This window comes from Microbacterium sp. USTB-Y (assembly GCF_023703415.1).
In the GTDB taxonomy this organism is placed as follows: domain Bacteria; phylum Actinomycetota; class Actinomycetes; order Actinomycetales; family Microbacteriaceae; genus Microbacterium.
On sequence record NZ_JAGMTU010000002.1, the window covers coordinates 337,504 to 394,106 of the forward strand.

Below are 56,603 nucleotides of genomic sequence, written 5' to 3' on the forward strand. Positions count from 1 at the left end.
GTCGTGATCGAGAAGCCGTTCGGGCACGATCTCGCCTCGGCGCGGGCGCTCAACGACGCGCTCGAGGGCACGTTCCCCGCCGATTCGATCTTCCGCATCGACCACTACCTCGGCAAGGAGACGGTGCAGAACATCCTCGCGCTGCGCTTCGCGAACGAGCTCTACGAGCCGATCTGGAACCGCAACTACGTCGACCACGTGCAGATCACGATGGCCGAGGACATCGGCGTCGGCGGACGCGCGGGCTACTACGACGGCATCGGCGCCGCGCGCGACGTCATCCAGAACCACCTGCTGCAGCTGCTCGCGCTGACGGCCATGGAGGAACCGATCAGCCTATCGGCGGAGCATCTGCGCGCCGAGAAGGAGAAGGTCCTCGCCGCGGTCTCCCTCCCCGACGATCTGTCCCTCGCCACGGCGCGCGGACAGTACGCCGGCGGCTGGCAGGGCGGCGAGCAGGTCACGGGCTTCCTCGACGAGGACGGCATGGATCCGGAATCCACCACCGAGACCTACGCCGCCGTGAAGCTCGAGATCAACACCCGCCGCTGGGCCGACGTGCCGTTCTACCTGCGCACGGGCAAGCGTCTCGGACGCCGTGTCACGGAGATCGCGGTCGTGTTCAAGCGCGCCCCGGAGCACCTGTTCGGCGGAGCGCAGACCTCCGAGCTGGGGCAGAACGCCCTGGTGATCCGCGTGCAGCCGGATGAAGGCGTCACCCTGCGGTTCGGCTCGAAGGTTCCCGGCAACGGCAGCAACGTGCGCGACGTGACCATGGACTTCGGCTACGGGCACGCGTTCACCGAGGCCAGCCCCGAGGCCTACGAGCGTCTCATCCTCGACGTGCTCCTCGGCGACCCGCCGCTGTTCCCGCGCCACGAAGAGGTCGAGCTCAGCTGGAAGATCCTGGATCCGGTGGAGCAGTTCTGGGCCGCGGAAGGCGGCCCGGTGGAGCAGTACGCTCCCGGATCCTGGGGCCCGGCGTCCGCCGACGCCCTGCTCGCCCGTGACGGACGTGTCTGGAGGCGCCCGTGATCATCGATCTGCCCGACACCACCACCAGCCAGATCGCGAAGAACCTGGTCAAGGCGCGCGAGGAGGGCGGCGTCGTCGCGCTCGGACGCGTGCTGACGCTGATCATCGCGGCCACCGACGACGTCGCGGAGTCGGCCATCGACGCCGCGAACGACGCCTCCCGCGAGCACCCGATGCGCGTGATCGTGCTCACCACGAGCGAGGGCGAGGCGCACCTCGACGCGCAGATCCGCGTGGGCGGCGACGCGGGCGCGAGCGAGGTCGTCGTGCTGCACGCCTACGGCGACGCCGCGAGCAACGAGGAGAGCCTGGTCACCGGACTGCTGCTGCCCGATGCGCCCGTGGTCGTGTGGTGGCCGCGCGAGGCGCCGGAGGCGCCCGCGGCCTCGCCCCTCGGCCGTATCGCTCAGCGCCGCATCACAGACGCCGCGACGGCCTCCGACGTGCGCGCTCAGCTCGAGGTGCTCGGCCGCACGCACGTGCCCGGCGACACGGATCTCGCCTGGACCCGGCTCACGCACTGGCGCGAGCAGCTCGCCGCGGTGCTCGACCAGCCGCCGTACGACGACGTCACCGCCGTCGAGGTGCGCGGTGCCGCGGCATCGCCGTCGACCGCGCTGCTGGCGGCGTGGCTGCGGCTCGCCCTCGACGTACCGGTCCGCTGGGCGTACGAGAGCCCCGATGTGTGGCAGGAGGGCATCAAGTCGGTTCGGCTCACCCGGGCGGACGGCGACATCCTGCTCGAGCGTCCGGTGCCGGGTTCCGCCGTGCTCACGCAGCCCGGTCAGCCCGACCACGAGCTGCACCTGCCCCGCCGCACCCTGCGCGAGTGCTTGGCGGAGGAGCTCCGCCGCCTCGATCCGGACGTGCTGTACGGCCGCGTGATCACCGAGGGCTGGGAGCTGCTCGAAGCGCCGGAGCCGGTCGCCTGACATGGCCTCCGACTCCCCCGCCAAGCGCGTCGTGATCGGCGCGGATCCGGCCTCGCTCGCCCGCCTCGTCGCAGACCGGTTCCTGGTGCGCGTCCAGGCGCGGATCAGGGACGGCCGCGTCGCCCACATCGCACTGACCGGCGGAAGCATGGGATCCGCCGTGCTGCAGGCGGTGGCGGAGGATCCACGCACCGCCGAGCTGGACTGGTCCCTGGTGCACTTCTGGTGGGGCGATGAGCGCTTCGTCCCGCGCGATCACCCCGATCGCAACGCCGGGCAGGCCAGGGCCGCACTCCTGGACCGGATCCCCGTTCCGGCCGAGAACGTGCACGAGATGGCGGCGAGCGATGAGGGCCTCACGCTCGACGAGGGTGCGGACGCGTATGCCGCGGAGCTCGCGCGTTTCGGGGACGCGGAGCGCCCTTGGCCGTCGTTCGCGGTGTGCTTCCTGGGTGTCGGCCCCGACGGGCATGTCGCCTCGCTGTTCCCCGACCGCCCGGAGATCACGGTGTCGGATGCCGCCGTGCTGCCGGTGCGGGACTCCCCCAAGCCCCCGCCGGAGCGGATCACGCTGACCCGTCCCGTCATCAACGCCTCGAAGCGCGTCTGGCTCGTGCTGACCGGAGCGGAGAAGGCCTCGGCGCTGGGGCTGGCACTGGCCGGCGCGAACTATGAGAACGTGCCGGCGGCAGGAGCCAAGGGACGCAAGCGCACCGTGTTCTTCGTGGACGAGGCCGCCGCGGCAGAGGTCGCGCCGGATCTCATCGACGTCGACTACTGACCGACGCCGCGACTGCGGACGTCGACGCCGACCCACCGGATCAGCGTCCGGCGGATCCGTTCCCGCGCTCGTCGGCGTCGCCTCCGGTACGAGGCGGGTCTTCGCGCCGGAGCGGAGCGACGTTCGACGGCCATGCCGGCGAGTCGGGATGGCCGTCCGAGGGCGCCGTTGCGTCATCGCCCTGCGCGTCCGGCGTGTGGCGGCTCCCCGACGGGGCGGCCCCTCCGCTGCTCCCCCGGGTGATGGGCAGTTCCTGGCTCTCGCTCACGACCTGCGGATGGTAGCGGGCGAGCGTGACCACGCCCCATCCGGCGATGGCTCCGGAGATCCCGAAGGCGACGAACACCCAGACCGGGGCTGCAGCGCCCTCCTGGAGCACGAGCAGGCCGATGAGCACCGCGACCATCGGATCGATGACGGTGAGGCCCGCGATCACGAGGTCGGGCGGGCCGGACCCGTATGCCGTCTGCACGAAGTAGGCGCCCGCGGCGCCGGCCGCGATGAGCGCGATTACGCACACCGCCGTGAGCCAGTCGAACTGACCGGACTGGATCCGGACCAGGACCGCCTTGGCCAGCGTCGCCACGAAGCCGTAGAGGATGCCCGCGCCGGTGACGTAGAACAGCGCACGCATGCGATGCCGGAGGATCAGCCAGCAGGCGCCGAGCAGGATGATCACGAGGAGCAGGATCGTGAGGATCGTGAACAGCTGGATCTCGCTGATATCGCGCTCGACGGCGAACAGCGCGGCGAAGAGCACGAAGATGAAGATGCCGCCCACGCAGGCGAAGATCGATACGAGCGAGCGCTTCGTCGGCGCCACACCGCTCACCCGCGCGTTGAGCAGGGTCGTGATCACGAGCGCGATGGCTCCGAGCGGCTGGACCACGATCAGCGGCGCCTTGGTGAGCGCGGCGAGCTGGCAGACGATCGCGAGACCGAGCATGAGGGTGCCGACGATCCAGGACGGCCGGGTCAGCAGCCCCTTCACCTGTTGCCAGCTCAGGCCCGTGGCCGCGTCGGAGCCGCTCAGCCGCTCGACCTTCTCGACCCCGCGGTGCTGGTACTGGGCGCCGAGCGACATGAACACCGCACCCGCCAGCGCCAGCGGGATGCCCATCAAGAGGCCGGGGTTGGCGAACACGCCGGCGAGGTGTTCGCCGACGTCTGCCGCCCCCATGTTCCGCGTCAGCTCCTCAAGCACCCTTCGAGCCTACCCGCCGCACGGCGCCGACTAGGGTTGACGCGTGGCTGTGCTTCCGATTCGCATCATGGGCGATCCCGTCCTGCATTCCCCCGCCGACCCCGTCGGAGAGATCACCGACGACATCCGCACCCTCGTCGCGGACATGTACGAGACGATGGACATCGCTCCCGGCGTGGGCCTCGCCGCCCCGCAGGTGGGAGTCGGTCTGCGGATCTACGTGTACTCGTACGTCGACGATGACGAGAACCCCTGGCGCGGCGAGATCATCAATCCGGTGCTCTGGATGGCGCCGCTCGAGCCCGGCTCCCCCGACCCCGATCTCGAATCGGAGGGGTGCCTGTCGTTCCCCGGCGAGCGTTTCCCGCTGCGCCGATCCGAGCGCGTCCTCGTGACCGGGACCGACCTCAATGGCGACGACGTCCGCATCGAGGTCGACGGCTGGCGCGCCCGGATCATGCAGCACGAGTTCGACCACCTGGACGGGATCCTGTACGTCGACCGTCTGGACGACGGCGACTGGAAGACCGTGCAGAAGATCTCCCGCAAGCGCGGCTGGGGCCGTCCGGGCGCACGCTGGCTGCCCGGCGTCGACAACCTCGAAGGCTGAGCGCCGGGCGCCGCGGCGCGACGCGCCCGGGCGCCGGCCCGAGGCGGGAAGCACCGCGAACGTTTGCTATAGTTGACGAGTTGCCCGCGCAGCGGGAGACATTCCTCGGTAGCTCAATTGGCAGAGCAGCCGGCTGTTAACCGGCAGGTTCTTGGTTCGAGTCCAAGCCGGGGAGCAATCCCCCGAAACCCCGTCCTCGTGACGGGGTTTCGTCGTTGGCGGAGTCGTCCGCCTGTCATCCGCCCGTAGACCGGACATCCGGTCGTCACGGCGAGGACGAGGTTCCCGGCGCGAGATGCGTTCGCCTCAGCGCGGGCGCAGCACGGCCCCCCGTCAGACGGCGTGGTCCGCCCCGGGCGTCCACAGCAGATCGGCGCCGACGCCGCGTGCGACCACATGCCCTTCGCGGATCATCAGGGTCGCCGCGCCCAGCTCGCGTGCGAAGGCGGCGTCGTTGCTCACCAGCAGAGCCGCCATCCCCCGTCCGGTGCGGCGCCGCGTGATCGCGTCGAAGACCACCGGCCGCACCTCCAGATCGAGGTTCGCGAGTGGCTCGTCAGCGATGAGCACCAGCGGATCCAGCACCAGCGAGCGCGCGATCGCGACGCGCTGGCGCATCCCGGCGCTCAGCTCATAGGGGAACGAGGAGGCGAGGCCCAGCGGCAGGTGCAGCTCGTCGAGGAGCGTCGCGACCCGGATGGACAGCGCCTTGACGTTCACCTTGCGCTCACGCTGCAGGATCGGTTCGGCGATGATCTCGTGGACCGTCAGCTGCGGCGTCAGCAGCGCCCCGGCATTCTGCGGCAGGTACCCGGCACGGTAGGTCAGTTCCCGAAGGCGCCGGCCAGGGTGGCGCACCGAGACTCCGCAGACCGTCGCCGAACCCCCGACCACGCGTATCGACGGGTCCGGAGCACCCGCCAGCGCACCGACCAGCGTCGACTTCCCCGAACCTGTCGCGCCCGCGATGCAGATCAGCTCGCCGGGAGGCAGTGTGAACGTCACTCCGTCGATCGCACGCGTGGGCGCGGAATGGCCGATCCGGTCGATCACGACATCCTCGCAGACGATCGCCGCCGCTGGATCACCGCTCGAACGTGCCATGACTCCATCCTGCCCGAACCCTCCCCGACCTGGGGAGCGGGTTCCGGCGGGCCTCAGGACTCGTTGTACCGCTGCCGCTCGGAGTCGATCTCGACGAGCCTGCGTGCGATCGCCCTGGCCCCGTCGGAATCGGCGGGCAGGCGCTGGATCGCACCGAGCAGTTCGCTCTTCTCGCGCTCCAGACCGCGGACGATGAGCCGTCGGCAGAGATCCTTCGCCGACGCCCTCGCTCCCTGCTCGTCGCGCGCCGGGAACGCCGCCATGAGCAGTTCCCCGGCGAGCCCGCGATACGGCTCCCGCACAGAGTCCACCGCCTGCAGCGCCCATCCGGGTCGCTGCCGGTCCGGCACCTGACCGATGGCCTCGCGCACCGCGTCCAGCGCCGGCACGGAGAACGGCGCGCTGACGGCCCGCTGCAGCAGCTCCGCGTCGAGCTGGTGCCCGTACTGCAGGGCGCCCATCAGCGCGTCCCGCTCGAGCGGCGCGTCTCCGGTCCGCGGCAGCGTCGCCAGGGTCACCACGGGGACCGTCGTCGCCGCCTCGCTCGCGACCGGCGACGACGACGCAGCGGGAGTCGTCTGCTGCTCGCGCGCGCCGGCGCCGTCGCGGCGGCGACGCTCGTGACGACGCACCTCGGCGTGCACGTCGGTCGGATCCATCCCCAGCCGGCGCGCCAGGATGCGTTCGTACTCGGGTCGCAGCAACGCGTCCCGGATCTCGGCCACGATCGGGGCCGCGGCGCGGAGCGCACCCACCCGTCCCTCGGCGGTGCCGAGGTCGAAGGAGCCGATCTTCCGGTCGATCACGAACTCGAACATGGGGACCTTGGTGGACATGAGTCCGCGCACCGCCTGATCGCCGCGCTGCAGACGCAGATCGCAGGGATCCAGACCGTCGGGGGCCACGGCGACGAAGGTCTGCGCATTGAACCGGTCGTCCTCGGTGAACGCCCGCAGCGCCGCCTTCTGACCCGCCTCATCTCCGTCGAAGGTGAACACCACCTCACCTGCCGCGGAGTCATCCCCCATCACCCGGCGCAGCAGCTTGATGTGCTCCGCGCCGAACGCCGTGCCGCAGGTGGCGATCGCCGTGGTGACCCCGGCGAGGTGACACGCCATCACATCGGTGTAGCCCTCGACGACGACGACGCGCTTGGGGTCTCCCCGGGAGATGTCGCGCTTGGCCAGATCCAGGCCGTAGAGCACCTGGGCCTTCTTGTAGATCGGCGTCTCGGGGGTGTTCAGGTACTTCGGGCCCTGGTCGTCGTCGTAGAGCTTGCGCGCGCCGAAGCCGATCGTCTGCCCCGTGACGTCCCGGATCGGCCAGACCACACGACCGCGGAAGCGATCGTAGACGCCCCGCTGCCCAGCGGACACGAGGCCGGCGGCGGTGAGCTCGTCCCGGGTGAAGCCCTGGGCGCTGAGGGCCTTGAGCATGCCGTCCCAGCCGCGCGGCGCATAGCCCACGCCGAAGTGCGCCGCGGCGCCGGCGTCGAATCCCCGCTGCCCGAGGAACGCCCGTGCCGACTCCGCCTCGGGGCTGAGCAGCCGGCTCCGGAAGAACTCCGCCGCCGCGGTGTTGGCCGCGTACAGCCTGCTCCGACCGCTCGTCTCGGGGGCGGGTCCGCCGTCCTCGTAGTGCAGCGTGTATCCGACGCGTGCGGCGAGCCGCTCCACGGCCTCGGTGAAGCTCACATGGTCCATCTCGCGCAGGAACGAGTAGACGTCGCCGGATGCCCCGCAGCCGAAGCAGTGGTAGTGGCCGACCTGCGGTCGCACGTGGAAGCTGGGGCTCTTCTCGTCGTGGAAGGGGCACAGGCCCTTCATCGACCCGACGCCGGCGGACTTGAGGGAGACGCGCTCCCCCACGATGTCGGCGATGTTCGTGCGGGCCTTGACCTCGTCGACGTCCGCCTGTGCGATCCGCGGCATCAGCGACCGCCGTCGGTCGCGAGGAGGGCCTCCGACGTGGCGCGCCCGGCGTGCGCCGCACGAGGCCTGGCGTGCCGCGGCGTCCAGATTCCGACCTCGGCCGGATCGATGTCGCCGACGAGGCGGTTGTGCCAGTCCACCGCGGTCTGATCCGTGAGACTCGCGACCTGGTCGACGACGACCCGGGCGCGCTCCCCATCGGACCCGGCGTCGTGGAAGTCGGCGGCGAAGGCCGGCTCCAGCACGTCGGCGCCGGCCGTCCACAGCGCATCCGTCGACCAGAGCGCGTCGGCGAGACGCTTGAGCACCCGGCGCTGCTCCTTGTAGACCCCGCGGCGGGCGTCGATCGTCACGATGGCCTGCCCCATGATGCCCTTGAGCACCGCGATCTCGGCCTCGATCACCTTCGGCACGACCACGTGCGCGTTGTAGCGCGCGAGGCTCGGACCCGGATACGCCTCGCGGGTCGCCGACACCGCTGCCCGCGCGAAGCGCCCGATCATGTCGCTCGTCAGGTTCTTCAGACGGGCGAGGTCGCGCCGGGAACGGTCGAACGACGTCAGCCACATCGGCTGACGGGTCAACCGGTAGAGCGCATCGGCGAGATCCTCGCGGGTGTAGTCGTAGCCGACCCACTGCTGGATCCGCCCGACGAGCGCGTGGTGCTCGGCCGGATCCGCGAGCTGGGCGACGTCGAGGTAACCGTTGACGATCGCGTCCTCGAAGTCGTGCACGGAGTAGGCGATGTCGTCGGAGAGATCCATGATCTCGGCCTCGATGCATCGCAGCCGCCCCGGCGCGCCCTCGCGCATCCAGCGGAACACGTCCTCGTCCTCCGGGTACACGCCGAACTTCAGGCGCCCGCCCGGATCCGGCACGGGGCTGTTCACGGTCCAGGGGTACTTGCAGGTGGCGTCGAGACTGGCCCTCGTGAGGTTGAGCCCGACCGAGCGGTCCCGATCGTCGAGCACCTTGGCCTCGAGTCGGGTAAGGATCCGCAGCGACTGCGCGTTGCCCTCGAACCCGCCGATGTCGGCGGCCCAGTCGTTGAGCGCGCGCTCGCCGTTGTGCCCGAACGGCGGATGACCGAGATCGTGGCTCAGACACGCCGTGTCGACCACGTCGGCGGACACGCCGAGCGCGACGGCGAGCTCGCGCCCGACCTGCGCGACCTCGAGGGAGTGCGTGAGGCGGTTCCGCGCGAAGTCGGCCGTCGACGCGGGGCTCAGCACCTGCGTCTTCGCGGCGAGCCGGCGCAGCCCCGCCGAATGCAGCACCCGGGCGCGATCCCGGGCGAAGTCGTCGCGCTCCGAACGGTGGGTCTCCGCGAAGAAGCGCGCGGCGTCATGCGCGTCGTAGCCGGGGGCGACTCCCGCCACGTCCGCGCTTCCCGGCTCAGCCGCCACTGTTCTCGACCTCGGCGCCGCGCATCATGTCCGTGACCTCGGAGGCGACCTCGCGCGAATCCAGCCAGCCGTCGGGCAGCGCCGTGCGCTTCGGCGTCCCGGCCCGGCCCCGCTGCCCCTCCGCCGGGGCTCCGGGGTACGGCGCGTCGCCGAGCGTGCCGAGGATGTCGTCGATCTCCTGCAGGGTCGACACTCGGGCGAGCGCCGCGCGGATGTCGCCGCCGACCGGATAGCCCTTGAAGTACCAGGCGACGTGCTTGCGTACGTCCTTGCAGCCGCGGTCCTCGTCCTCGAAGAACTCGACGAGGAGTTCGGCGTGCCGGCGGAACGCGTCCTTCACGAAGCCGAGCGTCGCATCGACCTGCACGGCGCGCTCATCGCCGAAGGCGGCGGCGAGCTCGCCGAACAGCCAGGGGCGACCGAGGCATCCCCGGCCCACCACCACGCCGTCGCAGCCGGTCTCCGCCATCATCCGGACGGCGTCGTCCGCACTCCATATGTCACCGTTGCCGAGCACCGGGATCGAGGTGACCGCCTGCTTGAGCTCGCCGATCGCCGACCAGTCCGCGTGCCCGGAGTAGTACTCCCCCGCGGTGCGCGCGTGCAGCGCCACGGCGGCCGCGCCCGCGTCCTCCGCGGCCCGCCCCGCGTCGAGGAAGGTCAGGTGGTCCTTGTTGATGCCCTTGCGCATCTTCACGGTGAGCGGCACGTCGCCGGCCGCCTTCACCGCGCGCTCGACGATCTCCGAGAACAGCCCGATCTTCCAGGGCAGCGCCGCCCCGCCGCCCTTGCGGGTGACCTTGGGCACCGGGCAGCCGAAGTTGAGGTCGATGTGGTCGGCGCGATCCTCGGCGACGATGATCCGCACCGCCTCCGCGATCGTTCCCGGATCCACGCCGTAGAGCTGGATGGATCGCGGCGTCTCGCTCTCGTGATGCTGGATGAGGCGCATCGTGATCGCGTTGCGTTCGACCAGCGCCCGCGAGGTGATCATCTCGCTGACGTACAGGCCGGCGCCGTACTCGCGGCACAGCCGACGGAACGCGGTGTTGGTGATGCCCGCCATCGGCGCGAGCACGACGGGGACGTCGATGCGCAGCGGGCCGATCTGCAGGGGCCGGACGGAAGCAGGGGCGAGAGTCATATCCTCTCCATTGTCCCAGATCCGGCGCCCGCGATGCCCGCCGCGCCTAGGCTTGTGCACATGTCTGCCACCCCTCTGCGCCAGATCCCCTTCACCGACGCCGAAGGCGCCACGCGGACGCTCGATGACTACGGCACCGGCCCTGTGCTCGTCGTGAACGTCGCGTCGAAATGCGGTCTCACCCCTCAGTACGCCCAGCTCGAGGAGCTGCAGCGGCGCTTCGGGGATCGCGGCCTCACCGTGGTCGGCTTTCCCTGCAACCAGTTCTTCGGTCAGGAGCCCGGTTCCATGGATCAGATCCTCGAGTTCTGCTCCACGACCTACGGGATCTCGTTCCCGATCAACGACAAGGTCAAGGTGAACGGGCGCAGCGCGGCCGACCTGTACAAGACCCTCAAGACGACGCCGGACGGCAACGGCAAGTCGGGACGCGTGGAGTGGAACTTCGAGAAGTTCCTGGTCTCCCCGGACGGATCCGTGCAGCGGTTCCGTCCGCGCCAGGTCCCGGACGACCCCGAGATCGTGGCCGCCATCGAGCACGCCCTCGTCTGACGCGCTCGTACGAGCGCTCGGGCTCGCGGACGCGCTCGCGCTCCGGCTCGCGGACGCGCTCGGGCGAGTCGCGCCTCTTGACCACGAGACCGAACTCCCGCCCCGAGACTCGCGTATATTCGCACGGTCTCGGGACGGGAGTTCGGTCTCGCTGAAAGCAGTCGCGGCTCAGCCGGCGGCAGGCTCGGCTTCGGCGTCCTGCCCGCGCTTGGCCCACAGCTCCCGCAGCACGCCGGCGAACGCCTCCGGCGGCTGCGCGCCGCTGACGCCGTACTGACCGTCGATCACGAAGAACGGCACGCCCTGGATGCCGTAGGCCTGCGCCTGCGCCTGGTCGGCGCGCACGTCCTGGAGGTGCCGCTCGGTCTGCAGCGCCTCCAGCGCGGCATCGCGGTCGAGGCCGATCTCCGCCGCCAGGTCGGCCAGATCCTCGATCCGTCCGACGTGCCGCCCCTCGGTGAAGTACGCGGACATGAGCCGCTCCTCCATGTCGTGCTGGCGACCCTGCGCCTTGGCGTGGTGCAGCAGCTCATGGGCTTTGACCGTGTTGGTGTGCTGGAGCAGGTCGAACCGGTACTCCAGGCCGGCGTCCTTCGCGATGCCCGTGACACGGTCGAGCATCTGCTCGACCTGCGCGCGCGGCATGCCCTTGTGCCCCATCAGGAAGTCGGCCTCGTCGCCGGAGAAGTCGACCGGCGTATCCGGCGAGAGCTCGAACGAATGGAAAGTGATGCTGACCTCGGGGGCATCATCGTCCTCGGCGGTGGCAGCGAGCCCCGCCTCGAGGTTGCGCTTGCCGATGTAGCACCACGGGCAGGCGATGTCGGACCAGATGTCGATCGAGATGGGTTCGCTCACACATCGATTCAACCGCATGTTCCGGGTGGGTATTCCAGGTGCTAGCCTCATCCGATGCCCGTGGATCCCGCGACGCCGCCGTTCTCCGCGCAGCGCATTCTCATCGCGGGCATCACCGGGAGCGGCAAGACCACGCTGGCCCGACGGCTCGCGGCACGACGCGGCCTGCCGCATGTCGAGCTGGACGCGCTGTTCCACGGACCGGAGTGGACGCCGCGCGAATCGTTCCTCGACGACGTCCGCGCCTTCGCCGCATCCGACCGCTGGGTGACGGAATGGCAGTACAGCGGGAGGGGCACGGATCCGATCCTCGCGCCCCGTGCCGATCTGGCGATCTGGCTCGACTACCCGTACGCGGTCGCCCGCGCCCGGCTCCTGCGGCGCACCGTCTCCCGCAGCCTGCTGCGCACCGAGCTGTGGAACGGCAACCGCGAGAAGCCGATCTGGCACATGCTCCGCCGCTACCCCGAGGAGAACATCCTGCGCTGGCAGGCGCAGACCCGCGACACGTGGCGGGAGAGGATGCCCTCCGTCCGCGCCGACTACCCCGCCCTCACCGTCCTCCGGTTCGGACGCCCCACCGAGGTGGAACGCTGGCTTCGGGCCGTCCCGTCCGCGGACTGACGGGAACGCTGCGCCTCAGCTCAGAAGAGCAGCGTCGCCAGCCGCCGACGTGCGGCGAGCACCCGCGGGTCGGCATCCCCGACCAGACCGAAGAGCTCCACCAGGCGCTCGCGCACCCGCCCCTGGTCCTCGGCGGGAACGGCCGTGAACAGGTCGAGCAGACGATCGAAGGCGTCGGCCACGTGCCCGCCCGCGACATCGAGGTCCGCGACGGCGAACTGGGCATCGACGTCGGCCGGCGCCGCGGCCGCCGCGGCCCGGACCGCGGTGAGGTCGAGGCCCTGGGTGCGGTGCAGCAGACGCACCTGGCCGAGGCCCGCACGGGCCTCCTCATCGCGGGGGTTCTCCGTCAGCGCGCGTTCGTACGCGTCGATCGCCGCAGCGAAGTCCCCCTGTTCGATCGCATCGAACGCCTCCTGATGCAGAGGCGGCAGCGGGGGCGCCTCCGGCTCCGGGGCATCGCCGTCGGCCGCGGTCTCGCCGACCGGGATGGTCCCCGTCACGCCGTGCTGCGCCGCGAGCTCCAGCAGCTGGGCGAAGACCTCGCGCACCTGCTCCTCGGGCACCGCTCCGGTGAACAGCGGCACGGGCTGTCCCGCGACCAGGGCCACCACCATCGGGATCGACTGGGCCCGGAACCCCTGCGCGAGCTGTGGATTGGCGTCGACGTCGACCTTCGCGAGCACGACGCGGCCGGCGAGCTCGGTCACGACCTTCTCGAGTACGGGGCTCAGCTGCTTGCAGGGGCCGCACCACTCGGCCCACAGGTCCACGACCACCGGCACGCTCTGCGAGAGCTCGAGCACCTGCCCGAAGGTCGCGTCGGTGACGTCGACCACGAGCGGGATCGGCCCTGCCTCTCCGGCGGCGGGCGCTCCGGGGGCCTGAGCCGGCGGCCGGTTGCGCAGGGACGACAGGTCGACGGCGCCTCGGAGGGCCGCTGCGGACATCTCGGTCATTTGATCTCCGTCACGCTCTGGAGCTGCTGGGACGCGGCCAGCAGCGTGATCTTGCCCTCGGATCCCTGTGCCGGGACGGCGAAGAAGAGCTGCACGCCGTACACCGACACGAAGCCCGTCGCCGACTGGTCGACACCGGTGAGCGCCTTTGCCGAGGGGTTCTTGTCGAGCTTGATCACGGCATCCGCCGAGGTCGGCTTGATCGTCTGAGAGTCGTCGACGGTGACCGCAACGACAGCCCCGCTGTCGATGCTGGACATCGACACCGGCTGCTCCCGGCCGGCGGTCGCTGCGAACGTCAGGCTGGAGGTGGTGTCGGCGTTGGCGTCCTTGAGGGCCTGCTGCAGCGTGGCGCGGCTCTCCTGCACCGACTTCGCGAACGCGAGCGCGGTCTTGTCGAACTTGTCGTAGAACTCGCTCTTGTCCCCCTGGTCGATCACGTTCGCGAACTCGGCGGCGAGCTTGTTCGGCTCGGTGGCGAGGAACGGCGAGTCGGGCGGGGTGAGCTTGGCTCCCAGCCAGGCCGGCGCCATGTTCGGCAGCTTGGCCGCCGCCTGCATCTCCGCGACCGAGGAGATCTTGTAGTTCGCCCACGGATCCGGCTGGGTCATGGTCATGATCAGGGGGGCGACCTTCTCGTCGTTCCCGTGCTCGACGAGCATGAGCACCGTGCGCGGCCACGAGTCGTAGGCCTGCGGCACGAGGATCTTGATCTTCTCCGCCGGGATGGTCGCGGGCAGCGCGAAATCGGTCACGCTCTTCCGCACGGCGTAGGCGGTCTTGCGGGCTTCGAGCGCGGCGCCCTCGAGACGGGACTCGGCCTTCGACGCATCGAGGTTCTTGTCGGCATCGGCCAGGGTCGCGGAGATGCTCTCCAGGATCCGAGCCGCCTGCGCCTCGGTGACCGCCGGCGCCTGCTGCCCGGCCTCGGCGACCTGTGTCTCCGTCGGCGTCGGGGTCGGGGAGGTCGCGGCTTGCGGCCAGATGTCGGGCGTGCAACCGGTGAGGAGGGCGGCAGTCACCCCGACGGCAGGAAGCAGCAGTAGAGCGCGGCGGCGCGGGCGGATCGCCCTGCGCTCTCGCACCGGGGGCTCGGCGGGTGAGGGGCGGTCCTCCTCCTCCGGCGCGACCGGCTCCGGCCGCGCCACCGGCGCTGTCCGGGCCGGAGCGGATCCCTGTGCCTCCTCCACCGCCGCCCGATCGGCGACGTCGATCGGCTCGGTGGCGGGAAGGGGCGGCGGCGCCTTGCGGCGCGGGCCACGACCGCGCCGGGAATGCCGAATCGCCAGCACGTAGAGCACGAGACCGAGCAGGAGGAAGGCTCCGCCGGCCACCATGAGCGGTCCCGCCCACGGCGTCGCGGTGTCGAGGGGCCACTTGACCGTCACGTCCGCGGGGGCATCGGCCTTGCCGTCCGAGGCGACGAGCACGCTGACGCCCTCAGGCACCTGCATCCGATCGGTCAGGGAGTTCTTGTCCGAGACGCTGTCGAGCCACAGGTCGGAGCCGGCAGGGTTGCGCTGGACGTCCTTGGTGTCCTCCGAGGACACCGTCGGCTCGACGACCTTGGCGCTCGTCGTTCCGTCCTTGCCCAGCGTGATCCGGTTGAAGCTCGTGTCGCTGAGCCATGCTTCCAGGTCGGCGGTGCGCGCCTGGGCCACGAAGACGGTGCCCTTCCCCTGCGCGACGAGCGTCTGCTCACCGGGATGCGCACGCAGCACCGCCGAGTCGATGACGGTGTAGGCCTGCGGTGTCTTGACGCTCAACTCGGCCGAGACATCCTTGGGACCGAGGAAGATGGTCCGCTGCGCGATACCGGTCCCGATCAGGACGGCCGCCAGCACGAAGGCCACCACAGCCCATACAAAACGCACGAAAAGACTCCTCCGCGATCCTCGGGCAGTCGCCCGCGATCTCCGCTCGACGTTTCAGACTAGCGAAACGACCTGTATGGATGCCACGAGGGCGGCCTCGATGCGCCCGATGCGCCATCGGCGGCGATGCTCCTGAACTCTCCGCGCGCCTCCGGTTACGCTGGTGGATCGAGCACGAAGGATGCCATGAAGCTGCACAACCCGTTCCGCACCGCGCTGGTGGCGACCCTGGGCGTCGGCCTCGGGATCCTGCTCATCCAGAGCGTGCAGAGCCTGTCGACGATCCTGCTGTACGTCGGCACCGCGCTGTTCCTCAGCCTGGGCCTCGATCCGATGGTCAGCTGGCTGACCCGTCGACGCCTCCCCCGCTGGGTGGCTGTGCTGATCACCGTGGTCGTCGTGCTCGGGATCTTCGTCGGCATCGTGCTGACGGTGATCCCGATCCTGGTGAACCAGATCTCGCTCCTCGTCCAGCAGATCACCCAGATCGTGAACAGCGGCACCGCGATGGCCGATTTCAAGCACTGGCTCGAGGGCCTGTTCCCCAACCTCGACGTCGACACCGTGTTCGGCTATGTGAACGACTGGCTGAACAAGAATCTCGGCGACATCAGCAGCTCCATCGGACAGGGCGTCATCGTCGTCGGCGGTGCGCTGTTCGCCGGCATCAGCGGCACGTTCATCATCCTGATCCTGACCATCTACTTCACCGCGGCGATCCCCTCGCTCAAGGGCGCCGTGTACCAGGTGGTCCCTGCGTCGAAGCGGGAGCGCTTCATCGATCTCGCGGAGCAGATCACCGCTTCCGTCGGCTACTACGTCATGGGCCAGGTGACCATGGGCGTGATCAACGGCCTGCTCAGCCTGATCTTCCTCTCGATCATCCAGGCGCCGTTCGCGATCGTGCTCGCCGTGATCGCCTTCTTCTTCTCGCTGATCCCGCTGGTCGGCACGCTGACCGGATCCACGATCATCGTGCTGGTGTGCCTCGGCCTCAGCTCGACGCCCCTCACCGCTCTCATCGCCGCGATCTACTACCTGATCTACATGCAGATCGAGGCCTACGTCCTCTCGCCGCGGGTGATGAACCGCGCCGTCTCGGTACCCGGCGCCGTCGTCGTCATCGCGGCGCTGTCCGGTGGCGCCCTTCTCGGCCTGCTCGGCGCCCTCATCGCGATCCCCGTCGCGGCGAGCGTCCTGATCATCTACCGGCAGGTGCTCATCCCCCGGATGAACGAGCGATAGTCAGGACGCGGGCCACTCCCGCGCCAGAGGAAGCGCACTCGGGTTCACGGCCGCGACGATCTCGTCCAGCACGCGTCGCGTCTGCGTCTCGCCCACCCACAGGTGTCGTCCGCCGTCGACGGCGATGAGGCGCGCGTGCGGGATCGCTGCGAACCGCGCGATCGCCTCCGCCGGGCGCAGATAGTCGTCGAGCTCGGGAACCAGCACCACGACCTGCCGTTCGTCGTGGGCCCAGGCGGCGACCTCCGCCCCAGTGGCCCGGTGCAGCGGCGGCGAGAGCAGGATGACGCCCTCGATGTCGTGGGAGCGGCCGTACTTGAGCGCCAGCTCGGTCCCGAACGACCAGCCCACGAGCCACGGCCGGGGCAGTCCCCGCGCCCGGACGAAGGCCATGGCCGCGGCCACGTCATGCCGTTCGGCCCCTCCCCCGTCGAAGGCGCCCTCGCTCCGCCCGCGGGGCGAGGAGGTGCCGCGCGAGTTGAACCGCAGCACCGCGAGATCCGCCAGGGCAGGCAGACGCGCTGCGGCCTTGCGCAGGATGTGCGAGTCCATGAACCCGCCGGCCGTCGGGAGCGGGTGCAGGGTGACGAGGGTGGCCACGGGATCCCGGCTCTCCGGAAGGGCGAGCTCGCCGACGAGGCGCAGCTCGTCCTCGGTGCGCAGCTCGATCTCTTCGCGCCGGGCCGGCAGCGGACGGGGTCCGCGGATCTCCATCTCAGCCCCTCCGCCAGCAGCCGTTGTGCCAGTGCCGTCGGGCCGCGAGGTCCGCGGCATCTCCGAGGACGCCGTCAGCGCGCCAGACCACGAGGTGCGCCGTGCCGATCGGGATGAGCCCGGAGCAGCCGGGGCACATGTACTCCTTCTGAGCCTGCGCGGCAGACAGCGGCTGGACGTACCACTCGGTGCTGCCACGCATCTCGGTGCGCTTCCAGCCGGCGATCAGCCGGTCGAGCCCGTCGTCCCGCGGGCGCTCCGGACGTCGTCTGTGCGAGCGTGGCATGGGTGAGCGCTGCTCACCACCAGTTGTTGGAGGACCAGAACGCCACCGCGGCGCCCCAGCTGCCGTAGCGTCCCACCGCGTAGCCGTTCGCCCACCGCAGGTTGTCGACCGGGTCGTAGCCGTTGCCGGGGACCTTGCTGCACGGCAGCGCCTGGACGAGTCCGCAGGCCCCCGATCCGCTGTTCGTGGCGTTGGGGTTCCAGCCGCTCTCCCGACTGACGATGTAGTCGACGTTGCCCCAGTCGCTCGAGGCGATGCCGGCGGCGGCCATCCACTCCGCGGGCGCGCCGCCTCCCGTGTAGAAGAGGGGTCCGGGACCGCTGGAGTCCGAGCTGGACGAGGAGCTGTCGCTGGAAGCCACCACGGGCTCCGGGGTCGGCGTCGGCTTCGGCGTGACGTAGACCTCGAATGCGTCGCGGGTCTGCGCCGTCGGCGTCACCCCGTGCACGGAGACGGTGATGTTCTGGGCATCGCGCGCGGCAAGCGCGTACGCCGTGGTGACCGAGGCATGCGCCGGCTCGGAAGCCGACATGGCGAGACCGGCCGGAGCCACGATCGCGACGGAGAAGCCGACCACCGCCAGTCCGGCGAGCACCGCGGAGGCGGCGTTCCTCCGGGGGAACGCCTTCTTGCCGGCACGGGGGGCTGTGGCTGCTGCGTTCTGGACGGCGTTCGGGGTGCGCGCCGCTATCGAATCGTTATCGGGAGTCACAATGGGTCCGATTCTAGCCAGGGGAACCTGAATCCGCCATGAGAATCGCTCAGCGGATCGCGAGGAGCACGTCGATCGTCGCGTCGAGCAGGGCGTCCACCTGCTCCTCGCGGTACCCGCGTCGCTGCATGCGGAACGCGGTCTGCCGCACCTGCTCGGCGCTCAGCGCGTCTCCGTCGCGAAGGAAGCGCACGATCCGCTTCGCGACGTGATCGACCTCGTCCACGCGGTAGCCGAACGTCAGCGGCCCGGTGCGCGCGAAGCGGTGACCTTCCGGACGGCTCAGGTGATCCAGGATCACCTGAGCGTCGGTCCGTGCCCGGCCGACCCACGCGGAGGCGCCCGCGGCCGCTACCGCCGCCGCCCGCTCACGCTGCGCGAAGGCGTCCTCGACCCGGGCGAGCGCCGCGTCCACGGCCGCGATGTCGTATCCGCCGCGGACCAGCGGGAACGACGCCGCGCGGATGTCGGCGGCGCTGATCCCCTCCGCCTCGTCCTCGAAGGCGCTGCGCGCCCGTCCGAGGAAGGTGTCGACGGCGGCGCGCTGATAGCCCTTCTCGCGGCGGGGGACGACGGCGAAGCTCGGAGCCGACCCGGCGGCGTCGGAACGGACGGAATCGGTCATGCTGCCACCAGGGGGGTGAGGAGGATGTACAGGGCGAGGGCCACGACGGCGGACGGGAGCATGCTGTCCAGACGATCCAGCAGTCCGCCGTGACCGGGGATCCAGGAGCTCATGTCCTTGATCCCGAGGTCGCGCTTCAGCAGCGACTCCCCGAGGTCGCCGATCGTGGCCGAGGCGACGAGTGCGGCACCGATGATGAGACCGGCCCACCACGGCACCTCGAGCATGTAGACGCCGACGAGCGCACCGGCCACGAGCGATCCCACGACGGCGCCGGCGAAGCCCTCCCAGGTCTTCTTCGGGCTGACCCGCGGCGCCATCGGATGCCGACCGCCCCGGCCGAACAGCAGGCCGGACGCGTAGGCGCAGGTGTCGGCGACCACGACGACGACGATGAGGGCGAGCACCCACCATTCGCCGCGCGGCTGACGCAGCAGCATCAGCATGATCGCGCCGAGGAAGGGGACGTAGACCTGGATGAATCCCGCGGCGAGGACGTCGGTGAGGACGTCGCCGTAGGTGCGGCCGTCCTTCACGATCATCTGGGCGAGAAGTCGCCAGACGATGACGCCGAAGACGGCGACCGACAGCATCACCCAGCACAGCCACGGATCGGCGAAGTAGCCGCTCGCAGCGAGCGCCGCGCCGAGGACCAGGTGCGGCCAGAGGTCGACCTTGCGGCCGCCGGCGCGCAGGGCCAGCACGAGCTCCCACACGGCGAGCAGGATGATGGCGAGGCCGATCACCACGAAGGACCACTTCGCGAACAGCAGCGAGGCGAGGATCACGCCGCCGATCAGCAGGCCGACGCCGGTCGCGACCAGGAGATCGCGCCCCGTGCGCTCCTTGATGCGCTCATTCGCCTGATCGAGTTGATCGCGCGCATGCGAGACGTGCGTCTCGATCTCGGCCTTCTTGGCTTGCCACTGGGCCTGCAGGTTGTCACCGGTGCGCGTCGGAGCGCTCGCACCGGTGCGCGGCGGCAGCGGGGGTCGTGGCGGGATCGTCGACGCGTCGTCGTCGCCGGACGGGATGCTCATCGGCGCTCTCAGACCTCGAGCAGCTCGGCCTCTTTGCGCTTCACGGCCTCGTCGATGAGATCGACATGCTGGCGCGTGAGGGCGTCGAGCTCCTTCTCGCCGCGGGCGATCTCGTCCTCGCCGAGCTCGCTCTTGAGCGAGTCCAGCTCGTCCTTCGCCTTGCGCCGGATGCCGCGGACGTGCACCTTCGCGTCCTCGCCCTTGCTCTTGACGAGCTTGACGTACTCCTTGCGGCGCTCGGCGGTGAGCTCGGGCATCGTGACACGCACGATGTTGCCGTCGTTGGACGGGTTGGCTCCCAGGTTCGGCATGTCGCGGATGGCCTGCTCGATCGCCTTGAGCGCCGACTTGTCGTAGGGCGTGACGATGAGCGAGCGCGCCTCGGGGTTGGCGAGCGAGGCGAGCTGCGCGAGGGGGGTCGGCGTGCCGTAGTAGTCCACCAGCACCTTCTGGAACATCTGCGGGTTGGCACGGCCGGTGCGCACCGTGCTGAAGTCCTCCTTGGCGGCCTCGACGGCGCGCTGCATGCGGGAGGTGGTGTCGGCGAGGACATCCGCGATCACGGTGACTCCTATCGTCAGGGGGTTCGTCTCAAGTCTATCGGGGGCGCAGCACGGATCCCGGGCTCGACGCCGACGGCGCGGCCCGGGATCCTGCGGCGTCAGGCGATGACGCGGGTGCCGATCGGCTCGCCCAGCAGCGCGCGGGTGATGTTGCCCGCGGGCTCCATGCCGAACACGCGCATGTCCATGCCGTTGTCCATGCAGAGGCTGAACGCCGTCGAGTCGACGACCTTGAGTCCGCGCACCAGCGCGTCCTGGAAGGTGATCTCCTCGATGCGCTCGGCGGAGGCGTCCGTCTTCGGGTCGGCCGTATAGATCGCGTCGACCCCGTTCTTGGCGACGAGAACCTCGTCGGCGCCGATCTCCAGCGCGCGCTGAGCCGCGACCGTGTCGGTGGAGAAGTACGGCAGGCCGGCGCCGGCGCCGAAGATCACGACCCGGCTCTTCTCCATGTGCCGCTCGGCCCGCAGCGGCAGGTACGGCTCGGCGACCTGAGTCATCGCGATCGCGGACTGCACCCGCGGCGATGCGCCCGCCTGCTCCAGGAAGTCCTGGAGCGCCAGGGCGTTCATCACGGTGCCGAGCATGCCCATGTAGTCGGCGCGCGACCGGTCCATGCCGCGCTGGCTGAGCTCCGCCCCCCGGAAGAAGTTCCCGCCGCCGACGACGACGGCGATCTCGACGCGGTCGGTGGCGGCGGCGATCTCGCGCGCGATCTGGCTGACGATGTCGGGGTTGACCCCGAGCTGGCCGCCGCCGAAGGCCTCACCGGAGAGCTTGAGGACGACGCGGCGTCGACCCTGTCGTTCGGTCATGGAGTGCTTCCTCTCATCCGTGGAACAAACTACCGTGCGCGGCACGGAAGAACATGGGTGATGCGACGCGCATCCGCACGCCGCATCCAGGGCATGACGAAGGGGTCCGGACCCTGGCGGATCCGAACCCCTTCGATGCTGTTACGCGCCGACCTTGAAGCGCGCGAAGTCGGTCACCGTGATGCCGGCGTCCTTCGCGACCTGGCCTACGGACAGCTTGTTGTCCTTGGCGTAGTCCTGCTCGAGCAGCGCGACCTGCTTGAAGAACGCGGTGACGCGGCCCTCGACGATCTTCGGCAGGGCGGCCTCCGGCTTGCCCTCGTTGCGGGAGATCTCGGTGACGATCTCGCGCTCCTTCTCCACGTCCGCGGCCGGGACGTCCTCACGGGTGAGGTAGGAGGGGTTCGCGAACGAGATGTGCTGCGCGATGCTGCGCGCGGTCTCCGCGTCGTCACCCGTGTAGGCGACGACGACGCCGACCTGCGGCGGGAGGTCCTTGCTCGTGCGGTGCAGGTACACCTGGAAGGCGTCGCCGGTCAGCGTGCGCACGCGGCGCAGCTCGACCTTCTCGCCGATGATGGCGGCCTCGTCCGAGATCAGCTGCTCGACGGTCTGCCCACCGGCGTCGGCCGCGAGGGCATCCTCGACGGTGTCGGCTTTGACGGCGGCGACCGCGTCGGCGACCTTGTCGGCCAGCGCGATGAAGCGGTCGTTCTTGGCGACGAAGTCGGTCTCGCAGGCGAGCTCGACGAGCGTGACGGTGCCGTCCTGCTCGCGGGCGACGACCAGGCCCTCGCTGGTGGAACGGTCAGCGCGCTTGGCGTTGCCCTTCGCACCCTTCAGGCGAAGGATCTCGACGGCCTTCTCGACGTCGCCGTCGGCCTCCTCGAGCGCCTTCTTGGTGTCGACCATTCCCGTGCCGAGCTGCTCACGCAGCGCCTTGATGTCGGCGATGGTGAAGTTGGCCATGTTGTGGTGGCTCCTTGCTTCGTGTGTGTGCGTGGTGGGTGCGGGTCGGAGGGCTCGCGCCCTCCGACGGACCGCGATTACTTGTCGGTCGACTCGGCGTCGGCGACCTCGGCCGCGGTCTCGCCCGCAGCGGCGGCGATCGCCTCGTCGTGCGCGGCTGCACCGGCCTCGTCCGCGGCGGACTCGGTCGCGGCGACCTGCGCGTCAGCGCCCTCGAGGAGCTCCTGCTCCCACTCGGCGAGCGGCTCGGCGTCGCCGGCCTCGGGGTTGTGCTTGACCTGCAGGCCCTCGGCCGCGGCGTCTGCGATGATGCGGGTCAGCAGCGAGACCGAGCGGATCGCGTCGTCGTTGCCGGGGATCGGGTACTGGAAGTCGTCCGGGTCGGCGTTGGTGTCGAGGATGCCGATCACGGGGATGCCGAGCTTCTTGGCCTCGTCGATCGCGAGGTGCTCGCGCTTGGCGTCGACGACCCACAGAGCCGACGGGGTCTTGGTCAGGTTGCGGATTCCGCCGAGCGACTTGTGCAGCTTGTCGAGCTCGCGCTTCTTGAGCAGCAGCTCCTTCTTCGTGAAGCCCGAAGCGGCCGGGTTCTCGTAGTCGAGCTCTTCGAGCTCCTTCATGCGGGCGAGACGCTTCGCGATGGTGGAGAAGTTGGTGAGGAGGCCACCGAGCCAGCGCTGGTTCACGTAGGGCTGGCCGACGCGGGTCGCCTGCTCGGCGAGGATCTCCTGCGCCTGCTTCTTGGTGCCCACGAAGAGGATCGTGCCGCCGTGCGCGACGGTCTCCTTGACGAAGTCGTAGGCCTTGTCGATGTAGCCCAGCGACTGCTGCAGGTCGATGATGTGGATCCCGCTGCGCTCCGTGAGGATGAAGCGCTTCACCTTCGGGTTCCACCGGCGGGTCTGGTGTCCGAAGTGAACGCCGCTGTCGAGCAGCTGGCGGATGGTGACGACGGCCATGGTCGTACTCCTTGCTGGTTGAGGTTGAGCTGCCGATCGGGCGATCGGCGATCCTGGTGCCCGGCGCACGCTCCGCTCTCCTGCGAGAGACCTGTGGAGTGTTCGCCACGTTGAACGCTGTGGGCACGCGTAGTCACCCCGACACACGGGATGCCCTGCAAGCATATCAGGATCGCCGGGTCGATCCGCGACGCCCTCGCCATCGTTCCGCACAGCCGAGCCGATCCCCCTGCTTCGCACCGGCTGCGCGCAAGCATGCCCGGTACAGCGACGGGCGGAGCAGGCTCGACGTATGTCCCGTCGCCGTCACCCCGCCCCCGCAGCGAACGCTCCGCGGCGCGCCCTCGCGGCCGTCGCGGTGCTGCTCGGCGCGCTCGCGCCGCCGCTCGCTCCGTACTCCCCGCCGTCCGCCGCCGCGTCCGTTGCGGCGCGCGGGCATCCGTCCGCCGCGACGGACGGAGGGCCCGTGCTCCCGGACCAGGACTGGATGTGGCCGGTCGAGGGCGCCCGCTCCGTGATGGAGCCCTTCCGTCCTCCCGCGCATGCCTACGGCCCGGGACATCGGGGCGTCGACATCGCCGCGTCCGGCGATCTGCGCGCACCGGCCGGCGGAGTGGTCGCCTTCGTCGGCACCGTGGCGGACCGGGCGCTGCTGACGATCGATCACGGCAACGGCCTGATCACCACGTACGAGCCGGCCACCGCGATCCTCGCGCCCGGCGCCCCGGTGCGCCGCGGGGATCTCGTGGCGCGGGCGTCTTCGGGCGGGCATGCGCCAGCCGGCTCCGTGCACGTCGGCGTGCGCTGGAACGGCGTCTACGTCAATCCGATGCTGCTGTTCGGCGGCGTACCTCGCGCCGTGCTGCTGCCGTGCGGCGCGGACCGCTGCTGACCGCACCCGCCAGGGAAGAGGTCGAGCCGCCGATCACGCGCGCGAGTGCGCGAGTGATCACGCCCGCGGGTGCGCGAGCCGGTAGCTCGCGGCGAGCCGCTCCGCGGAGACGTGCGTGTAGATCTGGGTCGTGCCGAGGCTCGCGTGGCCGAGGATCTCCTGCACGGCGCGCAGATCGGCGCCGCCGTCGAGCAGATGCGTCGCGGCCGAATGGCGCAGCGCGTGCGGGCCGACGGTCTCGGCGCCGATCACCGGCGCCAGCACTCGGGCGACCAGCTCGTACACGGCGCGCGGGCCCAGCACTCCCCCGCGCGCGCCCCGGAAGAGGGCGGGACCGGGTCGGTCCGCTCGTGCGACCAGGGCGGGACGGGCCCGTCTCAGATACGACGCGACGGCATCGCGCGCGGGGGCGCCGAAGGGGACGACCCGCTCCTTGTCCCCCTTGCCGATGACGCGTGCCGTGCCGCGGTCCAGATCCAGGTCGTCGACTGCGAGCCCGCAGAGCTCCGATACGCGCATGCCGGAACCGTAGAGCAGCTCGAGGATCGCGCTGTCGCGCAACCGGACGGGATCCCCGTCGAGCGCCGCGTCCCGCGCCTCGTCCAGAAGGACGCGCATGGCGTCGGCCGAGGCGACGGCCGGCAGAGTGCGCCCGCGCTTCGGCGTCACGAGTCGCAGCGCGGGGTCGACCGGCACGAGACCGGACTCGGCGGCCCAGGCGAAGAACGAGCGGACGGCCGCGGTGCGCCGGGCGAGCGTCGAACGCGCATCCCCGCGCTGCGTGGCGTGCCAGAGCCAGTCCCGCAGCGCCTCCAGGTCGACCGCGGCGAGGTCGGCATCGGCCGTGGCGGCGGCCAGATCGGCCAGATCCGACCGATAGGCGCGCACGGTCGCCGGGGAGAGCCGACGCACCTGCGTGAGGTGCGCGGTGAACGCCGCGGCGGCATCCGATACGCGCATGCCCCCAGCTTGCGCCCTCGCTCGGCGGAGCGCGGGAGCACGCGCGGAGTCCGACTCCCCCGGAACCTCGGCACCCGCACGTTCGAGGTCTTCGAGGAGGACGGGTCCCCGCCGGGTCTGTACGTGCTCGACCTCTACACGCCGGAGTCGGCCTCGAGTGCGGTCACCGGAGCACGCCGAGCCAGCCGTGCTCGCTCCTTCTCGCGCCGCCGTCGAGCTCCAGGATGCCGAGGAGCGCTTCGACCCGGTCCTCGCTCAGCCCGCTGCGCTGCGCGAGCTCGCTGCGGCTGCGCGCCGCGCGGGCGTTGAGCGCGTCGGCGAGTCGGACCAGGTCCGGGTCCTCCTGCATGATCGGCGGCCCGGCCCGATCCACTCCGAGCAGTTCACGGACGTCGGCGACCGACGTGACGCACCGCGCGTCGTAATCCCGCAGCAGACGGTGGCACCCCGCGGAGGTCGTCGAGGTGATCGGTCCCGGCACCGCACCGAGCGGCCTGCCGAGCTCGCCGGCGTGGCCGGCCGTGTTCAGCGAGCCGCTCCGACCACCTGCCTCGACGACGACGGTCGCCCGGGCCAGCGCACTGATCACACGATTGCGCGCGAGGAACCGCCATTTCGTGGGCGCCGTGCCGCACGGCACCTCACTCACGAGCGCCCCGCTCGCGACGATCCGCTCGAACAGCTGAGCGTGGCCGCTCGGGTAGGGCCGATCCACCCCGCCGGCGAGTACCGCCACCGTGCGACCGCCGGCTCGGAGCGCCGCGCGGTGCGCCGTGCCGTCGATGCCGTACGCGCCGCCGGAGAACACCACGAATCCCTCCCCGGCGAGCTCGCCGGCGAGCCCGCCCGCGACATGCTCGCCGTAGCTCGAGGAAGCACGAGCGCCCACGATCGCGACACCGACCTCGGAGAGCGCCGCGGGATCCCCCCGGAGCCAGAGCGCACGGGGCGCGTGCGCTCCGAGGTCCGCCAGAGCGACCGGCCATTCCGCGTCCCGGGGCAGCAGCAGCCGTGCCCCGATCCGTGCCGCGGTCCGCAACGCCCCCCGGTGGGGCTCGACGGCGAGGCGGGGCGCCCAGCGCCGGCGCGCATCGCGCAATGCCGCGGCGGCGGGCCGCTCCCCGGCGACATCGCCCTCCGGGTCGTCCCGTCCTCCGTGCGATCCGCCGAACGCGACCTCCAGTGCCTCGGTCGGTCCCATCGCTTCGACGAGCGCCCCGGCCACGCCGTCCCCCGGTTCGACGAGCAGACTCCAGATCACGCTGTCCCGAACCGCGGGATCCGCCGCATCGGGACGGATCCTGGTCATCTCGGCGAGGAGACCCGGCTCATCGCGCAACGTGCGCAGCCGGCGGCGCAGCTCGGCCGGGCCGGGCGTCGCCCCGTCGTGCGGCTCATCGGCAGCGGATCGACCACCACGTGCGGCCGGACTCACGTCGTCGCCCCCTTCTTCAGGTACAGCGCCCGCCCGATGTGGGCGAGAGTGGGAGCGGCCGCACCGGCGAGGTCCGCGATCGACCACGCGAGCCGCAGCACGCGGTCGTAGCCGCGGAGCGTCAGCGCCCCGCGCTGCAGAGCCCGATCCAGCGGAGTCCGGACCTCGGCGGGGAGACGGAACTCCCCCTGTCGCAGCCAGGTGCCCGGCGCGTGCGCATTGAGCCTCCAGGGGGTGTCCCGCCAGCGCCGCGCGGCGCGGGCCCTCGCCTCCTCGACCCGCGCACGCGCCTGTGCGGTCGACAGCGCGCCGCTCGACGACGCCGCGACCGCCGCGGCCGATACCCGGGCGACGCCCACCTCGATGTCGAGCCGGTCGCGGATCGGTCCCGACAGCCGTGCGGCGTACCGCCGGATCGTGGAAGGCGGGCAGATGCACTCCTCGCCGACGACACCGAAGGAACCGCACGGGCACGGGTTCGTCGCCAGTTTTTGGACGTACTTCACGGCGTGTCCAGTGTTCGACGCCCGCCAACCCGGATTCGCTTGCCCTATGGAACTTTCATCTTCGGCGGCCTCAGGACGCTGGCGTCAGTTTGGCCACGATCCATCTCTGTTCCGTTCTCACGCCGTCAGCTCCGGACCGAAGACCACACAAGTACTCGATCGAGCGCTCCCTTCAATCCCGCGTGATACTCCTTACCTGGTCTCCCCGAAGTTTGAGTACGACGTTGAGCTGAACGCGTTCTTCCACTCGGCGGATATGTTGGGCTCGGCGATGTCGACTCGCAGGGGATATGCCAGCGATCTCCTTGCCTTTTTTAACTTTCTTCATGTCAACCGAGGGGGAAAAGACTGGAGAACCGCGACGAGCGACGATCATGAGGCGTACTTCGCGTGGAGACGTGAAGACCCCGCAGGACCGCGAGTCGCGGCCTCAACGTGGGATCGGGAGGTGGCTGCCACCAATCGGTTCTTCAATTGGCAAGTACGCCGAGGGGTCCTTTCCGAGAATCCCATCCCCCAGCGACGACGTCGCGCTCATCGTCAGCGCCGAGGCGGTGGCGATTCTCGCGAGACGACACCAGCCACGCGCTCTCACGGATCCGGGCGTACCAGGGTGGACTGGCTGCCAGCATCCTCCTACCGGCGGTGGCGCGACATCGGGCTTCGCGGTTACGGAACAGACGGACGCCGTGACGACGGATTCAGGGGACGTTGGGCGACGCGAAACGCCACGTTCGCGGACATGATGGTCCGAACAGGACTCCGCCTCTCCGAACTGTCGAACCTCTTCGAATCCGAGCTGCCAACTCTTGTCCAGCTCAACGGTTTCCATCGGTTCTACCTACCTAGAGTCATCGCCAAGGGCAGTTCTGAGCGCTGGGTCTACGTGCCTTCGACCGTTCTGCGCGCGGTCCGCGAGTACGTCGAGACTGATCGGCGAGAAGTGATCGAACTCGCACGATCGGCCGGTCGATACCGGCTTACGCCGGACAGCGTGATTCTGGAACCTGACGGGCGACATGCCCGACTGGTTGGATCATCCCAGCGAATCCCGTTTGGCTTGCTGTCACTCGAGGAGCGACGGCGAACGTTCGTCGAAGGCCGTGACGGAGTCGCGCCAGCATCTCTGTGGCTTTCAGAGGCTGGCGAACCGATGTCGGTCTCGACGTGGAAACACATCTTCCGGCAGGCGAACATCCGATGTCAGCGGAACTCACTCGCCCTGTCGGCGAGTCCGCACACGCTGCGACACTCGTTTGCAGTCATCACTCTGGAACACCTTCAACGGGGGCATATTGCGGCGTTGCGCTCGGCGACTCCCGAGCAACGGGGCTACTACGTTCGGGTTTTCGGGGATCCTCTCGACTGGGTCCGTCGCCTGTTGGGGCACCGAAGCGTTGAGACGACGCAGAAGTACCTGCACGCTTTGGCAGACCTGGAGATGAGCACACGTCTGGCACTCATTCCTGAGGAGTGGGAAGACCCTCGCGATCCGACCCTCATTGCTGCAGGCCTCTCATGAGGCCGAGCGATCGTCGCGGATCGACTGGAGTTGGCCGAACCGCCCCTATGCCGTCGGGCCACTACGCCCGGACGGCGAGAACGCCAGCCACAGTCCCGTTTGTCGTGCAGTTCGTGGGAGAAGACGGCCGACAGAAGAGCTTCGACATCGGAACCCTGCCCTTGCCAGGTTGGCACGATGCTCTCGCACAAGGTTGGGCGCGTCGTATCGGTCCAGCGGGGACTTTGAGGACGCTTTCGTCGGCAATGGGCGGATGGGCCATCCTGTCTCGCTTCATGCACCAGCTGTCGTCATCGATTGACCCCCCACAAACGCCAGGCGACCTACGGCCGCGGCATGTCAACGCGCTCAGGCAAAGCCTGGAGGCGAGTTCGAATCGTCAAACGGTTGGGAAACATCTCCATGTCATGGCCGTTCTGTTGGACCTCCCACCACTCTCAGGCCAGATTGACGAGAGCTTGCGGGCGAAGTTCCGTCACCGGACGCGGAACACACGTGCGAGCGCGCCGGGCTACTCCGACCGGGAGCTACGGTCCATCGTGGCAGCGGCACGAGGAGACGTCACCGCAATCCGCACCCGCCTTCGCATGCCCCCACCAGTTGGAGACCGATCAGCGATCGCAGAGGTCCGTCGAACCGGTAGCGTCACGGCAGATGGGGTGCCCTTTCTTGACCGGATGGCGCACCGTCGGCGGTTGGCTCAGCAGGTCTTCATAACGCGCCGCGATCTGATACCGATCCTCGCGTTGTTCGTCTACACGACAGGGTGGAACGTGGAAACCATCAAGGAACTGACCACCGCCCATCGGGTGATCGAAGGGGTCGCTGTCGAAGTGAGCCTGATCAAGCGGCGCCGGGGGCCAGGCAAGTGGCATGGCTCGGCCACCTGGGAGATCGGAAAACCTGGTCAAGAGCTTCGTACGCCTGGCGGGCTATACCTGTTGTTGCTCGACCTGATGGCGCCGGCGCGGGATCTGCTCGACGACAGCCCTTACTGGGCTGTCTGGCTCGGTGCAGGAAGGTTCGGGCCGGACCGGGTAGGAAACCCATTCGAGGGCGCCCTGAACACGGAGGTCAGCAATCGGGATTGGATCGCTGGCCACAATCTTCGGAGCGACGAGCACCGGGTCGAAGGTGGAACGGCCGGTGACACGAGATCTGAGCGGACCGATCTGCGGTTGAGCTTTCCGCGGTTAAAGAAGAGCGTCGATGTGCGCCGGACACGTGCCGTTGGTGGGCATCTTCCGTCGGCAACGCGGTCCAACACCATCCCCGTGCTGTTCCGCAACTATTTGGCCGGTGACCCATCGACCATCGACTGGGCTGAAGACATCATGTCTGATGCAGTCGCGGACATGGAGAAGTCTGCATTTGACGCCCATCGGAAGGCGCTTAGCGCTAGCGGTCGCACGCGCCTCGCGGTTCACCCGAAGGGGACTTCCGCTGTCCCCACGAACCGGCCGCTCACGGCGGAGGAGACGGGTTGGTCGTCATGCCAAGATCACGCTCACCACCCGTTGACCGGGCGGCGCTGCGCTCAGTCGTTCCTTGACTGCTTTCATTGTGCAAACAGCGTCGTGACTGCCGAACATCTCCCTGGCCTGCTCGCTCTACTGGATGCGCTTGAGCAACGCCGTGAGCACATGTCGACCGAGAGTTGGTGGCGTCGCTATGGCCCGGTCTGGACGGCGATTCGTCACGATGTGCTCCCTCAGTTCACCGACGGCGAAGTTCACCATGCGGAAGAGCAAAAGCGAGACGACTATTTGCTCGACCTGGTCGAGCCTCGATGGGAGCGTCCCTGATGCGCGCCGAGGCGACGGCTGAGATCGCCGCCCGCGATCCATACGTTCTTCACGGACGACCTCTGGTCGAGGGCGTCACGCTCTCGGACACGTCACGCTTTAGCGACGACGTGTGGCTGGTAGGACCAGCGGTCTTGCAGCGAAGCGGTCGTTCTCAGAGCCTCCACTTTGCGAACTTCCCCGCGGAGCATCGAGCAGACGCGAAGCTGCTTTGCTATGCGGGTTTGTCTGGGGAGATCCCTGAGGACGAGGATCGGCCGATGGTCGCGACAGTCCTTTCTATGCAAGTGCGTATCCGCCATCTCTTCGTCTGGATGAGCAAGTACCGGCCAGGTGCGGCGATTGCAGATCTGCGCCCCGCTGATCTGGACGCGTATCAGACCTACCTTGCAACCACCGTCCGATCAGCATGGCAACGATATGCACTTCGTACCGCCGTCGCATTTCTGTGGCGATATCGAACGACCCTCGGAGCACGAGCGCTGAGCTTCGATCCACGCCTTACTGAGTACTGGTCAGCGGAGCCCTATCCCGGTAAGCGCACAGAGAATGCGACCTCACGTATTCCGGAGGCTGTTCATGCGCCACTGCTTGTCTGGTCGATCCGGTTCGTTGATGACTTCGCTGATGACATCCTCAATGGAATCGACCTTTGGCGAGTGCGCAGGAGCCAGGGAACCGCCGGTGACGGACGCCCGGGGCTCACATGGGGGCAAGCTCCGGCACTTATCCGTGATTACCTGTCGCGTGCTCGCGTCGCCGGCAGACCGCTGCCAGGCAAAGACGGCCGCGTGAACCTCTCCGCCATCGGGCGAGCGGTGGGGTGCGCTCCCCTCGCGCTTGAGCCTTATCGGGCCGAACTCGCCGAGTTGGCGGTCGAACTCGGCGTATCCGAGTACGCCGACCTCAACCAAACGATCTCTGGACGACTTGATGGCGAACCCTGGATCGAAGGCTTCCGCACAAACCCAGTCGAGCGCGATTCTCTCTCGACTATGTCGCTCCTTCTCCAAACGGCGTGCTACATCGTCATCGCTTTCCTCTCGGGAATGCGCGACAGCGAGATCAAACACCTTCGAACCGGTGCGTCGAAGATCGTCGCGGATTCTCAGGGCACCCCCATCCGCTGGGTAGTCCACAGCCTGGCCTTCAAAGGAGAAGAAGAAGCGGCAGGCGTGCCCGCCACATGGGTTGTCGGTGCGCCGGCGGCGCGCGCAATCGCAGTTCTTGAACGGCTTGCGTTGGTCTCGGGGGCATCGAGTCCATGGCTCTTCGCCCCGTTGCTGACGGGGCCTGGACGGGGTTCGGGTGCCCGCAACACCAATGAGGCTCTCACGGTTGGCGGCACGATCCACGCGCTCAACCGGTTCCGGGACTGGATCACCCGTTACTGCGAGGAACGCGGTCGAAGCGACGGCATACCCGATCACAACGGCCAGCCTTGGCGACTGACGACGCGACAATTTCGTCGCACGCTAGCTTGGTACATTGCCCGCAGGCCGGGCGGTGCGATCGCAGGCGCCATCGCCTACCGACACCACAGCATCCAAATGTTCGAAGGATACGCGGGCACAAGCGACTCTGGATTCAGAGCCGAAGTAGAGGCCGAGGCGGCACTTGCTCGCGGTCAGCACCTATTGGAGATGACGGAACGCAACGAGCACCTTCGCCTTGGCGGGCCAGCCGCTGGCGAAGCCTACGCTCGATTGACGGAGTTCAGCTCGAACGGAGCCTTCGCCGGAACGGTGCAGACCGATCCGCGGCGCTTCCTCCGGCTTCTCAAGGCGCGGGGGCCCGAGGTGTATCCCGGTCGCTACGTGACATGCACGTTTGATGCGTCGAAGGCTCAATGTCACAACTCAGCTTCGGGTCCCGACATCCAGACGTGTCAGCCGATGACGTGCCGCAACGTCGCTCTCACAGCCGACAATCGCGACGCGTGGCAGGCCGAGGTGGCGCTCATCGATGCAGACCTTGCCCAACGACCAGAGCTCCCACCTGTCCTCGCCGACCGGCTGCGGCAGAGGCGAGCTCGTATCCTCGAGCTGGTGAATGGAGAGTCCAATGTCTCGCCGGATTGAGCTGCCCACGAGGCAACAAGTTGAGGCAACGGTGCGTGAGTTGTCCGCCACGGGATCAGCGCCAGTTCTCACGGCAAAGGAGCTTGCGCGGCATCTGGGTCTCACCAACGGGACGTTCTGGCGTCACTTCCCCGACATCGCGCAGTCGGTCGCGGATGGTCGCCGCCGGCTACTGCGCGATGAAACGAAACCGGCGCTACCCCCCACTCCCCAGAAGGTGGTTCCCGAGAGGCAATTGCGGCTTCAGATCGAAGAACTCAAGCGTCAAATTTCGGTAGCTGCGGCGCAGATCCAAAGACTCACGTTGGAGAACGAGGCGCTCCGTCGCCAGTTGGAAGCCGAGAACACGATCATTCGGATTCGCGATCAATGACGGACTTGGCCCCCGCGACCAACTCGCGAGTCCTCATGGTCGTCGACATCGACGGAACCATCGCACCGATCCTGCAGGAGCATGAGCAGGTGCGTTGGTTGATCGAAGGACCGCTTCAGGGAATACTGGACGGCCAGTACGTGGCCTGGTGTGGAGCACCCCGCAGCGGATCGCGAATGCAGTCGCTTATGTCCTTCGCCGTAAGACGGAACCCTGCCGCAATCGTTTGGGCGGACGACCGCGCCCCGGCCAACGCGCAGCGCCGCACACGCGTCATCACGGGTCAACCAGCACTGGTGGTGCGACCCGACAAGTTCACTGGCCTGACCCTGGACCACGCGGACCGCATCAAGCACTTTGTGGAGGGGGCTCGCACGTTGAGCATTCCCGGGCTGTCAGGCCGCGCCGCCGCGCTTGGTGCTCGCATGGACCTCGCATAGCGTCCAGACCCACATCCCGATTGTGTAGGTGCGGGCGGGAGCCGCGCATTCTTCGCAGGTTCTCGTACTCTCCCATTCCGCCGCCATGATCGCGTCGCGAAAGGCATCGTCGTAGTGGTACGGGTAATCAGAAGGCTGCGCGTAGAAGCTCAACGACCCGAACTTCGACTTCACCTGGTGGATGAGGTATCCCGGCGCGATCGCCGCCAAGCGTCGGTCCAACTGGACCAGAAGTGGGTACCAACCCGGCCCGACATCAACAGTCGGTGACCAGCCGGGTGCGATCCTCGCGATGAGGCCGCGTATCTCCTCAGGCTCCTGCGTCGTCATCGAATACTTCTCCTTCTCCGGAAGCGATTTAGGTGTCAAGTTCGGCGAGCGGCGTATCGAGCAGCCGTGCGTACGACTCCATGAGTCGCGTATCAATTGCCGGGCGCGGAATCGTCTCTCGCAGTCGGGACAGCTGGCGAGTCCGCGACAGCTCTCGGAACGCTCTCCCCACGCGGAGGCTGCGAGTAACGTCACGGTCCCAATTGATCATGCTTCGGCGGCGCCAATCGATCGCGACGTGACCTCGGAAGCCCGATATCGCTCGACGGCGTTCGACGAACTCGAGACCGTCCGGGAAAGGTCCCGGCATTCCGGCAGTGTCAGGAAGCAGGTAGGTGAAGAGCTCCGCGAACGTCGGTCCGCGCCCAGTCCGACGGCGGACCTGTGCAACAAAGATCCCTGCCCCAAGCGCCCAGGGGGCGGCCGTATCGGCGCCGGTGAAGTCCTCGAAGACGTAGACCCATTCGGCGGGAGGGGGTACCGAGATTCCTCTCCACCAGATCGGGTGAGGGTTGCGTTCCACAGGCGTCGTCACAATCACGGTCGCACGCATGAGCCAGTCCCGAGCTGCGACCGACATGCATCAGGCGGGCAGCACACGTGCAGGAGACAGCAGACAGTGTCCGCGAAGGTGACGATTGTTTCGTATGGCCTCCGAAATTATGCCATATACGTAAGGCCATACGGGTGTGCACGGTTCCCCACGCTGGGTTGGTGCCCTTCCGAAACGACGAGACCGAGCTGCAGTGGCGGGCGTACTCGCAGCGTCTCGCTACTTCGCTGCGCTCGGCGCGCGAGCGGGCTGGGTTGAGCCAGGAGGACGTCGCCTACCGCTCAGGTCTCACGCGGTACACCTATCAAAAGTACGAGAAGGGCGAGTCTCGTCCTGGTACGCCGTCCAATCCGACGCTGCGTACGATCCTCGCTATTTCGCAGGTTCTCGGCACACCTTTGTCATCGCTCATCCCGGATGACGCCCCTGATCTTCGCACGCGTTGACCGAGGGACAATCGCGGTGCTCGGTATCGCCTCGACTTGTTGCGGAAACGCTCACGAACGATCGGAGCAGTGTTGTCCGGAACTTTCGACGAGATCGATACTGACGGCCTGCCGCGCGGCAAGGGACTGCCCCTCCTGCGGATAACCTCTCGAACCGGGACACACCGATGAAAACGCTCTCAATAACGGTGTTCTGCCCCGCGCGTCGCCACGTGGTCTTCACGCACGCAACCGCCTGCGAGCGACTCGACCTGCTCGGCGACGAAGTCTGCCACAGGATCGGCTTCTTTAGGACCGACCTAGTGAGCCCAGCCGCGACCGAAGATGCGCTTAGCCCGCCAACTTCGTCCGCTCCACCCGTAGTCGGCTCCGCATGCACCCACCGTGCGAGGGATCAGGCAGGCACGTTCTAAGGATCCGGGGGCTCGAAGAGGTTCCCTGATGAGGGTGCGAGAAAGGTCCTTGCCGGCGTGACCACCACCGGAATGATGTGCGAGTCAGGATAATCAGCGCGCCTTGAGTCCACGTCCCACTGATCCAGCGGGACGGGAACCAGCTGCGGGAGTACGCCGCTATCCCAGAGTTCCTGAAGGTCACCCCCGTCGTTAAGCACGGTAAGAAGCTCAACTTTCGCCTTTTCGATCTCATGAAGCAGCAGGTCTTTCACAACGAGAGTGAGCTCATGAAATTGCTGGATCGCCTCCAAGGAAAAGGAGACATGCGCGGTGATCGCTAAGGCCTGCGACGCACGTGTGGCTCCCGCCGACTCGTCGCGCTCGAGATTCGCTACAGCGTAGGACGGTGTGAGCGTGCTCTCGGAATGGGCGACGGTGCGGTTACGTAGCCGCTTGAGTGCGTAATGTTCGTCCGCGTGCGAATCGGGCACGTCAATGATCGTCTCAAGATTCGGCCGGACGTTTGATGATGTGAAGCACCGCCCGTACGAAACCGTCGCGTCGGAGACGAGCGGCCGAACAAGATTCTGCTCCCACGTCTCTTCGGACTCGATCAGGTGGAGCGCGATCGTGAACCCGTTCAGCGCTTCGGCGAGATCCGCGTTGAAGCCTGCGAGCTGCGCGAGCCGGATCGCAGCCGGAGAGCTGGGTGCGATGACCTGCTTCATCTCGGACATGAACCAACGCTAGCTGAACGCTTGTCCGCGAAGCGTTCGGGTCGCGTACTGCCGGAGGAGACTGACGCCGTAGTGGGCCGTGTCGGGTTGAGTATGGCTGATCGCGTTGATTGTGCGATCCAGCGCGGCCCGAGCTGGCGCCTGGTCAAGAGCTTGGAGAATTCCGACCGATGCGCCGGCGCCGCCACCAATGGTGTCGTTGAGTCGTTCCACTAGGACGAGTGCTTCAGGGATGTCGCCAGCGAATCGCACCAGCTGGCGGGCAAGCATCTGCGCGCGCGCTCGAGGAGTTTGCTCGGATGGCTTGACGTACTTCCTCCCTTCGGTCAGCGTGGTTCGAGCCTGTTTCGCGACTGGGCTCATGCCGTCCTTCCGGTCGCTGAGGTACTTGGTCGCGAGATTCGACAGGTTCTTGCGGCTGAGTTCGTGGAGCGCCTCAAGTGCGATCGCAGCTTCGCGGCCAGATTGCGTCAAAGCAAGACTCACCAGGTCGGATAGGGCGCGTGGGAGCTCTGGCGCGGTTTCAGCGAACTGCGTCATGGCGCTACCCAGGAGAGCTCGCCTGACGTTGGGGAACTCCACGCCGAGATTGTCGAGGTATAGGTCGGCGGCCAACGACGCTCCAAGAGTTGTCACCAAACTCTCTGCCACGGCCATGTCGTATTCCGTCGCGATCTTGACTAACTCGTCGGTGAGGTGCTCCCTCCTCTTGACGAGTCTGCCCGCCGCGAGGAGCCAGGCGTTCCGCCAGTGGCTGGAAGGGGCAAGGTGTCGGAGGTTCGCGAGGATCGTATCGTCAGCCCCATCAGTCAAGGCGCGGGCAGCCATGTACTCCTGAAGGGACCGAACTTCGAACTCGAACTTGGCAGGGCGCCGAGAGACGAGCATTACAACCCGCTCCGTAGATAGCCGGAGGAGCTTGTCCGCGATCGTGTCTGATTCTGCCTCATCAAATCCCGCGGCCTTCAGTCGACGGCGGAGAATCCGGCCGATCTCTGTCTTTGTCAGGACCGCATCTGACTTTCCGGGCTGCTCGGTACGCGCCTGCAGCTTGACGCCGGCTTGTTCGTGTAGGTGGTCGATGTGCTGCCGATGGGTTCTCAATTCGACGAATGCTTCGCTTTTCGAAAGCTCACGTTCATAGACAACCCTGTAGTAGCGGTCGAAAAGCTCGTATCGATCGGAGGGGAGGTCGACGGCATCTTCGGCGAGAGCGGTCATGATCGTCACCTGAAGCGGCGTGGTCATGAGCCTCTGAGTGACGCGTTCGTGCACTGCCGTGATGAGACGTTCAGTAACTTGTGTCGCCAGATCTGGATCTTCGGCGGTCCGGACGGCCGTCAGCGCCTCAGAGTAATTCAGCGCCTCATCCTCGGTGAGCTCAAGAAGCTCAAGCTGCTGGCAAGGTAGTGCATCGCCGAACTCGCCACGATAGCCCTGCGGACGCGTCGTGGCGACAACGAGGACATCGGCTCGTTGCGCGCTGAGCTCGCTCACGAGAGCGCTGATTGCGTCGATGAGCTTGGCTCTCACTTTGGCGTCCGGGACCTCATCGAGACCGTCGAGGACAAGGCATGATGGCCAATTCCGCAACCAATCCAGCAGCGCAGCGGCATCTGCCGATTTCCCTTCGACAACGATCGAGTCGGCGATGTATCTCAGCAACGAGAACGAGCCCTCGTCGCGCGCTATCGAAGTCCCCACCTTCGCGAGTTCCACAACGATCGGCCATCGGCGGCGGCCCGGGACAGGAATCGCCGCAGTCTCAAGGCGGTCCCGAAGACCGTCGAATGCGTGCTTCGCGTTGGCCCCATATCGAGTGATGTCAGTGTCTCTGAGGAATGCGACCCGATACGCGTGGGCAATTACCTGAGCGATCGTACTCTTCCCTTGCCCCGGCCCCCCGACCAGGACGACGCCTCGCGGGCCTGCGCCTTCTTCGCTCGACAGGATGCGTTCGCCGATCTCGATCGTTGTGCGCGCTGCCATCAACCGACCTGCTGACAAGCCTATGGGAGGGTCCTTCAACGTGCAGGGCAGATCGATTGCGATGTCAGCCAGCCGCACCTTAGAGGCATCGCTGTAGCCGGCATCTCCCGTACGCACCCACTGTCGGGTAATCAGCTCTGCGACGGCGTGCCCCGCCAACCGCTCGGCTTCCAAAGCTGTCGTCTCTGACAGAAGCGCCTCAAGCTGCACAAGGAAGTCGCCGGTCACGATCAACTCGAGGTACCGCTGACGAACGGCGGAGTGTTGGTCAAGCATCGTGCGGATCTCGCTGTAGTCCCAGACGAACCAGCCCTTTAATCCAAGGTCAGCTGCCGCGTTATTGAGCAGGAGTTCGAACTGGTCCTTGCCGCCTGTGTCCTCGACGCCCGACAGCGAGACGTTGGTAGCGAAAAGCAGATACTCCGGACCCCGCTTCCCGATTCGCTTCTTGCCTGCCCACCCCCGCAGCTCGCTCCGGACTTCATCGATGAACCACTTCCAGTCGGCTGTCGTGGTCGTCGGCTTCTCATGGTGCTTTATCTGGATGACACCGTAACCGTTCCACGTGCTCGAGCTGCCAATAGGGAACTGGACTGGCCCATCGAAGGTCGCGTCTCGCTGTCCATCGGGTCCTGATCCAAACGTCCGGACACCGTTGCCCAGCTCCGCCTTAGCTAGGGCTTGGACCATGTGTTCGAATTGTTGCCAGCCCATACGGTTCAGGTCGTAGTGGCCCATAGAGTCTCTTCCTCATGGATGTGCGACAGGAATACGTGCTTGGTCACGCCCTCACCGTACCGATGACCGCCGGACTTGTGTGTCCGCACTGGGGGTGGTGTTGTGAAACTGCGAGAGCGCCTGGGACGACGGCGCGATGCGTCTGGGTTAGCATCCGATCGACGCCCCCACTGGACACGGCGTCTAGCTTTGTCGCGCAGAATGCGAGCGGCCTATCCCACGGGGACCACGATCTCGGGGCCTCCCGCTTGGCCTGCTGGGGGCTCTTCTGGGCCGAGCAGATTCGGCCCGGATCGCGTCCCTTGGCCGACGGTGGCACATCATCCGTTGATTCGGCGCGATGCGCTGTGGTCATGCTCGCGGATCGCGTTTAGGTAGGCTGCTCTCGCGTTGTCGATACTCGAACGGTCATATGGCGTGTGTCCCGGCAGATCGGAGTCTCGACGTATGCGCGGCGCGCGCCATGCTGCTGACATGGCGGCGCCGGCGACCTTCCTGGTCGTCCGAACTAGTTGCTGGTACGCCTCTGCTATCTGATGGTTCGCCGAGATTTCGAGTAGGGCGCATGACATCGCGAGACGCGATTGGATTTCGCTGATCTGTGCGCTCACCGTTGCGCGCGCGTCTTTGCCGCTTCTCCGCCGGACGATGAACGGAGCTTCCGCGTAGTCTTCGACGGCTCTGAGGGCTTCGCTGTACATGACGGCTCGCTTGTCGGCGCGTGATTGCCGCTGCTGCCACGCATAGCCGCCGACGGCCACCAGCGCGGCCAGGAGAGCGGCGACGATCGTTGCGCCGGCTTCGCTGCCCCAGAAGCACCAGTCGAGGATCCCGCACACCTTCACGCGGCCTCCTCCGGAATTCCGTGTGGAGCTTGTTCGACCGGCCAGACTTGGTCGTTTGAACGCCAGTAGTCTTCGGCGAAGAGATGACGCGCGGTGATGTTCAAGAGCTCGTCGAGGCCGTCGTCGGCGACCCAACGCCGATCACGCGGGTCCCTCGGGTAGTACAGACACAGGCTGTCATCGGGCATTCGATGAGGCGAGGCTGCGCCGACGTCCGCGAAGACTCGCGGGTAGTCCATCGGATGCAGCCCGTAGAGCTCGTATGAGGGATTGCGGTGGAACTCGACTCGAACGCTGACCGGATCTCGGGCGATCACATCGATGGCGTCGAACTCGTAGACCAGCGAGTCCCTGCCTTCGGTCCGCGACATAGTTGCGCCGTACCGTCGGCGTGCACGGGACTCAAGCGGAAGAAGCCAGGCGGGAGAGCTGCCCCACCACGGCCTGAAGATGAACCGCGGATCTGCGTGCACCACCCGATACGTCTCGAGGCACGTCACCGGGCTCCCCAGGAACGCACGGGTGTGGCGGCGGCCGTCGTTGCAAGCGTCGTGGCACTGGCCGCGGTGACGAGCGCTGGCGCACCAAATCGAGTGGACGGCTTCCCAGGAGGATTGGCGTGGAAGCGGGCACCTTCACGAAGCAGCTCGGTGTGAGAGGGAGGAGCGAGCATCTCAGGATCGTTGAACAGGTCGGCAAGCTCCTTCTGAGCAAGGATCGGAAATCCTGCCAGGTCGTAGGCGATTGCCTTCTCGAGCTTGTCAGCAGCCTTCTCGAGGCGTTGAATGGCCTCGGTTCGAGGCACATTCAAGCTGATCGGCTTGTCGCTCACGCCTGCGGGGTCCTCGGTCTCACCGAGCTTGAGTGCGGCGATCGAGTGATCAAACCAGCGACGCATCGACGAGATCAGCGGCGACTCTGTCATCACGCTGCCGAGCGCGAGCGCCTTAATGTTCCAGGTGCAGAGGGGCGCTCCGTTCTTCCTGTTCCAGTGCTTCAGCAGTCGCACCGTCCTGGCGAACGTTGTCTTGGTCCTCGTGTTCGCCTCTGTGATCATTCGCGTGTGCGCTTCGGGATGCGAGCGATCCCAGGAGGTGTAGTTCGGGATGAACAGACCCGGCGCGCTTGGGTTGTCGATGGCCGTGATCACGTCGGCGGTGAAGTCCGGCAGACCTGCACGGATCGGATCACGGAATCTGACGAGGATCGACCGTTTCCTGTCGCGGAACTCGATACGGAGGCCCTCATACGCATCACTCAGACGGTCACGGATCGCGCCCGCTGCACGCTCCTGCAGTTCCAACGGGCCTTTGCGCCCGGGACCATAGCGTCCGTCCGTGTTCGGAATGACAATTCCGAGATCGACGTCCGTGAGGGGTGTGAGCGCGTCTCCGTGGGCGATGCTCCCGTTGAAGTACGTTCGGGCGCCGGGGAATTCTGCCAGCAGAGCGCTCGCGATCGCGGAGCGCCGTTTCCTGGCCTCGTCGAGTTCCTCGTCGGTCACTTGGATTCTCTGCCGAGCGTCCTGAACAACCTTCTCGATCGTCGGATATGCGACCATGCCTGACCACCTTCTGTCGAACTTTCTCAGGAGCGTCCCGAGAAAGAAGGCAGGTGACGATCAGCGTCTAGGTTGGCTTGATCGTGCGCGACTTTGCGCCTAGGGTCGAACTGTCCTTCCACAGACATTCGGCCCCGACCTGCTCAAGCCCCGGCTCTGCAAGTCGGGGCTTCTGTGTGTAGTTGTGTGCTCCCCCATTCTACGTTCGGGGTCCGACATTGGCGGGTGGTCGATGCCAAGCAGGCCCTGCAGCCTCGGGTCTTCAGTCGATGCCGGCGACATCGACGAGCCGCCCGCGAACCCAGGATCCGTGCGGGTCCGCGGATCTCGAGTTGCGGCGCGTGACAGCGATCGTCGCGGGCTCTGTTCTGGGATCGGATCGATCGAGTCCCCGGAAGCGAGGCCCGTTCAGGCGCTGGCGCCTATTCCGTTGCCCGTGAGGAGCGGGTCCTCGACCGGAACAGCCAGAACGCCCCAGCGATGAGCGCGCCAAGGAGGACAACACCTCCGAGTATCCCGAGCACGGCGAATGCTTCTCCGTTAGGGTCGGCGGGCTTTTCCGGAGCGGGAGTGTGAGCTGCCTCCGAGGGGCTCGGAGAGGCCTGCTGCGTCGCGGGCTGGCCCGCGGTGGCGGACGGGGCCGTTGACGGGCTCGGGGCTCCGGGTTGGATGCGGGTGCCGTTGTTGCGGCATGCGGGCTGGTCCCATCCGGGTGCGGGTTTGGTTGCGGCGTCTGGCTGGTATTGGAACTGGTATGACTCTGAGATCGGGTGGCCGTCGCTGGAGACCGCGTTCCAGACGATTGTGTAGGTTCCTGCTGGTCCCAGCGCGACGGGAGTGGTGAGGACGTTGAGGTCGATGGTGGAGCAGCTGCTTTCGTAGTAGAGCCCGTCGGGTCCTTGGACTTGGGCGAAGCTGCTTTGGCTGAAGTCGATGAGATCACCGCTGAAGGTGAGCTCGACGTTTTCCAGGCTGGTGACGGTCGAGTCGGGTTCGGGGTTTGACTGCAGAAGGTTGTCGTGCGCTGCTGCAGGTGATGCCGTCAGGAGGGCTGCCGATGCGGCGGCGATCAGCGCGATGAGCGCGGTTCTGGCGGTTCGTGTCCGGCGTGTCATGCGTGTGTCTTTCGGGTTGAGGGTGCGGGTCTTAGTGGTTGGGGTGAGGCGGATCGCTTGCAGGGTGCCGTGCTCGGCCGAGTCTGTGGCGGTTGGCCGTCAGGAGTGTGGCCCCCAGGGAGACGGCGGCGGCGAGGGCGATCACGCCGGCGATGCGCTGATCGGTCATCGGTGTGACACCCCATTGGCGTCCCATCGCGCCGAACCAGTCCGCCAGCATGAGGCCGTGATCTGTGAGGGCCCACGCCCCGATGCCGACCACCGCAACCAGAGCGGCAGCGTACGGCAACATCCAGAGCCGCCGCTCGCCGCGATGAAGCGCTGTGCTCGTGGCGGAGCGGAGCAGGATGGCGCCGGCGAGGATGGTGATCACGATGCGCGTCTGGTGTCCGAGTGGGTCGGACAACGCCCATCGAAGTCCCGGCCCGGTCGACGTGGCGACGGTGACCAGAACGAACACCGCCCCGGCGACGAGTGGGTGTGAGAGCGCTTTGACGGGCCGTGAGCCGCCGATTCGGATCAACCATTCGCGGGCGCCGTCGCTCCCGTCTGTGCGGATCGGGAGAGCATCCACCGCCAGGCGGTAGGGGGCTGCGGTGACGAGCAGCGCCGGAACCAGTGTGAGGAGCAGAGCGCGTCCCAGCATGTCGATGCTGTGCAGGTAGTCACCGTAGGCAGCGATGGGGCCACTGGTGACCCAGACGAGCAGCAACATCCCCGCGACCCAGGAACAGGTGCGCAGTCGCGGCCAGGCCTCACCGCGGCGTCGAAGGCGCCGGGCCGCCCCGACGTATCCGAAGATCGCGAAGGCCGCGATGACAAGCCACAGGACGTCCAGGTCCCACTCGGTGAGCCAGGCCATCGGGGTGAGCGGGGGCGGCACGGGCGCTTCGGTGAGAATCTCCGCAGCGGTCTGGAGAGGCGCCGCGGTGGTGTCGGCGGGCGAGGGTGTTCGCGCGAGTGCCGCGGCGGCACCGCTGGCGATCCCCATGACGGCGAGCTCGACGGCAATGAACGTCCAAAAGACGCCCCCGCCCGTTGCGCTTCTGCTGATGAATCGCCGGCGGTACATCGCACCGAACGCGCCGAGGATGAGGAGGGCCGCGACTTTTAGGGCGAGGACCGTTCCGTAGGGGCTGATCAGGTCGCCCGGTTTACTGACTGATGCGATCGTGCGGGCGACACCGGATATGACGACGATGCAGAACGCGATCAACGCGAAGCTCGAGTATCGTTCCACGATCACCGGCAACCTGCGGGCGGGCAGCGTCGGCCGGATGATCACCAACGCGACGAGCCCGCCCAGCCAGACGGCGGCACCGAGAGTGTGGAGCACCAGCGCCATGACGGCAGCGTCGTGGTTGGCGAGGCTTCCCGAGTGTCCTTGTGTTGCCATCGGAATGGCCGCGGCGACCGAAAGCGCCCATGTGGACAGGGCCACCCGGGGGCCCCTTGCGGCGAAGGTCACGATCGTGATGGTCGCCGCGGCGAGGGTGGTGATGAGCCACACGCGGCCCAGTTCCGTGTCGATGAGGAACCGTCCCAGCTGTTGACCGAACTCTGTCCCGAGGGACAGTTTCGGGTTGAAGGACGACAGGAAGGTCAGGAAGCCTGTCGCCCCGCTGGCCACCGTGAACACGGCGGCACTGGCTGAGGCTGTGTCGAGTGCCCTGGCCGACTCCGCGTCGCGGCTGCGCAGCAGGAAGGCGGCCAGGGTCAGTGCACCGATCATGACGGACAGGGAGAGGTTGGCGACCAGCTTGGCCGCCGGGAGCCCCCACCGTACGAGCGCGCCGGGATCGTTTACCAGGCGTGGGGCTGCTCCCCCGCCGATAGCGAGCCCGAGGATCATGGTGAACAGCGCAGCGGTGACGAGTATGACGGGGCCGGCTGCTCGGAGCGTCGATGACTTCATTGCGATTTCTGCCCATCTGCGGGAGACGGCGTTGGCGTGGGCGTCGCACATCCCGTGGTGGTTGCCGGGAGTTGCTGCAGGGTGGAAGCGAGTGCGGCAGCGACCTTGTCTGCCGAGAGGATCCGGGTATCGACGATGGCTTCCGCTGCGGGCGTGCGGCCGCTCGTGGTGAGGCGCAGCTGGGGGCTGTTCGTCGCGTCGACGGTCCAGTCGACGCCCTTGATGGTGAGGCATTGCAGGGTGGTCTGCGAGGGGGCTTCGACTCCGCATCGGAGGATGGCCGCCTTGTTGCCCCAGGAGGCTGTGGCCTGCGCGTCAGTCCATTGCCGTTTCAGGCCTTCGATCGTGTCGGGAAGGCGCACGGACACGTTCGCGCATCGGGGATCGTTGGCCGCCGGGGCAGGGTCCAACGCGATCGTGGTCGTGCAGCCCGTCACCATCGCTGCGGCGAGCATCAGCATGAGGACTCCTGCTGCGGTCCGCCTCCGTACGGGGTGCTGTGTTGTTGTGGGTGAAGCTTCGGGGCGAATGTTGGAACCTCCGGGCAAGGTTGGCGGTGGGGCGGGGCGGATGTCGCGCGCGCCCGCGGCGGGTGGGTCTGGTAGGTGTTCAGCTGGCATGGCCCTCGACCGGTGATCGGCCTTCCGGTGCCGCCGGTGCATCGGCGGGATCCCGCGGACGTCGTCGCCGATGGATGATCCCGAGGCTGAGCATCGCGCCCACGGATAGGAGCGGGAATAGCCCGGTGCTCCGCGGGCCGATGACCGAGGCGGGGGTTCGCCCGGTGCGCAGCGGGAGCGTGGTGACCGTGCCTGCGGCGGTGTCGACGGGGAGAGTATCGATGACGGTGCCGTCTGGGGAAAGGGCTTGGCTCGTTCCGACCGTGGAGATGTTGACGACCGCGCGCCCCGTTTCGATGGCCCGCATCTTGGCGAACGCCAGTTGCTGGAGGTTCTCGCTGCTGCCGCGGAAGTCCGCGTTGTTGGTCTGGAAGACATACAGCTGGGCGCCATGGTCGAACCCGTCCCAGATCACGCGGTCGAAGATGACGTCGAAGCAGATCGCGAGGCCGATGGGCACGCCGCGCAGGTTGACGACCGGCGCATTGCTGCCCGGGGTGTATTCGCGCTGGATGAGTCCGACAAGGTCCGGGACGAGCCGCTCGTAGAACCAGCGGTCTGGCACATACTCCCCGAAAGGCACCGGGTTCACCTTGTCGTGGAGTTGACGGTTCGTGGCGCTCGGGTCCCAGAGGAAGGACGTGTTGAAGGTGCGGCCATCGCGGGTGGTTGCCCCGTTGGCGAGGAGCGGGGCGCCGACCGAGGTCGTGACCTGGGTGAGCGTCGCCGCCGTGTCTGGGGTCGCGAACGCGTCGGAGTCCACGGAGCCTTCTGGCCACACCAGGAGGTCGATGCGGGCACCGCTGATCCGCTCGGAGACGGTCTTCTGCGCGCCGAGCACGTCGCCGGGATTCTTCTGATCGAAATAGCCGGCCGGGCCATTGCCCTGAACCCACCCGACGGTGAACGTGCCGGCATCGGTGGTGGGGAACTGAGGAACGATCAGCATCACGGAGACTGTGATCGCGGCCGGAAGTGCCCCACGGCCGAATCGCCAACCGCCCGCGCGCGCCCATTGCAGCAAACCTGCTGCGACCACAGCGATGAGGAAGGAGAGACCGGTGACCCCGGTCCAGGAGGCGACTTCGCGGAACGGCCCGTCGACCTGCGTCATGCCCAAGCGTGCCCACGGGAACCCGTTGTAGGGCCACGCTCCGATCACGACCTCCCGGCTGACCCAGATTCCTCCGATCAGCAGCGGAACCAGGATCAACTGTGCCGCTGATCGGCGCGTACCCCGGGCCGTCCACCGGTAGGCGAGGACGATCGGCACGGCTCCTGCTGCGGTGAGGAGGGCTTCGAGACCGGACAGTGCGAGACGCGGGATCGGCCCCAGGAACTGGCCGACCCACGCCAGGTGGAGCCCGTAGAACACGGCCCCGAAGACGACGCCGACGAGAAGTGCTGCGCCGACCGATCGTCCGATGAGCGTCGCGAGGGACAGGCCGACTCCGACCAATGCCATCGGCCACCAGCCGGTCGGCTGATAGGCGAGGTTTAGCGCGAGCCCGGCGACTGCGGCAACCGGCAGCGCCAGCCTCAGTCGCATCAACGGGCCCTCCGTCCCTGGCTGTGTGGGCGGGGCGGTCGTATCGGTGGCACGACGGTGCCTGAGCAGCACCATGTCAGCGTCCGTTTCCGTGCAGGTTTCGGAGGTATTCGTTGTAGCTGGCCAGTTCGGTGTCTCCGTGGGCGTCTTTGTACCGGTCGTCCGCCGCGGTCCGGGTCGTGTCATCGCGGAACCAGCGGTGCATGACGTAGAGCAGCATCAGAACCGTCGGCGCCTCCCCGTAGGACCAGGCGAGACCGCCGGCGAGGCGCTGGTCCTCCAACGGGTCAATCCCGAGCGCGGTCGTGGTGGCGGTGAAGTCGACGACGAGCAGGCTGGTCGCCATCATCAGGAACACCCCGAAGAACGCGTGCAGTGCTGCTTCGGCGAACACGTCCAATGCGCGGCCGGGGTGACTGAACTTCGAAGGCAGCGGATCGGACGACAAGACGGGGATCGTGAAGAGGATCCCCGCGACGAGGAAGCCGATCTCCAGCGCAAGATGACCGCCGGGGGTGGCGAGGACGACGTCGGCGAATCCGGCGAGATAGAGCCCGTAGAACGCGGCCAGGTACAGGGGCAGGGTCGCCCAGGGGCTGAGCGCCCATCGTGCCGCGGGGTGCCGAAGTCCCGCATGAGCCGTGCGCAGCATCACGACACCGACCCCATGGTGCGGTGTGGCACGAAGGAGCAGGGTTCCCGGGGATCCGAGGATGAGCAGCGGGGGGACGGTCATCATGAGCGTGAGCTGCTGGAACATGAAGACCGACAGCAGGGCATACCCGTACGCTTCGACACCGAGCCCGGTCGTCGCGGCAAGCGCCAGACAGCCGAGCAGGAAGCACACCGTTCGCCAGAGAGGCCACCGTCGACGCTGACGACGAAGACGAACGACCCCGAGCAGGTACGCGATCGCGAGCACGGCAGCGAGCACCGGCAGGGTCGGAAACGGCCCCTGGGCGGGCAGGAGGAGGTTCGTCAGTGTCGGCGCGTCGTCCGGAATCCAGGGAGTCATCGGTTCTCGCTGCCCGGCCGGTCATCGTGATACTGCCGTGCGTGGTGCTTCGCCAGCGCTGTGACGGCGCCCTGCAGGGTGGGGTCATCGCCTCGGGCGAGCCCGGCGTATTCGACCACGATCCCGTCCGTCACGGGCCGTGCTTTCACCCACAGCCGCCGGCGCGGCAGGAACAGGCCCGCGAACAGTCCGAGGGTCGCGACAATCGCGAATCCCAGTACCCAGCCGCTGCTCGGGTCGTGCTGGATCTGAAGCGACGCGAAACGCTTCACCGGCGCGGCCGACGAGGAGATCTCCCAGGTGACCGTTCCCAGCCCGTCGGGCAGGTCGGCCGAGGTTCCGGGGGTGAGTTTGAGGGCCTGGACGCCGGTCTTCCCGCCTGTTCGTTGGGTGAGACCTGAGGTGTCGAGCGTGTAGACGGAGCGAGGCGTGCCGTCGTCGATCCCGAGATCTCCGCTGTACACGTTCATGGTGAGGACCGGGTTGATCACGTCCGGGTAGATCGAAGTGAACGCGCCGGAAGGGAGGGTGCCCTGCGTGGGGTAGAAAAACCCGACCAATCCGAGTTGTTCCGGCATCCCGTCGACGACTTTGATGACACCGAGCGAGGTCATGTTCGTGTCTTGCGGCAGGAACGGTTGAGAGTCTCGGTAGACGACGTCCCCGCGGGCGTTTCGGACGCTGAGGGTGGGCGCATAGCCGTTGCCGAGCAAGTAGATCCGGTCGCCGGCGATCGTCAGCGGAGCATTCACCCGTACGGACAGGTCCTGCTTCTTGGCCGTATCGTCGCCCCGCACCGTCACATTCGCCGAGAAGTCCCCCGCCTGACCGGCGCCGGGCGCGCCAGGCAACTGGTAGGCGACCTTGAAGTCGTTGAGCCTGAGCGAGTACGAGGTGAGGCCGGCGCCGTCCACGAAACGTCCCGGGTTGAACGAGGAGTAGTCGCTGAGGGCGTTGACGAACGTCGTCCCCTCCACCACCACCCGTTGGCCGGTGTATGCGAAAGATCCGCCGATGGCGACGGAGACGATGATGCCGACCAGCGCGACGTGAAAGACCAGGTTCCCGGTTTCGCGGAGGTATCCACGTTCGGCGGAGACCGAGCTCCACCCGGGCCCGGAGTACAGCTCGACGCGATAGCCGGCCTTGCGAAGAAGACCCTCGGCGAGTGTGATGGCCCGCTCCGTGCTGTCGTTCTCACCTGCGGTGACGGGGAGCGTCGTCTGCATGTGGGCGCTGAGGCGTGACAACCGCGCAGGAGTTCGTGGCGGGCGCGACCGAAGCGCGGTGTAGTGGTGGCGGGCGCGAGGCACGACACAGCCGACCAGCGAGGTGAACAGCAGCAGGTAGATCGCGGAGAACCACGGCGACACGTAGACGTCGAACAGTCCGACGCTGTCGACGAACGCAAACAGGTCCGGGTTGTCCCGTTTCCATTGGGTGACGCCGTTCGGGTCGGCGCTGCGCTGGGGGAACAGGGAGCCAGGTACGGCTGCGACGGCGAGGAAGAGCAGCAGTACCAGTGCGGTTCGCATGCTGGTCAGCTGCCGCCAGGCCCAAATCGGTATCCCCCGCAGGCCAATCTGGGGCTGCGTCACGTCGACGGGGGCGCTGTCCAAGTGGTCGTCCGGCCGGTGCGGGTCGACACCGACTTCGGTGTCAGAGCGGGAGGGGAACACGGATCACCACCTGTTGCAGAGCCGACATCAGGGCCGTCCACACGCCGGTCACCATGAGAAGGCCCAGCAGAATGAGCATGACCCCGCCAGCGAGGTTGACAACGCGGATATGGCGGCGCACGAAGCCCGCGGAGCGGGTCGTCCATCCCCACCCGACGGCGAGCAGCAGGAACGGGATGCCCAGCCCGAGAGAGTACGACAGTCCCAGCAGACCGGCCCGCCACGGATCGCCAAGGTTCCAGGACATGGAGAGAATCGCGGCCAGGGTGGGGCCGATGCAGGGCGTCCAGCCGAGGCCGAGAGCGACACCCAACAGGGGCGCTCCGATGAGCCCGATCTTCTTCGGCAGTCGCGGTCGGATGGTTCGCTGCGCGGTCGCGAACACGCCGACGAAGACGAGGCCGAGCAGGATCACCACGCCGCCGAGAACGCGGACGAGCACGGCCGTGTACTGCTGCAGCAGGAGCCCGATCGTGCCGCCCAGGATCGTCACGGTGATGAACACCGCCGCGAACCCGAGAATGAACAACGCCACGCCCAGCAGAAGCCTGCCTCGTGAGCGCGTGCTGGTTCCCGGTGCGGTGGAGCTTCGGGGCGAAGGGTCGCCGCCGAGGGCACCCACGTATCCGAGGTATCCGGGCACGAGCGGCAGCACGCAGGGCGAGACGAAGGAGACAAGACCGGCGAGAGCCGCGAGCGGCAGTGCGATCCACAAGGCACCGTCGACGATGATCTGACCGGAGTTCACCGCGACTCCGCGAGGGTGTCTTTGACCAGACTGGCGAGTATCGAGGAGCTCGGCAGTTGACCGATGATGCGGGCGGCGACCCGCCCTTGCCGGTCGAGGACGACCGTTGTGGGTGTCGCCTGGATGGGTGTTACCCGGGCGAAGGCGAGCTTGACGGTTCCCTCATCGACGTCCATGACGCTGGGGTATGTGATCCCGTTGTCGCGGGCGAACGACAGCGCGGTGGCGGGCTGGTCGTAGGTGTTGACGCCGAGGAACCCCACGTCCTGCTCTTTGTACTTCTGCCACACCTTCTCCAGCAGCGGCGCTTCGACGATGCACGGACCGCATGCCGCGTACCAGAAGTTGACGACGAGGACTCGTCCCTCAAAGTCGCGGCTGGAAACGGTCTCTCCGCGCTCGGTTCTCCCTTCGAAGGTGACCGGGTCTCCTCGCTCGGCACGGGGAATCTCAACGACCTGGAAGTTGCCCGCGATGTACCCCTTCTCGTTGCCGCCGCGGTACTGCTCCGTCAGCGGCCCATTTGCTGCGCAGCCGGTGAGGGCGAACAGGAGAACTGCTCCGGCAACCGCGGCTGCTCGTCGAATACTCACGGGTGCCTCGTCTTGATCACGGCGCCCGCGGCGAGGAACACCAGTGCGGCGACAGGTTGAGCGATGTCCCAGACGATGCCTGAGAACGGGAACGGCAGCACGGGGTTCCACACCACCGCGATCGCGACGAAGATCAACACCCATGCCCACTGTCGGGCTCGGAATGCGAACCATCCGACGATCAACGCCAGGATCGCCGTCGCGAACAGCGCCACCAACTTCCAGGATCCAGCCGGCAGGATCGGCGAGAGGAACAGCGTCACCGCCGCGATCAGGGACGGGGCAAGCGCGTTGCGTTGGAAAGGTGCCGGGTCACGGGGTTTCATACACGCTGGCCTGAGTTCGGGGACGTGGCACGGTGCTCGAGCGCGGCGCTGACCGCCTGGTTCCTTGATCGGCGTCGTAGCCAGGCGCCGACGCCGATCACCAAGAAGCCGACGCCGAGCGCGATGTCCGCGAGGTTTCCGATGAACCATGTCCCGTAGGCGAGGAAGTCGGTCACATACCCGCGGCCGAACGCGGGGGGCGCGAAGACACGATCGATCAGATTCCCGATCGCTCCACCCAGCAGGAACCCGATGCCGATGGCCTGGGCCCGTGTGCGGGTGCGAAGAGCTGCGACGAACAACAGCACGGTGACTCCTGCGCCGAGCAGGGTGAGAAGACCGGTGACACCCGATCCGAGGGAGAGCAGGGCGCCCGGGTTGAAAGCCAGGGTCAGCCCGAGGAAGTCACCGAGCAGAGGGATCCTCTGTTCAGTGCTCAACCATGTCATCGCGGCTACCTTGGTGGCCTGATCGATGACGGCGACAAGGCCGGTGACGACGCAGACGATGAAGAACCGGCGTGCTTGTCCGTGTGTCATTGCTGTGCCTTCGCTGGTGTGTCCGTGTCGACTTGTTCGGCGCGGTCTCGTTTGCGGCGTTGCCATCCCGCGTACATCACGACGCCGGCTGAGGCCCCGAGAATCGCCCCGAAACCGAGAACGGTGAGCACACCGATCTGCCCCAGGTCCTCCCGCGGCGGGGCCTCCTGGTAGGGGACGTCGTCTGGTTCAGGAGAGGGGGTCGGTGATTCGTCCGCCGCGGGAACGGTGTTCGTTGCCGCAGTGACGTCGTAGGTGAACGAGTCGGTGACGGTCTTGCCATCGCGCCCCATGATTCGCCAACGCACGGTGAAGGCACCGGTGCTGCTGGTCTTGCGGACGGGTTGGATGACCGTTCGATCCTGGATCCTGGGGTTACCGTCGGCGAGCTCCTGACCTGCCGCATCGGTCACTTCGACGACGATGTTGCTGTCGAGGGCGTGCATGAGTCCGGTGAACGTCAGGGAGATCTCGGCCGGTGCGACGTCGATTGTGGTGCCCGCGGCAGGTGTCGATGATTCCAGCCCGTCTTCCGCGGCTGCGGGAAGGGCGGCCGACATGGCGAGGGCGACGCCGAGCAGCGTCGCCGTCCCGCCGGCAATGACACGTCGAAGCCATTGCCGGCGGGACGAGTGCGCTCGTGGCGACGCGTGACTCTCAGAAATCAAAGAGGTCACCGAATCGCCGCCGCCCGCCATGGTGCCCTTCACGGCTGGCGTGATGACCGTTGCCCCGGTTCTGCCCTCGGTCGTAGGTGGGCATGGGTGGGGCGTAGCCGTTGCTCGCCGGCGGTGCGGGCTCGGTGAAGCCTGTGCTGCGCTCGATGATCTTGTCCAGCTCGCCGCGATCGAGCCAGACCCCGCGGCACTGTGGACAGTAGTCGATCTCGATGCCTGACCGGTCTGCGATAAGCAGGTCGGTGGCGTCAATGGGGCATTTCATGGTGACTCCTTCGTTTTTTCCGGTTGCGCGTCCTGGTCGGTGCCAGTCACGCGTGGCTTACGTGTTCTTCCGGGTGTGAGCGGGGCTCGAGCTGGAACGTCGAATGCTCGACGCTGACGGGGAAGTGTTCCGCGACGCATTCCTGCAAGGAACGCAGCAGATCGGCGGATTGCTGGGCGGTGAGCCCGTCGTCGACGACGACGTGTGCGGTGAGCGTGGGCAGGTCGGTGGAGACCTGGGACGCGTGCAGATCGTGGACCTCCGCGACGTGGTCGAGCTCCTTGAGGTGGCGGCGCACTTCGTCCAGGTCCAGCCCCGGAGGGGTTGCTTCGAGAAGAACGCTCGCTGAGGCGCGCAGCAGGATCAGAGTCCGGGGGATGATGAGCGCGGCGATCAGGATTCCTGCGACCGCGTCCGCCTGGTACCAGCCGAAAACGGCGATGAGGATGGCGCTGATGATCACGGCGACGGAGCCGAGCGCGTCATTGACCACTTCCAGGAACGCGGCCCGCATGTTCAGGTTGTGCTTCCGGCCGCCGAGCAGCACGATCAGCGACGCCACGTTGGCGAGCAGGCCGATGATCCCGAAGAAAAGCAGGCTGCCCGATGCGATCTCGGGCGGTTCGAACAGGCGCCGGATGCCCTCCACGAGAGCGAAGATGCCGACCGCGAGCAGCAGCGACGCCTGGGTCAGGGCGCCAAGGACCTCTGCCCGTCGAAGACCCCAGGTGTGCTTCTGGGATGGCGGACGGTTCATCAAATGCGCCGCTGTGACGGCGAGAGCGAGACCGATGACGTCGGTCAGCATGTGCGCTGCGTCGACGAGCAACGCCAGGCTCCCCGTGATGATCGAGCCGACGACTTCGACCACAAAGAACGAGGCCGTGATCCCGAACGCTATGAGGAGGCGCTTGCGTGGGGTCGTCTCGCCTGCGTCATGGCTGTGTCCTGCACCCATGATGGTTTCCTTTCACCAGGTGGCGGATCGGGCCGGGGTGGCGACGGTTCGCCACCCCGGACGTTGAGGTCAGTTCTTGTTCTTCGTCGCGGAGGCGACGGCGTTCTCCAGGTCGTTCTGCTTCTGCAGCTCCAACCGCTTGCCGTCAAGGAAGAACGTCGGGGTGCTGTTCACGCCGAGGTTCTGGCCGTCGTTGAGGTCCTGCTCCACTCGCGTGATGGTGGCGGGGTCCGCGACGGCCTTGTCATAGGCCGCCATGTCCAAGCCCAGCTCGGTCGCATATCCACGGAACACGTCAGCGCGCGACGTTTTCGCTTCGGCCCAGTCGGGTTGGGTCGCGAAGAGACGGCGATACATGTCCTCGAATCGTCCCTGCTGGGCAGCCGCCTCGGCGGCGACAGCGGCGTTCGTCGAGTTGAGGTGGCCGGGCAGGGGGAAGTAGCGGACGACGTAGGTGATCTTGCCGGCGTAGGTCTTTCGAAGCTCTTCGACGACTGGGTACCAGGCGCCGCACGCCTCGCACTCGAAGTCGAGGAACTCGACCAGCGTGACCGCCCCCTTTCCGCCCTCGTCGAGGACTTGCGAGTTGGGTCTCTGGACTGGGGGCGGCCCGGCCGTGGGATCCGGGGCGGCCTGAGCTGACGGGCGTGTGAGGGCAAAGACCAGCACGATGATCAACAGGACGACGATCACGGCGGCGGTCACGATCGTCGCTTTGACGGACGTTCTCATTCGGGGTACTCCAAACACAGGTACGGCGGCAGAAACCTCGGAGGAAGCTCCGGGGTTCGAGGCATCATCGGCAGAGGATGATGGCCGTACTCAGGTTCGGGAAAGACCCAGCTGTGACAGGGACGGACCGGTCGTGCGCGGGAGAAGGTCGCGCATCATCGACAGACGGAACGGAAGCTCTCGCCGAGGGGCGAGAAGACCGACGAGCGTACGCCGTCGCAGCAGCCCCCTCAGCGCGAGGGCAAGGATGAGGCCGCCCAGCGCCCCCAGAATGCACAATGCCCCGGCGCTGAGGGAGCCGTACTCTCGCTCGGACGCTGCAGGAGCGTCCGAGGACGATTCCGCCGCCGCGGCGTGCGTCATCGCCGAGTTCGGGAGTGCGCTGCTGGTCGCCGTGTTTGAGGGGGCTTGGCCGCCCTCGAGGTGCGATGCTGCGGCGATGCCGGTGACGAGCAGTATCGCCAGGCCGAGGATGCTAATGATTTGCATTATCAGCGCCGCGTGACTCCGCTGCTCGCACTGGGTTCCAGCCGAGAGGGTCACATGCCAGATGATACCCGGTCGTCCCACGAGAACCTGATGAAGGAGCCGATAATCGGACGGGCAGCGGCGCTGAGACCGCCCGTGCGACCTGCGTCGAGCACCCGGCGGCTTCCCGTGAGAGAGCAGCCAGGATCTCGACCATCCAGAATTCACCCTTCGCTGTATAGTCAGTGCATGCTGACTATTGCTTCCCGTCTAGATGTGATGAACCGGCTGGGGAGGGCGATGGCGGACCCGACCCGAGCCAGAATCCTTTTGGAGCTCTTGGACCACCCCGGGTATCCCGCGGAGCTCGCGCGGGACCTCGACCTCACGCGCACCAACGTGTCCAACCACCTGGCGTGCCTGCGTGGCTGTGGTCTGGTCGTCGCGGCGCCGGAGGGGCGCCGCACCCGGTACGAGATCGCCGACCCGCACCTGACGATCGGACTGCGGCACCTCCTCGAGGCCGTGGTTGCCGTCGATGAAGGGGGCAGTTGCGTCGACGAGAACTGCGAGTGCTGCGCATGAGCGAAGAGTGCTGTGGTTCTGATGAGCAACGGCAAACCGTTGGGCGCAAACGTGTCGAGCTGCGACGCTCACAGGCAGGAGGCGACGCCTGCTGCGCGGTGAACTCGGCGACTGACAGCGTCGATCTCGCCTCTAGGTCGTCTGAGGCCGATGCTTGCTGTGGTCCGGACGGGGCCGCGGTTGCTGCGGTGGCCGATGTGGCCCGCCCGTCGTGGTGGCGCGACTCCGCGCTGCTGCCGTCTGCCCTGTCGGGGGCGTTCCTGGCCGTGGGATACGGGCTGGAGTGGGCGGGCTTGCTCATCCCTGCGTTGGTGCTGCAATGGGCGGGTCTGCTCGTCGGCGCCTACACGTTCGCCCCTGGGGCGATACGTCGTCTGATGCGTGGTCGTCTTGGTGTCGGCCTCCTGATGACGATCGCCGCGATCGGTGCAGTCTTGCTCGGCCGCGTCGGTGAGGCCGCAGCCTTGGCATTCCTGTTCTCCCTCGCCGAGGCACTCGAGGACCGGGCGATGGACCGCGCCAAAGAGAGCCTGCGCGCCCTGCTTTCGTTGATTCCCGACACCGCCCGTATCTCCCGGCTGAGCGGAGACCTGACGGTCCCTGCCCAGGATGTCCGAGAGTTGGACATTCTGGTCGTCGGTGCCGGCGAACGCGTACCGACGGACGGTGTTGTCGTCGAGGGGCGCTCCAGCCTGGACGCCTCGGCGATCACCGGTGAGTCGATCCCGGTCGAGGCAGGACCCGGCGACTCGGTCATGGCCGGATCCGTGAATGGGGCGGCGACACTGCGGATCGAAGCGACCGCGGACGGTCGTGACAACTCCTTGACCCAGATCGTGTCCCTGGTGGAGCAGGCGCATGCTCGCAAAGGCAACAGGGCACGTCTAGCCGACAAGATCGCCCGACCTCTTGTCCCGGCCGTTCTGGTCGCGTCAGCACTCGTTGCACTGTTCGGGATCCTGATTGGCGACCCGTGGACGTGGATCGAACGCGCTCTCGTCGTTCTCGTCGCGGCCTCACCCTGTGCATTGGCGATCGCGGTCCCGGTCACGGTGATCAGTGCGATCGGAGCCGCGTCGAAGTTCGGTGTCGTGGTCAAATCCGGGGAGGCCTTCGAACAGCTCGGGACGATCCGCACTGTTGCCTTCGACAAGACCGGCACCCTGACCCGCAACGAGCCCGCTGTCGCCGAGATCTTCCACACTCCCGGTGTCAGCAACGACGAGCTCCTCGCATGGGCGGCGGCCGTCGAAGCGAGCAGCACCCACCCGCTGGCCGCGGCGATCACCAAAGCGTCCTCCTCCCCCGGAATGGCGACGGGGGTGGTCGAAAACGCCGGGCGCGGTGTATCCGGAACTGTGGACGGGCGGCGGATCCGGATCGGAAACGTGCGATGGATCGATCCCGATCCTGCTCGCGACGTCGCGGAGTCGATGTCCGCACGAGGCATGACCGTCGTCGTCGTCGAAGCGGACGGAGTCATCGCCGGATTGATCGGCGTGCGAGACGAACTGCGCCCGGAATCAGCCGAAACGATCCGAATGCTGCAGGAGCTGGGGATCGATGCGGTCATGCTCACCGGTGACAACGCCCGCACCGCCCGGGCGATCGCATCGGAGGCAGGCATCATCGATGTCCGCGCTGAGCAGCTCCCCGCCAACAAGGCCGCGGCCATCGACACTCTTGCCGAGACGCAGCCGACCGCCATGGTGGGCGATGGCATCAACGATGCCCCCGCCCTCGCGGCCGCGACGGTCGGGATTGCAATAGGCGTGAACGGCTCGGCCGCCGCAATCGAGTCAGCCGATGTCGCATTCACCGGACACGATCTCCGCCTCATACCCGACGCACTCGCCCATGCCCGCCGCGGCCGCCGCATCATGACGGCCAACATCGGTCTCGCCCTGGCCGTGATCATCGGACTCTTCCCGCTCGCGCTCCTCGGCATCGTCGGGCTCGCCGGCGTGGTCTTGGTGCACGAGCTTGCAGAGATCGTCATCATCCTCAATGGCCTTCGAGCGGCCCGCCGCCCCAAGCCCGACCGCCGGATGTCACCGCTCGCCGAACTGTCGCCGAGGCTTGCCACGGATAGTGTCGACGTGCAATAGCCGCCCCCGGCTGCGGGTCCGTGATTCGGCCAGCCTCCGAGGGCTCATCGCACAGATGTCGACCCAACGCGATGTGTTGCGGTGCCACGGCGGGAGCGTGGGACATTTCTTTCATCGAGCTGGGAAAGCACCACCTTTGGGCGTGCCGACCGCGAGCCTTC

At 67.5% G+C, this 56,603-nt stretch carries 57 protein-coding genes and 1 tRNA gene (1 of these 58 running past the window's edge); 17 read left to right on the plus strand and 41 right to left on the minus strand.

The features are described 5' to 3' along the window. The 3 genes in view from zwf to pgl are tightly spaced (at most 1 nt apart) and all read left to right on the plus strand, a layout consistent with a single transcriptional unit that may run on beyond the window. A protein-coding gene (gene zwf / locus J8G10_RS05290; protein ID WP_251440290.1) for a glucose-6-phosphate dehydrogenase crosses the window boundary here: on the plus strand, positions 1-1,035 show its 3' portion. It extends 513 nt beyond the left edge of the window; only the last 1,035 of its 1,548 coding nucleotides appear in the window; the start codon falls outside the window, past its left edge; it ends in the stop codon at positions 1,033-1,035. Beyond that, a complete protein-coding gene (locus J8G10_RS05295; protein ID WP_251440294.1) occupies positions 1,032-1,967 on the plus strand; it encodes a glucose-6-phosphate dehydrogenase assembly protein OpcA in 936 nt (311 codons plus the stop codon). Before zwf ends, J8G10_RS05295 begins: the two co-directional genes overlap by 4 nt. 1 nt (position 1,968) lies before the next feature. Next, positions 1,969-2,748 (plus strand): 6-phosphogluconolactonase, encoded by a 780-nt coding sequence (gene pgl, locus J8G10_RS05300; protein WP_251440320.1) that lies wholly within the window; start codon positions 1,969-1,971, stop codon positions 2,746-2,748. A gap of 40 nt (positions 2,749-2,788) precedes the next feature. On the opposite strand, the gene J8G10_RS05305 is transcribed toward pgl, so the two are convergent. Further along, positions 2,789-3,928 (minus strand): DMT family transporter, encoded by a 1,140-nt coding sequence (locus J8G10_RS05305; RefSeq protein ID WP_251442361.1) that lies wholly within the window; start codon positions 3,926-3,928, stop codon positions 2,789-2,791. A gap of 67 nt (positions 3,929-3,995) precedes the next feature. On the opposite strand from J8G10_RS05305, the gene def reads away from it, so the two are divergent. Both def and J8G10_RS05315 read left to right on the plus strand, forming a co-directional pair. Then, positions 3,996-4,562 (plus strand): peptide deformylase, encoded by a 567-nt coding sequence (gene def, locus J8G10_RS05310; protein ID WP_251440323.1) that lies wholly within the window; start codon positions 3,996-3,998, stop codon positions 4,560-4,562. Positions 4,563-4,664: 102 nt separating this feature from the next. Continuing rightward, positions 4,665-4,737: transfer RNA gene (locus J8G10_RS05315), tRNA-Asn, on the plus strand. A 158-nt stretch (positions 4,738-4,895) separates the two neighbouring features. Here J8G10_RS05315 and J8G10_RS05320 read toward each other — a convergent pair. The 4 genes from J8G10_RS05320 to dusB are packed head-to-tail and all read right to left on the minus strand — an operon-like array spanning position 4,896 to position 10,147. Next, complete coding sequence (locus J8G10_RS05320; RefSeq protein ID WP_251440326.1) at positions 4,896-5,666, minus strand: ATP-binding cassette domain-containing protein; 771 nt, start codon at positions 5,664-5,666, stop codon at positions 4,896-4,898. Positions 5,667-5,719: 53 nt separating this feature from the next. After that, positions 5,720-7,597, minus strand: coding sequence for a DNA primase (dnaG, locus tag J8G10_RS05325; RefSeq protein ID WP_251440328.1), 1,878 nt, complete (start codon positions 7,595-7,597; stop codon positions 5,720-5,722). Then, positions 7,597-9,003 (minus strand): deoxyguanosinetriphosphate triphosphohydrolase, encoded by a 1,407-nt coding sequence (locus J8G10_RS05330; RefSeq protein ID WP_374208760.1) that lies wholly within the window; start codon positions 9,001-9,003, stop codon positions 7,597-7,599. Before J8G10_RS05330 ends, dnaG begins: the two co-directional genes overlap by 1 nt. After that, a complete protein-coding gene (gene dusB, locus J8G10_RS05335) occupies positions 8,993-10,147 on the minus strand; it encodes a tRNA dihydrouridine synthase DusB (protein ID WP_251440336.1) in 1,155 nt (384 codons plus the stop codon). Before dusB ends, J8G10_RS05330 begins: the two co-directional genes overlap by 11 nt. Before the next feature lie 60 nt (positions 10,148-10,207). Between dusB and J8G10_RS05340 the strand changes: the two genes are divergently transcribed. Beyond that, entirely contained in the window at positions 10,208-10,699 is a 492-nt protein-coding gene (locus J8G10_RS05340; RefSeq protein ID WP_251440339.1) for a glutathione peroxidase, read from the plus strand. Positions 10,700-10,867: 168 nt separating this feature from the next. On the opposite strand, the gene J8G10_RS05345 is transcribed toward J8G10_RS05340, so the two are convergent. After that, the gene (locus J8G10_RS05345) at positions 10,868-11,557 is read right to left on the minus strand and encodes a DsbA family oxidoreductase (RefSeq protein WP_251440342.1); all 690 of its coding nucleotides are present in this window, start codon (positions 11,555-11,557) and stop codon (positions 10,868-10,870) included. A 54-nt stretch (positions 11,558-11,611) separates the two neighbouring features. On the opposite strand from J8G10_RS05345, the gene J8G10_RS05350 reads away from it, so the two are divergent. Beyond that, complete coding sequence (locus J8G10_RS05350; protein WP_251440344.1) at positions 11,612-12,181, plus strand: AAA family ATPase; 570 nt, start codon at positions 11,612-11,614, stop codon at positions 12,179-12,181. A 20-nt stretch (positions 12,182-12,201) separates the two neighbouring features. Here the strand turns inward: J8G10_RS05350 and J8G10_RS05355 are convergent, their stop codons facing one another. Both J8G10_RS05355 and J8G10_RS05360 read right to left on the minus strand, forming a co-directional pair. Beyond that, positions 12,202-13,140: a tetratricopeptide repeat protein gene (locus J8G10_RS05355; protein WP_251440347.1), complete on the minus strand. Its 939-nt coding sequence runs from the start codon at positions 13,138-13,140 to the stop codon at positions 12,202-12,204. Then, a complete protein-coding gene (locus tag J8G10_RS05360) occupies positions 13,137-15,014 on the minus strand; it encodes a glycosyl transferase (protein WP_251440350.1) in 1,878 nt (625 codons plus the stop codon). Before J8G10_RS05360 ends, J8G10_RS05355 begins: the two co-directional genes overlap by 4 nt. A 186-nt stretch (positions 15,015-15,200) precedes the next feature. On the opposite strand from J8G10_RS05360, the gene J8G10_RS05365 reads away from it, so the two are divergent. After that, a complete protein-coding gene (locus J8G10_RS05365) occupies positions 15,201-16,259 on the plus strand; it encodes an AI-2E family transporter (RefSeq protein ID WP_251440353.1) in 1,059 nt (352 codons plus the stop codon). Here the strand turns inward: J8G10_RS05365 and J8G10_RS05370 are convergent, their stop codons facing one another. From J8G10_RS05370 to rpsB, 9 genes are all read right to left on the minus strand, one after another. Beyond that, positions 16,260-16,973 carry an alpha/beta hydrolase gene (locus J8G10_RS05370; protein WP_251440355.1) on the minus strand — a complete coding sequence of 238 codons (714 nt, stop codon included), beginning with the start codon at positions 16,971-16,973 and terminating at the stop codon, positions 16,260-16,262. Between the two features lies 1 nt (position 16,974). Beyond that, the gene (locus tag J8G10_RS05375) at positions 16,975-17,259 is read right to left on the minus strand and encodes a hypothetical protein (protein WP_251440358.1); all 285 of its coding nucleotides are present in this window, start codon (positions 17,257-17,259) and stop codon (positions 16,975-16,977) included. A 13-nt stretch (positions 17,260-17,272) separates the two neighbouring features. Beyond that, positions 17,273-17,971 (minus strand): transglycosylase SLT domain-containing protein, encoded by a 699-nt coding sequence (locus J8G10_RS05380; protein WP_251440361.1) that lies wholly within the window; start codon positions 17,969-17,971, stop codon positions 17,273-17,275. Between the two features lie 49 nt (positions 17,972-18,020). After that, positions 18,021-18,596 carry a DivIVA domain-containing protein gene (locus J8G10_RS05385; protein ID WP_251440364.1) on the minus strand — a complete coding sequence of 192 codons (576 nt, stop codon included), beginning with the start codon at positions 18,594-18,596 and terminating at the stop codon, positions 18,021-18,023. Next, positions 18,593-19,636, minus strand: coding sequence for a phosphatidate cytidylyltransferase (locus J8G10_RS05390; protein ID WP_251440378.1), 1,044 nt, complete (start codon positions 19,634-19,636; stop codon positions 18,593-18,595). The genes J8G10_RS05385 and J8G10_RS05390 overlap by 4 nt, the downstream gene beginning before the upstream one ends. Before the next feature lie 8 nt (positions 19,637-19,644). Then, entirely contained in the window at positions 19,645-20,199 is a 555-nt protein-coding gene (frr, locus tag J8G10_RS05395; RefSeq protein ID WP_251440381.1) for a ribosome recycling factor, read from the minus strand. Positions 20,200-20,297: 98 nt separating this feature from the next. Next, complete coding sequence (pyrH, locus tag J8G10_RS05400) at positions 20,298-21,014, minus strand: UMP kinase (RefSeq protein WP_251440384.1); 717 nt, start codon at positions 21,012-21,014, stop codon at positions 20,298-20,300. Positions 21,015-21,155: 141 nt separating this feature from the next. Next, a complete protein-coding gene (tsf, locus tag J8G10_RS05405) occupies positions 21,156-21,983 on the minus strand; it encodes a translation elongation factor Ts (RefSeq protein WP_251440399.1) in 828 nt (275 codons plus the stop codon). 77 nt (positions 21,984-22,060) lie between these two features. After that, positions 22,061-22,942 carry a 30S ribosomal protein S2 gene (rpsB, locus tag J8G10_RS05410; RefSeq protein ID WP_251440402.1) on the minus strand — a complete coding sequence of 294 codons (882 nt, stop codon included), beginning with the start codon at positions 22,940-22,942 and terminating at the stop codon, positions 22,061-22,063. Between the two features lie 292 nt (positions 22,943-23,234). On the opposite strand from rpsB, the gene J8G10_RS05415 reads away from it, so the two are divergent. Further along, entirely contained in the window at positions 23,235-23,834 is a 600-nt protein-coding gene (locus J8G10_RS05415; RefSeq protein WP_251440406.1) for a murein hydrolase activator EnvC, read from the plus strand. A 57-nt stretch (positions 23,835-23,891) separates the two neighbouring features. Here J8G10_RS05415 and J8G10_RS05420 read toward each other — a convergent pair whose 3' ends face one another. From J8G10_RS05420 to J8G10_RS05430, 3 genes are all read right to left on the minus strand, one after another. Then, entirely contained in the window at positions 23,892-24,794 is a 903-nt protein-coding gene (locus tag J8G10_RS05420) for a tyrosine recombinase XerC (RefSeq protein ID WP_251440409.1), read from the minus strand. A 163-nt stretch (positions 24,795-24,957) separates the two neighbouring features. Further along, positions 24,958-26,229, minus strand: coding sequence for a DNA-processing protein DprA (dprA, locus tag J8G10_RS05425; protein WP_251440422.1), 1,272 nt, complete (start codon positions 26,227-26,229; stop codon positions 24,958-24,960). Continuing rightward, a complete protein-coding gene (locus J8G10_RS05430; protein ID WP_251440425.1) occupies positions 26,226-26,735 on the minus strand; it encodes an ATP-binding protein in 510 nt (169 codons plus the stop codon). Before J8G10_RS05430 ends, dprA begins: the two co-directional genes overlap by 4 nt. A gap of 271 nt (positions 26,736-27,006) precedes the next feature. On the opposite strand from J8G10_RS05430, the gene J8G10_RS19345 reads away from it, so the two are divergent. The 5 genes from J8G10_RS19345 to J8G10_RS05455 all read left to right on the plus strand — a co-directional run bounded on the left by J8G10_RS19345 (position 27,007) and on the right by J8G10_RS05455 (position 32,956). After that, positions 27,007-28,257, plus strand: coding sequence for a tyrosine-type recombinase/integrase (locus tag J8G10_RS19345; RefSeq protein WP_285814121.1), 1,251 nt, complete (start codon positions 27,007-27,009; stop codon positions 28,255-28,257). A gap of 695 nt (positions 28,258-28,952) precedes the next feature. Beyond that, positions 28,953-30,062: a hypothetical protein gene (locus J8G10_RS05440; protein WP_251440430.1), complete on the plus strand. Its 1,110-nt coding sequence runs from the start codon at positions 28,953-28,955 to the stop codon at positions 30,060-30,062. 260 nt (positions 30,063-30,322) lie between these two features. Further along, the gene (locus tag J8G10_RS05445) at positions 30,323-32,143 is read left to right on the plus strand and encodes a hypothetical protein (protein ID WP_251440433.1); all 1,821 of its coding nucleotides are present in this window, start codon (positions 30,323-30,325) and stop codon (positions 32,141-32,143) included. Continuing rightward, positions 32,127-32,516 carry a hypothetical protein gene (locus J8G10_RS05450; RefSeq protein ID WP_251440436.1) on the plus strand — a complete coding sequence of 130 codons (390 nt, stop codon included), beginning with the start codon at positions 32,127-32,129 and terminating at the stop codon, positions 32,514-32,516. The genes J8G10_RS05445 and J8G10_RS05450 overlap by 17 nt, the downstream gene beginning before the upstream one ends. A gap of 35 nt (positions 32,517-32,551) precedes the next feature. Next, the gene (locus J8G10_RS05455; RefSeq protein ID WP_251440438.1) at positions 32,552-32,956 is read left to right on the plus strand and encodes a hypothetical protein; all 405 of its coding nucleotides are present in this window, start codon (positions 32,552-32,554) and stop codon (positions 32,954-32,956) included. On the opposite strand, the gene J8G10_RS05460 is transcribed toward J8G10_RS05455, so the two are convergent. Then, on the minus strand, positions 32,912-33,286 hold the full coding sequence (locus J8G10_RS05460) for a hypothetical protein (protein ID WP_251440441.1): 375 nt from the start codon (positions 33,284-33,286) through the stop codon (positions 32,912-32,914). The genes J8G10_RS05455 and J8G10_RS05460 overlap by 45 nt on opposite strands. Positions 33,287-34,000: 714 nt before the next feature. Here J8G10_RS05460 and J8G10_RS05465 point away from each other — a divergent pair. After that, positions 34,001-34,285, plus strand: coding sequence for a helix-turn-helix transcriptional regulator (locus tag J8G10_RS05465; RefSeq protein WP_251440444.1), 285 nt, complete (start codon positions 34,001-34,003; stop codon positions 34,283-34,285). A gap of 409 nt (positions 34,286-34,694) precedes the next feature. Here the strand turns inward: J8G10_RS05465 and J8G10_RS05470 are convergent, their stop codons facing one another. The 20 genes from J8G10_RS05470 to J8G10_RS05565 form a co-directional block, all read right to left on the minus strand. Beyond that, positions 34,695-35,417, minus strand: coding sequence for a hypothetical protein (locus J8G10_RS05470; protein ID WP_251440447.1), 723 nt, complete (start codon positions 35,415-35,417; stop codon positions 34,695-34,697). Positions 35,418-35,426: 9 nt separating this feature from the next. Further along, positions 35,427-38,144, minus strand: coding sequence for an NACHT domain-containing NTPase (locus J8G10_RS05475; protein WP_251440450.1), 2,718 nt, complete (start codon positions 38,142-38,144; stop codon positions 35,427-35,429). A 320-nt stretch (positions 38,145-38,464) separates the two neighbouring features. Continuing rightward, positions 38,465-38,989, minus strand: coding sequence for a hypothetical protein (locus J8G10_RS05480; RefSeq protein WP_251440453.1), 525 nt, complete (start codon positions 38,987-38,989; stop codon positions 38,465-38,467). Then, entirely contained in the window at positions 38,986-39,360 is a 375-nt protein-coding gene (locus J8G10_RS05485) for a hypothetical protein (protein ID WP_251440456.1), read from the minus strand. The genes J8G10_RS05480 and J8G10_RS05485 overlap by 4 nt, the downstream gene beginning before the upstream one ends. 125 nt (positions 39,361-39,485) lie before the next feature. Beyond that, a complete protein-coding gene (locus tag J8G10_RS05490; RefSeq protein ID WP_251440460.1) occupies positions 39,486-40,550 on the minus strand; it encodes a nucleotidyltransferase in 1,065 nt (354 codons plus the stop codon). A gap of 422 nt (positions 40,551-40,972) precedes the next feature. Then, positions 40,973-41,665 (minus strand): copper resistance protein CopC, encoded by a 693-nt coding sequence (locus J8G10_RS05495; RefSeq protein WP_251440463.1) that lies wholly within the window; start codon positions 41,663-41,665, stop codon positions 40,973-40,975. A gap of 31 nt (positions 41,666-41,696) precedes the next feature. Continuing rightward, positions 41,697-43,580, minus strand: a complete 1,884-nt coding sequence (locus tag J8G10_RS05500) for a cytochrome c oxidase assembly protein (protein ID WP_251440465.1) — start codon at positions 43,578-43,580, stop codon at positions 41,697-41,699. Then, entirely contained in the window at positions 43,577-44,041 is a 465-nt protein-coding gene (locus J8G10_RS05505) for a DUF3515 family protein (protein WP_251440468.1), read from the minus strand. Before J8G10_RS05505 ends, J8G10_RS05500 begins: the two co-directional genes overlap by 4 nt. 148 nt (positions 44,042-44,189) lie before the next feature. Beyond that, positions 44,190-45,824 carry an apolipoprotein N-acyltransferase gene (gene lnt, locus J8G10_RS05510; protein ID WP_251440470.1) on the minus strand — a complete coding sequence of 545 codons (1,635 nt, stop codon included), beginning with the start codon at positions 45,822-45,824 and terminating at the stop codon, positions 44,190-44,192. A gap of 1 nt (position 45,825) precedes the next feature. After that, on the minus strand, positions 45,826-46,764 hold the full coding sequence (locus J8G10_RS05515) for a cytochrome c oxidase assembly protein (protein ID WP_251440473.1): 939 nt from the start codon (positions 46,762-46,764) through the stop codon (positions 45,826-45,828). Next, a complete protein-coding gene (locus tag J8G10_RS05520) occupies positions 46,761-48,443 on the minus strand; it encodes a cytochrome c biogenesis protein ResB (protein WP_251440476.1) in 1,683 nt (560 codons plus the stop codon). Before J8G10_RS05520 ends, J8G10_RS05515 begins: the two co-directional genes overlap by 4 nt. Beyond that, on the minus strand, positions 48,424-49,191 hold the full coding sequence (locus tag J8G10_RS05525; protein WP_251440479.1) for a cytochrome c biogenesis CcdA family protein: 768 nt from the start codon (positions 49,189-49,191) through the stop codon (positions 48,424-48,426). The genes J8G10_RS05520 and J8G10_RS05525 overlap by 20 nt, the downstream gene beginning before the upstream one ends. Continuing rightward, positions 49,188-49,784: a TlpA disulfide reductase family protein gene (locus tag J8G10_RS05530; protein WP_308220674.1), complete on the minus strand. Its 597-nt coding sequence runs from the start codon at positions 49,782-49,784 to the stop codon at positions 49,188-49,190. The genes J8G10_RS05525 and J8G10_RS05530 overlap by 4 nt, the downstream gene beginning before the upstream one ends. Then, the gene (locus J8G10_RS05535) at positions 49,781-50,047 is read right to left on the minus strand and encodes a DUF6804 family protein (RefSeq protein ID WP_308220675.1); all 267 of its coding nucleotides are present in this window, start codon (positions 50,045-50,047) and stop codon (positions 49,781-49,783) included. The genes J8G10_RS05530 and J8G10_RS05535 overlap by 4 nt, the downstream gene beginning before the upstream one ends. Positions 50,048-50,106: 59 nt before the next feature. Then, entirely contained in the window at positions 50,107-50,649 is a 543-nt protein-coding gene (locus J8G10_RS05540; protein ID WP_251440485.1) for a signal peptidase II, read from the minus strand. Beyond that, on the minus strand, positions 50,646-51,359 hold the full coding sequence (locus tag J8G10_RS05545) for a copper resistance CopC family protein (RefSeq protein WP_251440488.1): 714 nt from the start codon (positions 51,357-51,359) through the stop codon (positions 50,646-50,648). The genes J8G10_RS05540 and J8G10_RS05545 overlap by 4 nt, the downstream gene beginning before the upstream one ends. Further along, the gene (locus tag J8G10_RS05550; protein WP_251440490.1) at positions 51,307-51,591 is read right to left on the minus strand and encodes a zf-TFIIB domain-containing protein; all 285 of its coding nucleotides are present in this window, start codon (positions 51,589-51,591) and stop codon (positions 51,307-51,309) included. The genes J8G10_RS05545 and J8G10_RS05550 overlap by 53 nt, the downstream gene beginning before the upstream one ends. A 46-nt stretch (positions 51,592-51,637) precedes the next feature. Further along, entirely contained in the window at positions 51,638-52,549 is a 912-nt protein-coding gene (locus tag J8G10_RS05555) for a cation diffusion facilitator family transporter (RefSeq protein WP_251440493.1), read from the minus strand. Positions 52,550-52,618: 69 nt separating this feature from the next. Continuing rightward, the gene (locus J8G10_RS05560) at positions 52,619-53,281 is read right to left on the minus strand and encodes a thioredoxin domain-containing protein (RefSeq protein WP_251440517.1); all 663 of its coding nucleotides are present in this window, start codon (positions 53,279-53,281) and stop codon (positions 52,619-52,621) included. A 90-nt stretch (positions 53,282-53,371) separates the two neighbouring features. Further along, a complete protein-coding gene (locus J8G10_RS05565) occupies positions 53,372-53,824 on the minus strand; it encodes a hypothetical protein (RefSeq protein ID WP_251440520.1) in 453 nt (150 codons plus the stop codon). 174 nt (positions 53,825-53,998) lie between these two features. Between J8G10_RS05565 and J8G10_RS05570 the strand changes: the two genes are divergently transcribed. After that, complete coding sequence (locus J8G10_RS05570; RefSeq protein WP_251440571.1) at positions 53,999-54,334, plus strand: helix-turn-helix transcriptional regulator; 336 nt, start codon at positions 53,999-54,001, stop codon at positions 54,332-54,334. Then, positions 54,331-56,442 (plus strand): cation-translocating P-type ATPase, encoded by a 2,112-nt coding sequence (locus J8G10_RS05575; RefSeq protein WP_251442365.1) that lies wholly within the window; start codon positions 54,331-54,333, stop codon positions 56,440-56,442. Before J8G10_RS05570 ends, J8G10_RS05575 begins: the two co-directional genes overlap by 4 nt. The last annotated feature ends 161 nt before the right edge of the window (positions 56,443-56,603 follow it).

Bases quoted from the DNA above. Each gene is read 5' to 3' on its own strand.
- tsf (WP_251440399.1), bottom strand. From the start codon at position 21,983: ATGGCCAACTTCACCATCGCCGACATCAAGGCGCTGCGTGAGCAGCTC.
- J8G10_RS05455 (WP_251440438.1), top strand. From the start codon at position 32,552: ATGGTCGTCGACATCGACGGAACCATCGCACCGATCCTGCAGGAGCAT.
- J8G10_RS05390 (WP_251440378.1), bottom strand. From the start codon at position 19,636: ATGAGCATCCCGTCCGGCGACGACGACGCGTCGACGATCCCGCCACGA.
- J8G10_RS05555 (WP_251440493.1), bottom strand. From the start codon at position 52,549: ATGGGTGCAGGACACAGCCATGACGCAGGCGAGACGACCCCACGCAAG.
- J8G10_RS05340 (WP_251440339.1), top strand. From the start codon at position 10,208: ATGTCTGCCACCCCTCTGCGCCAGATCCCCTTCACCGACGCCGAAGGC.
- J8G10_RS05355 (WP_251440347.1), bottom strand. From the start codon at position 13,140: ATGACCGAGATGTCCGCAGCGGCCCTCCGAGGCGCCGTCGACCTGTCG.
- J8G10_RS05350 (WP_251440344.1), top strand. From the start codon at position 11,612: ATGCCCGTGGATCCCGCGACGCCGCCGTTCTCCGCGCAGCGCATTCTC.
- J8G10_RS05570 (WP_251440571.1), top strand. From the start codon at position 53,999: ATGCTGACTATTGCTTCCCGTCTAGATGTGATGAACCGGCTGGGGAGG.
- J8G10_RS05385 (WP_251440364.1), bottom strand. From the start codon at position 18,596: ATGACCGATTCCGTCCGTTCCGACGCCGCCGGGTCGGCTCCGAGCTTC.
- J8G10_RS05450 (WP_251440436.1), top strand. From the start codon at position 32,127: ATGTCTCGCCGGATTGAGCTGCCCACGAGGCAACAAGTTGAGGCAACG.
- pyrH (WP_251440384.1), bottom strand. From the start codon at position 21,014: ATGACCGAACGACAGGGTCGACGCCGCGTCGTCCTCAAGCTCTCCGGT.
- J8G10_RS05470 (WP_251440447.1), bottom strand. From the start codon at position 35,417: ATGTCCGAGATGAAGCAGGTCATCGCACCCAGCTCTCCGGCTGCGATC.
- J8G10_RS05485 (WP_251440456.1), bottom strand. From the start codon at position 39,360: ATGTCGCGGACCGAAGGCAGGGACTCGCTGGTCTACGAGTTCGACGCC.
- J8G10_RS05505 (WP_251440468.1), bottom strand. From the start codon at position 44,041: ATGCTGATGCTCGCCGCAGCGATGGTGACGGGCTGCACGACCACGATC.
- J8G10_RS05550 (WP_251440490.1), bottom strand. From the start codon at position 51,591: ATGAAATGCCCCATTGACGCCACCGACCTGCTTATCGCAGACCGGTCA.
- J8G10_RS05515 (WP_251440473.1), bottom strand. From the start codon at position 46,764: ATGACTCCCTGGATTCCGGACGACGCGCCGACACTGACGAACCTCCTC.
- J8G10_RS05420 (WP_251440409.1), bottom strand. From the start codon at position 24,794: ATGCGCGTATCGGATGCCGCCGCGGCGTTCACCGCGCACCTCACGCAG.
- dusB (WP_251440336.1), bottom strand. From the start codon at position 10,147: ATGACTCTCGCCCCTGCTTCCGTCCGGCCCCTGCAGATCGGCCCGCTG.
- J8G10_RS19345 (WP_285814121.1), top strand. From the start codon at position 27,007: ATGTCGACTCGCAGGGGATATGCCAGCGATCTCCTTGCCTTTTTTAAC.
- lnt (WP_251440470.1), bottom strand. From the start codon at position 45,824: ATGGTGCTGCTCAGGCACCGTCGTGCCACCGATACGACCGCCCCGCCC.
- J8G10_RS05320 (WP_251440326.1), bottom strand. From the start codon at position 5,666: ATGGCACGTTCGAGCGGTGATCCAGCGGCGGCGATCGTCTGCGAGGAT.
- J8G10_RS05375 (WP_251440358.1), bottom strand. From the start codon at position 17,259: ATGCCACGCTCGCACAGACGACGTCCGGAGCGCCCGCGGGACGACGGG.
- J8G10_RS05490 (WP_251440460.1), bottom strand. From the start codon at position 40,550: ATGGTCGCATATCCGACGATCGAGAAGGTTGTTCAGGACGCTCGGCAG.
- J8G10_RS05365 (WP_251440353.1), top strand. From the start codon at position 15,201: ATGAAGCTGCACAACCCGTTCCGCACCGCGCTGGTGGCGACCCTGGGC.
- J8G10_RS05445 (WP_251440433.1), top strand. From the start codon at position 30,323: ATGGTCGCGACAGTCCTTTCTATGCAAGTGCGTATCCGCCATCTCTTC.
- J8G10_RS05560 (WP_251440517.1), bottom strand. From the start codon at position 53,281: ATGAGAACGTCCGTCAAAGCGACGATCGTGACCGCCGCCGTGATCGTC.
- J8G10_RS05500 (WP_251440465.1), bottom strand. From the start codon at position 43,580: ATGAAGTCATCGACGCTCCGAGCAGCCGGCCCCGTCATACTCGTCACC.
- J8G10_RS05305 (WP_251442361.1), bottom strand. From the start codon at position 3,928: ATGGGGGCGGCAGACGTCGGCGAACACCTCGCCGGCGTGTTCGCCAAC.
- J8G10_RS05540 (WP_251440485.1), bottom strand. From the start codon at position 50,649: ATGACACACGGACAAGCACGCCGGTTCTTCATCGTCTGCGTCGTCACC.
- pgl (WP_251440320.1), top strand. From the start codon at position 1,969: ATGGCCTCCGACTCCCCCGCCAAGCGCGTCGTGATCGGCGCGGATCCG.
- J8G10_RS05460 (WP_251440441.1), bottom strand. From the start codon at position 33,286: ATGACGACGCAGGAGCCTGAGGAGATACGCGGCCTCATCGCGAGGATC.
- dnaG (WP_251440328.1), bottom strand. From the start codon at position 7,597: ATGCCGCGGATCGCACAGGCGGACGTCGACGAGGTCAAGGCCCGCACG.
- J8G10_RS05370 (WP_251440355.1), bottom strand. From the start codon at position 16,973: ATGGAGATCCGCGGACCCCGTCCGCTGCCGGCCCGGCGCGAAGAGATC.
- J8G10_RS05495 (WP_251440463.1), bottom strand. From the start codon at position 41,665: ATGACACGCCGGACACGAACCGCCAGAACCGCGCTCATCGCGCTGATC.
- J8G10_RS05575 (WP_251442365.1), top strand. From the start codon at position 54,331: ATGAGCGAAGAGTGCTGTGGTTCTGATGAGCAACGGCAAACCGTTGGG.
- J8G10_RS05415 (WP_251440406.1), top strand. From the start codon at position 23,235: ATGTCCCGTCGCCGTCACCCCGCCCCCGCAGCGAACGCTCCGCGGCGC.
- rpsB (WP_251440402.1), bottom strand. From the start codon at position 22,942: ATGGCCGTCGTCACCATCCGCCAGCTGCTCGACAGCGGCGTTCACTTC.
- J8G10_RS05475 (WP_251440450.1), bottom strand. From the start codon at position 38,144: ATGGGCCACTACGACCTGAACCGTATGGGCTGGCAACAATTCGAACAC.